The organism is Fictibacillus sp. S7 (genome assembly GCF_004127935.1).
Classification (GTDB): domain Bacteria; phylum Bacillota; class Bacilli; order Bacillales; family Fictibacillaceae; genus Fictibacillus_C; species Fictibacillus_C enclensis.
Genome location: NZ_QJKL01000001.1, coordinates 1413160 through 1469446, shown reverse-complemented (window position 1 = coordinate 1469446; position 56287 = coordinate 1413160). Strand labels below are relative to the sequence as shown.

Genomic DNA, 56287 nt, shown 5'->3' with positions numbered 1-56287 from the left:
GACGTTCTTCAATCGGAATGTCATCGCCAGTCGGGGTGTGCAGGTCGATCGTTGAAAGGGGAGAGGCAACATAAAAAGGAATGCCAAGCGCCTTTGCCTGGAGTGCAAGTCCGAACGTCCCGATTTTATTGGCTGTATCTCCATTGGCAGCAACCCGGTCACATCCAACGATTACAGCACTGACCTGTTTTGTTTTTAATGTATGAGCAGCCATGTTATCCGTAATCAGCGTAACGTCAACTCCGGCCTGTTTTAATTCCCACGCGGTTAATCGGGCTCCCTGGAAAACGGGGCGTGTTTCATTGGCGTATACCGAGAGATTCCATCCCTTTTCTTTTGCCAAATAAAGAGGAGCGAGCGCCGTACCATATTTTGCCGTTGCAATCCCGCCTGCGTTGCAGTGGGTCATGAGGCGGTCGCCGTCGCTTAGCAGGGTTAATCCGTTCTCGCCGATTTTGCGGCAAATCTCCTCATCTTCCTTCTGAATCAGAAGGGCTTCCTGTTCAATGCGTTCAACTGCCTCTTTCGTCTCGCGGACATTGGCAACCGAAGCTGTAATGCGGTCAAGTGCCCAAAATAAATTGACAGCCGTAGGTCTGGATGTCGAAAGAAAAGCGGTTTGACGGTTCAACTGTTCTTTAAATTCAACGAAAGAAAGGGAGGTGTGGCTTTTTGCCCAAAGAACGATTCCAAAGGCGGCAGCAATTCCAATGGCCGGAGCACCTCTCACGTTCAATTTTTTGATGCAGTCCCAAACCTGTTCAATGGTGGTGACATTAATATAAACCGTATGATGGGGCAGCTGCTGCTGATCCAAAAGAAGCAGGTGATCCCCTTTATAGCGTAAAGATGAAATTTGCGTTTCTGTTGTACTCATATAAATTAAACACTCCTGATGCTGGTAATAAATTCTTCAATATTTTTTATTCGTTGTTTGTTCTTGATCCAATCCCGACCGAGTTTAAGAGCCTTCTTTTTAAGGATGATTTGTTCATCGAAATCAGCAATGGAATCCAGGTCTGCAACATGAGCCAGGCCAATGGTCCGGCGGATGACTTCACAGCCCGCGAAACCGACCATATCTGTAAATATGCTCTCCAGGACTTCATCTTCAAAACCCGGGAGTTTGGTTGCCAGCTCCACACCCTCGTTTCTCCAGAGTTCTTTGTATGTATCCGTAAAGGTAATCCATGTGTCTCTGATTAAGCCGGAAAGGTACAGCTGGTATTCGGCCCGTTTTTCTCCGTCTTTGATATGAGCCCGCTGAGCGATATGGTTCATTGCGATATTCGCAAAAAAGTGAGCGATATCAAATCCTTGTGGACCGTAGTAGGCAAATTCAGAGTCGATAATTTTGGTGGATTCCTCTGTTACAAAAATACTCCCTGAATGCAGATCTCCATGAAGCAATGCTTCGGCATGTGTCAAAAATTTAAGTTTGAGCCGGGCCGCTTTGTTTCTTAGGCCCGAATCATTCCAGAGTTCTGAAACGGCATCCTGCAGTTCTGCAGGATAATCATTGGTTTCAATATTATAAAATGGATCGGTAAACACGAGATCTTCGGTTATTTTGCATAGCTCAGGATTGGTAAACTGCTGGACCAATCTTTTTTTCTCAAACGGATGTAAATAAAAATCACTGGTGTAGAACAGGTTTTTCGCAATGAAAGTTCCAATATGTTGAGCCAGGTTCGGGTAGGTTACTCCATCAATCAAGCCTTTGCGCAGAATCACATGAGAGGACAGATCCTCCATGACAGTAACGGCCAGGTCGTTGTTGGTATAAAGGACTTGGGGAACATGTTCAGACGCGAACTCAGCAAATTTTTTCAGTGAATCACTTTCAATACGTGCCCTGTCCAGGGTAAGCGGCCAGCTCTCTCCAACGACTTTGGCATAAGGGAGCGCCTGCTTGATAATAACCGATTTTTGGGTAGACGGTTCGACCAGCCGGAATACAAGATTCAAATTGCCGTCACCGATCTCATTGACCTCAATGGATCTGTAATCACTGAACAGGCCGAGTTTTTGGGATAGTTCGATCACGGTTTGCTCATTGAGCGGTGTGTAGGCTTGTTTTGTTGACGTTGCCATAGGGTTTACCTCCGAAGGATAAATGTAAAAAAGGCCTCTTTTCTTGAAGAAAAGAGGCCTGGATGTATAGTTTCCACGCCTCTTATCTTGCAAAGCTTAAGCTTTGCTGGAATTAGCACCGTGCCATACTGGAAGTCCAGGCTTCAAATAAAGACGCCCCATTTCACAATGGTATTACGGTCGGTTGCTGGGTTTCATCGGGCCAAATTCCCTCCACCTGCTCTTGATAAGAGACATTCATCATTAAGTTGTTAGAAAACACAGAATGCAATAATAATTTACAATGGCTATCATACAGCTTTCAAAGGAAGCTGTCAATTGCAATTTTCAAGAAGATTAATAGTGTTCGGGTCTGCGGTCCTCAAAAATGGGGATTCTGCTTCTGACTTCATCAACGAGATCCGTCTCGATCTCGGCAAATAAAATGGTTTCATTTTCACCATCTGCTTCAGCGATGACGTCTCCCCACGGATCGATGATGATCGAGTGGCCGGCAAAGGCGTTATTGTTATCCCGGCCGATTCTGTTGCATGCGATCACAAAGCATTGGTTTTCAATGGCTCTCGTAATTAAGAGATTTCGCCAGTGAGAGAGCCTTTGGGCAGGCCATTCGGCCGGCACGAACAGAAGGGAGGCACCATCGAGAACATGGGCGCGGATCCATTCCGGAAAACGGATGTCATAACAGATGACTCCTGCAGCCGGAATGTTCTCCAGCATAAAATTCCCCTTGGTGGAACCGGGGGCAATGAACTTCTCTTCCTGCATAAGGCGAATCAAATGCAGTTTGCTGTACTCTCCAATCTGCTCACCCTCGCGATTAAAGGCGTAAAGTGTGTTAAAAATGCCATTGTCTGTTTTATTGGCAACAGAGCCGGCAACGATATTGATGCGGTGCTGCCGTGCTAAACCGCTCATCAGCTTTTTCAGATTATCCCCGTTGGCGTCTCCAATTTCAACAAGACGCTCCAAATCATAGCCGGTCGTCCAGAGTTCCGGCAGTACGACGATATCTGCGTTTTGTTTTGAGGCTTCTTCAATTCTTTGTACGGCTTTCTTAATATTCTCTTCCGGCAATCCGAGCTGGATGTCCATTTGGATCAGTGCTACATTCAGTTTCATGCGTATCCCCCATTAAAACGTTTTGACAGATTTTCAATAAGCGTATAACATATTGGATTAGAATTTCAAGAAAATTACGAATGACAGGATGTGTGAATGTGAAACGTTTCCAGCAAGCAGATGCGTTAAAACGCCTGCCTGAACAATTTTTTGCCAAGCTTGTGGGAAAAGTGAGTGCGGTTGCCGCACAGGGGCATGATGTGATTAATCTCGGACAGGGAAACCCTGACCAGCCGACACCTCCTCATATTGTTGCTGCCTTGCAAGAGGCAGCGGTTAATCCTCAGTACCACAAATATTCTCCTTTTCGGGGATATGATTTTTTGAAAGAAGCGGTAGCTGTTTACTATAAAAATGAGTTTGGGGTAGAGGTTGATCCCAAAAAAGAAGTGGCTGTGCTGTTTGGCGGAAAAGCTGGTCTCGTAGAAGTTGCACAGTGTTTTCTGAACAAAGGAGATACTGCTTTAGTTCCGGATCCGGGTTATCCGGATTATTGGTCAGGCGTCGCCATGGCGGAAGCAGAAATGAGCATGATGGCGCTGAAAGAGGAAAATGACTTTCTTGTCGACTATAACGAAATTGATAAAGAAACGGCCGACCGTGCCAAATTAATGTTCCTCAACTATCCAAACAATCCAACAGCAGGTGTTGCCACTCCGCAATTTTTCAAGGAAACCGTGGACTTTGCCAAAAAGCATGATATTCTGGTCGTTCATGACTTTGCCTACGGAGCCATTGGGTTTGATGGAGAAAAGCCCGTCAGTTATTTGCAGACGCATGGTGCCAAAGAACAGGGAATTGAGATTTATACATTGAGTAAAACGTATAATATGGCAGGCTGGAGAGTCGGTTTTGCGATTGGAAATGAGAGTGTGATAGAAAGCATTAATCTGCTTCAGGATCATTTTTATGTCAGCCTGTTTCCGGCGGTACAGGAAGCAGCGGCAAAGGCATTGCTTGGGGCGCAGGATTGTGTCAGGGAGCTTGCCGACATGTACGAAAAGCGAAGAAATGTTTTTATTTCAGGGTTGCAGGAACTCGGGTGGGATGTTAAGGCACCCAGAGGGTCCTTTTTCTGCTGGCTTCCCGTGCCTGAAGGACATACTTCAGAGAGTTTTGCAGATTACTTGCTGAATGAGGCACATGTTGTGGTCGCTCCGGGCATCGGATTTGGCAAAGAGGGAGAAGGCTATGTAAGAGTGGGCCTTCTTACGGATGAAGAGCGCTTGAAAGAAGCGGCAGATCGAATCCGCGCATTAAATATTTTCTAAGCTATAATTGGATTGACAGATTTTTTATAACCTGTCATAATCACAAGTAATTCTAACATTCGAAGTAATATGAACATTTTCTCTTATCAAGAGCAGGTGGAGGGACTAGCCCGATGAAGCCCGGCAACCGGTTATCCTAAGGATTTACACGGTGCTAAATCTTGCAGCGCATGCTGGGAGATGAGAGGAAGCGGCATCCTTATGTCTATAATGCCTCTTCCCTCGGGAAGAGGTTTTTTCGTGTGAATTAATGTTTTGGAGGGATACATCATGGCATCAGTAACTGCGACCTATCTTGTTCATGATCCTAAAGGAAATTTTGAAAAAAAAGCGGAAGGAATTGCGCTGGGGTTAACCGTCGGCTCCTGGACCGATCTTCCGGATCTGCAAAAGGAGCAGCTTAAAAATCATAAAGGCAGTGTGGCAGAGATCATTGAATTGCCGGAAGATGCACGGGTAAACCAATACTTTGGTTCGCCCAGAAAACAGGCACTTCTGAAAATCTCTTATCCTGCTGCAAACTTTTCTCCTGACCTTCCAGCGATCTTAACCACCGTTTTTGGAAAGCTTTCACTGGATGGCGAGGTAAAACTTATCGATCTGGAATTTTCGGAAGACTTAAGCAGCGAATTTCCAGGGCCATCCTTTGGAATTGATGGGATTCGAAATCAGCTCGGAGTTTATGAACGTCCGCTGCTCATGAGCATTTTCAAGGCTGTGATCGGCAGAGATATGGACTACTTTAAACATCAGCTGAGAGAACAGGCACTTGGCGGCGTTGATTTGGTCAAGGATGATGAAATCCTGTTCGATAATCCGCGGACCCCATTTGAAGAACGTATTAAAACAGCCAAACAAGTACTGGCCGAAACGGAAGAGGAGACTGGCCATAAAACACTGTATGCCGTTAATTTAACGGGACGGACATTTGAATTAAAAGACAAAGCGAAACGTGCAGCCGAGCTCGGGGCAAGCGCCCTGTTGCTCAATGTTTTTGCCTACGGACTGGATGTGCTGCAAAGCCTGGCAGAGGATCCTGAAATTAATCTGCCCATCATGGCTCACCCGGCCGTTTCAGGTGCACTGACACCATCCGAGTTTTATGGCATTTCCAACCGGCTTCTTTTAGGGAAGCTGCTTCGGCTTGCTGGAGCGGACTTGGTGCTGTTTCCGTCGCCATATGGCAGCGTAGCCCTCAGGAAAGAAGACGCTGTTGGCATCGCTGCAGAGCTGACAGAAAAGCATATAAACTGGAAAGGTGCTTTCCCAGTGCCGTCAGCCGGAATTCATCCGGGATTGACCCCTCTTTTGCTTCAGGACTTTGGCATCGACAGCATTATTAATGCCGGCGGCGGAGTTCACGGGCATCCAGGAGGAGCCGTTGCCGGAGGAAAAGCGTTCCGCGATGCGATTGATGGCTTGCTGCTTAACAAATCGCTGGAGCAGATCAGCGAGGAGAGCGATCCGCTGAAAGCCGCATTGAATCTATGGGGCGGTCTGGTGAAATCATGAGCAGAGAACGGATTATCTTTTGTGATTTTGACGGAACCATTACCGAAAAAGACAACATCATTGACATCATGAAAAACTTTGCTCCCGAAGGATGGGAGCCGATCAAGGATAAAATACTGAATCAGGAAGTATCCATCAGGGGAGGAGTCGGACAGCTCTTTTCTCTTATTCCTTCCAGCCAAAAAGAGGAAATCATTCAGTACGTTCTTTCCACAGCAAAAATCAGGGATGGATTTGAAGAATTTGTTCAGTATACGAAAGACCAGAGCATCCCATTGTACGTGGTAAGCGGAGGAATTGATTTTTTTGTTTATCCGATTCTTAAAAATATAGTGGACGAGGAACAGATCTATTGCAATGGCAGTTCGTTTGCAGGAGAGACCATCGAAATTCTTTGGCCGCACAGCTGTGACAGTCAGTGCAGCAATGATTGCGGATGCTGCAAACCGGCTATCTTAAGAAGCTTTGATTCCGCTTCGTACAGAAAAATCGTGATCGGAGATTCCATCACCGATTTACAGGCTGCCAAAATGGCAGACAAGGTGTTTGCAAGGGACTTTTTGAAAGAGAAGTGTGAACAGGAAAACATTGCTTTTGAACCTTTCACTACGTTTTATGACATTATTTCGTATCTGCAAATAAAGGAAGTGAGCATTTGAGATCATTGGGGGAATTGTGGAAAGAGCTGGCTGATGTTAAGGATGAACTGGCTTCACGGGACTGGTTTCCGGGTACAAGTGGAAATTTGTCCATCAAGGTTAGTGGCGATCCCATTACTTTTTTGGTGACTGCAAGCGGCAAGGATAAACGGAAACGAACAAATGAAGATTTTGTTTTGGTGGATGTTTCGGGCAATTCCGTAGAAGAAACCCATCTGCGTGCTTCAGCTGAAACCGGTTTGCATGCAAAAGTGTATCAGCATACCGATGCGGGGTGTTGCTTGCATATTCATACTGTCGATAACAATATTATTTCCGAGCTGTATGGCGATCAGGGGGAAATCACCTTCCGTGGGCAGGAATTGATCAAGGCAATTAACATCTGGGAAGAAGATGGATCCTTTACTGTGCCGATCATTGAGAATCCGGCAGATTTGTCTGTTCTTGCAGAACGTTTTGCTGAAGCCATTACTCAAGATACAAAAGCCGTTCTGATCAGAAATCACGGAGTTACAGTATGGGGTAAAAATGGATTTGAAGCCAAAAAATATCTTGAGGCATTGGAGTTCCTTTTTTCCTACCACGTCAAAATGAGATTGCTTCAGCCTCAGTATGCATTTTAAAGCCAAAAAATAATTTAAAGGGGGATGCCAATATGGCACAATTACGTTTTCATGATAATAATGAACGAGTGGAAGAGCTGGACAAAGTAAGCGGTTATTTGGAAAGCCAGGGTGTAATCTATGAAAACTGGGATATTGCAAAGCTGCCGTCTCATCTGAAAGAAAACTATTCGTTATCCGATGAGGAAAAGGCAGAAGTGATCCAGGTGTTCAGAAGTGAAATCGATGAACTATCCAAGCGCAGAGGATACGTGACCGAGGATGTTATCTCATTGTCCCCGGATACACCAAATCTTGATGAGCTACTGCAGAACTTTTTGGCCGAACATCATCATTCCGATGATGAAGTACGGTTTATTGTTAGCGGACATGGTATTTTTGCCATTGAAGGTCCGGAAGGCCGTTTTTTTGATGTAGAACTAGAGCCGGGCGACCTGATTTCCGTTCCTGAAAATTACCGCCATTACTTTACATTGATGGACGACCGCCAAGTGGTGGCAGTCCGAATCTTTAAATCCAAAGAAGGCTGGGTTCCGATTTACGACAAACAGGAAGCCCCCGCAAAATAAAACGACATGCTGCCATGAAGGAAGGAAACCTTTTGTGGCAGTTTTTTTTATACTTTTTTTAAGGTTTATACAGGGTGGGATGGTGGTAGTTATTGTCATAAAGGTGGTGTAGGAAGAGAATGGTATATCAGGTGGTTATCATTGGCGGGGGAGTTGCCGGTTTGACACTGGGACTGAAACTGGCCAGGTCCAATGTTGAAACCTTAGTCATTGAAAAACAAAGCAAAGCATCGCATGTTCAAAGCGGATTCAAAATCGAAGAAACCAGACCCATCATAAAAGAAGGGGCATGGTGTATGATTTGTTTGGAGAAAAAAGCGGTGAGTGCCGCAGAGCAACAGCAAATGACGTGCTGATTTCAGCACGTCATTTGTATTAGGAAATAATTTTTTTGTCCTGTTCAATCGATTGTTCTTTACGAAGCTTGATCAGGCTGTAGGTGTGAAGAACGATAACCTTCAGCACGGCATAGACAGGAACAGCAAGAATAAGACCCAAAAGGCCGCCAAGGGAGCCTGAAACAAGGAGTATGGAAATAATGGTCAAAGGATGGATATCAAGCTTTTTCCCCATCACTTGCGGAGAAATGATATTTCCTTCAATCTGTTGTGCAATGACCATAACAATGAGCACTTTAACAATCATGAATGGTGAATCAATGACCGCCACAATCAATGCAGGAATTACCCCGATGATCGGCCCCAGAAAAGGAATGACGTTCGTAAACATGGCGATGACCGTGAGCAGCAATGAGTAGTCAATCCCGATAATCAGATAACCGATATACAAAAGAATTCCCACACATATACTGACCAAAATCTGGCCCTGAATATAAGAGCTCAGTGCCATATCCATGTCGGCCAAAATTTTTGTGCCGTTTTTTCGCTGTGTCGGCTGAAGAAGACGAAGGACCATCTTTGGTGCTTTTTCCCCTTCCTTCAGCATGTAGTAGAGGATAAAAGGAACGGTAACAAACACCATGATAATGTTCGTGAGCACACCGATAAAGTTTGTCACACTTGTTCCGATCATCGAAGCACTTTTGGACAGATAGTTTGTTACCTTATCCGAAATGTCATTGACGCTGAACTGGCTGTTTTCAAGAATACGGTTTACCCATTCATTGTTTTGCAGCTCTACCACTTTCCCCCGGATCGCATCGATCAGTCCCGGTGTATTATGGATCAAACTGTTGATCTGGCGCTGCAGAACAGGGCCAACGGCATAGGAGAGCAGAACAAACAATCCAATGGCCGCTAAATAAATAAGTAATATCGAAAGGGACCTTGGCACCTTTCGTTTATGAAGAAAGTTAACGATCGGCCTGAACAAGTAATACAGTACCCCCGCCAGCAAGAACGGAAAAAAAAGAGTCTGGACAAGAACTACGAGCGGGCGGAAAACAAAATGAATCTTAGTTCCGGTTAGAATAATTAGAAAGATCAATAGAATCGCATAACCGAATCGGAATGCTTTGGACTGTGGCATAGCTTCACCTGCGTTCACTAGTATTGTATCTATTATATATGGTAGTTTGACAGGTTTTCAATCCTTGAAAAAATGAACCATTATTCCTTCGCTGCATAAAGTAAGTATTGGGCGTTTATGTCTGGAGAAATCAGCTCAGTTCGAGAAAGGGTGATAATGGTGTGTGGAATAACGGGATGGATTGACTGGCAGCGCAACATTTCACATGAAAATAAAACCTTGATAAAAATGGCGGCGACCCTTTCCAAACGGGGACCGGATGCGTTGAATGTTTGGAGTCAGACACACGTTGGATTTGGCCATGCGAGGCTGGCTGTAGTGGATCTGGAGGGCGGCGCGCAGCCGATGACCCGAGAAGCGAAAGAGGCGACCTTCACCATTTGCTATAACGGGGAACTCTACAATACGGAAGATTTGCGGAAAGAATTGCTGAAAAAAGGATATCGTTTTGAAGGCCATTCAGACACCGAGGTGTTATTAATCTCGTATATCGAATGGGGAGAAGCGTGCATCGACCATTTTAACGGTATATTTGCTTTTGCCATCTGGGATGCCAAAAGAGAAACTTTGTTTATGGCCCGTGACCGTCTTGGCGTGAAACCGTTGTTTTATTTATTATCGGGCGGTCGTTTGTTGTTCGGTTCCGAATTGAAGGCCATTCTTGCTCATCCGGAGGTAAAAGCGGAAGTGGAACGAGAAGGATTGCAGGAGGTTTTCGGACTCGGACCTTCCAGAACCCCGGGTCACGGTGTGTTTAAAGGAACCAATGAACTCCGGCCAGGCCATGCGTTGAAATTCGACCGCTCAGGTGAGAAGATATGGCGGTACTGGAACGTGAAAAGTGAAAAGCATTCGCATTCCTTGGATGAAACAGTGTCCAATGTCAAAGACCTGGTTACCGATGCTGTTGAACGGCAGCTTGTAGCAGATGTACCGGTTTGCACCTTTTTATCCGGCGGTCTGGATTCCAGTGCCATTTCGGCTATTGCTGCCAATCATTTTAAACGGGAAAACAGGGGTCCCCTTCATACCTTCAGTATTGATTATGTAGATAATGATAAATACTTCAAAGCGAGTGATTTTCAGCCGAATGCCGATGGCCCATGGATCGAGAAAATGGTGGAAGCCACGGGTTCTGTTCATCACAGCTGCATTATCGATACTGACCTGCTCGTCAATCACCTGAAGGAAGCCGTCATGGTAAGAGACCTGCCGGGAATGGCAGATGTAGATTCTTCGCTGATCTGGTTTTGCAGGCTGATCAAAGAACAATCAACCGTTGCACTTTCCGGAGAATGTGCGGATGAAATCTTCGGCGGGTATCCCTGGTTTCACAAGCCGGAGGTCATGAACCGGCCGCTTTTCCCCTGGATGAGCTCGACAGCCGAACGGGAAAATCTTTTGCATGAGCACTGGAAGAATAAACTGAATTTATCATCTTATGTAAAACAGCGTTATGAAGAGTCACTGAAAGAAATGCCGAGGCTTGAAGGCGAATCAGGAGTAGAAGCAAAGCGCCGGGAAATCTTCTATTTGAACATGATTTGGTTCATGACCACGTTGCTGGACCGGAAAGACCGCATGAGCATGGGGGCATCCCTGGAAGTGCGTGTTCCGTTTGCTGACCATCGCATCGTAGAATATGCATGGAACATCCCTTGGGAAATGAAAATGCTTCAGGGAAGGGAAAAGGGACTTCTTCGAAAGGCCCTTGAAGGCCTGCTTCCGGAAGACGTACTCTACCGTAAGAAAAGCCCTTACCCGAAAACACATAATCCGAATTATACACTGAGTGTGAAGGAATGGCTTCAATCCATAATCGACAAACCGTCTTCTCCACTTCTGGAGCTGATTAAGAAAGAAAAAGTTCAGGATATCATTGATAGCAATGGAGAAGCATTCAAGGTCCCGTGGTTTGGCCAGTTGATGACCGGGCCGCAGCTGATGGCCCACCTGGCCCAGATCGAAACCTGGCTTGGCACATACAATATCAACATTCTTGATTGAAAAAGCCGCGGAGTCGCCTTCCGCGGTCTTTTTTTAGTTTGCTTTCCATTTGATTATCAGAAAATCATCAGGTTCCACCCTTGCCTCATCGGATTTTAATGCTTCGTTGGTCCAGATATTGATCAATGGTTCCGCTGACCCAAAGAGAGCAGGATTCAGCGTAAGCTCACTTGATGAGGTATTAAACGCGAACAGCAGCTTTTCATCACCGGCAGCTTTTACATAGGTCAGCAGATCAGGAGTGTCTTCGGAGGTAAGAAAAGAAATGGGGCTTTTAGCACTGAACGATGGAACTTCCTTTTTCAGGCGGATTAACTTTTGAAGACCTGCAAACAATTCATGATTTTGGGCCTCCGGATTCCATTCCATGCATTTCCTGCAGCCCGGGTCCCGTCCGCCTGTCATGCCGATTTCGTCACCATAATAAATGCAGGGTGTTCCGGGGAAGGAAAGAAGCAGCACAAACAGCTGCATAACCTTTTTTGTATTTCCTCCGGTTACAGTCAAAACCCGTTCGGTGTCATGTGAACCCAGCAGGTTAAACATCACCTCATTTACATTTTCAGGGTAGGAGTGTAAGATGCCGGATATCTTTTTGGTGAATTCCAGCGCATTGATGTTGGAGCGGGCAATATAATCCAGGGCCAGTGATGAAAAAGGATAGTTCATGATCGCATCAAACTGGTCGCCCTGAAGCCATGGCAGGGCATCATGCCAAATCTCGCCAAGAATATAGGCGTCCGCTTTGATGCTTTTTACAGTTCTTCGAAACTCACGCCAAAATTGATGGTCAACTTCATTGGCTACATCAAGCCGCCAGCCGTCAATATTAAATTCATCGATCCAGTACCTCGCAACATTTAATAAGTAATTTTTGACCTCAGGATTTGCAGTATTTAGCTTTGGCATGGTTTTTTCAAACGCAAAAGTGTCATAGTTCGGTAATGGATCAGTGACGACAGGATATTCCCTGATATGGAACCAATTCTTATAATTTGAGTACTCCTGGTGGACGAGCACATCCTGAAATGGGACAAAGTAAAAGCCGCTGTGATTAAAAACGGCGTCCAGCATGACTTTTATGCCTTTTTCATGGCATGCATCAACCAGCTGCCGAAAATCTTCCTTGGTTCCGAACTGTGGATCAATTTCTAAATAATCGATGGTATCATATTTGTGATTGGAAGTTGCTTTAAAAATTGGAGTGAAATAAATACCGCTTATGCCAAGAGACGAAAGATGGTCAAGATGCTGCAGGACGCCTAGAAAGTCTCCTCCGAAAAAGTTGGCGGGAGTGGGCTCGGAGGAACCCCAGGCCAGCGTCCCCTCCGGGTCATTGGAGGAGGTGCCATTGGCAAACCGCTCGGGAAAGATTTGATACCAGACCGTGTTTTTTACCCAGTCGGGAGCCTTAAAAACGTCCACTGGATGCAGGAAGGGAAAGCAAAAATAGGGTGCGATGTCATTCGTTGGTGCTGATTCGAAAACCCCTTTTTCTGTAAAAACGAATGTTTCGTTTCCGTCGCTGAGCTCGAAGCCGTACCTCATTCTTCGGAACCCGGGACGTACGGAAGCCAGGTAATAATCAAAATACACATCCGAACCTGTTTTTATCATAAGTTCTTTCTTTAGCAGCCAGTTTCCGTCTTTCCATTCGTAGGGATCGCCATAAATCAGTTGTACGGACCCGATGTCGTTCTTTTTGGTGCGAAGGCGGATATGAAGGGTCTGTTCGTCATAGGCATAGGCAAAATTGTTTTTGGGGCGATGATACAAAGCTTCTTTTAGCACATTTTCCCTCCTTAATACGTCTGGAATCAAAATGGAATTTGTATGTAGTATACCGCATTTGGAAGCAGGAAGAATATGCTTTTACTGGAGTCTGCTGTTCTTTTTCCGTTCCTTTGATTAAAATAGAACATACAACAGACGGAAGGAGGATAACAATGACCGCTACCATTAAAGATGTCGCTAAACTGGCAAATGTGGCTCCGTCCACTGTTTCACGGGTCATAGCCAATAATCCAAGAATTTCTGAAAAAACGAAACGGAGAGTAAGGGAAGCGATGGACCATTTGGGGTATCACCCTAATTTCAATGCAAGAAGCCTCGCCAACCGATCCTCCCAGGCCATTGGTCTGGTCTTGCCTGGGTCTGCTGACAAAGCTTTTCAGAATCCGTTCTTTCCGGAAGTGATCCGCGGAATCAGTACGATCGTTCATGAAAAGGAATATGCACTTTACATGTCAACGGGAAAAACGGAAGAAGAAATTTATGATGGTGTCGTGCGAATGGTTCAAGGCGGAAGGGTAGACGGAATCCTTTTGCTTTATTCAAGTGTGGATGACCAAGTAATGAACTATCTGATCGAGAAAAAATTTCCGTTTGCTCTTGTAGGAAAGCCATTGAAAAACGAACAATCCATTACGCATATTGACAATGATAATTTTCAGGCATCAAGAGATGTAGCGGACTATCTTATTTCTCTGGGGCATGAAAAAATTGGTTTTGTAGGAGGGAGCTCACGACTGGTTGTGACGATTGACCGGTTGCTCGGCTATGAGAAGTCACTACGAAGCCATCAGCTTCCTTATCGTGAGGACTATATCATCCATGAGGAATTTCTGGAAAAAGGGGGACAGGAAGCGATCAGAAAGTTGTTGGCGCTGGATGAGCCTCCAACGGCGTTGCTCGTCATGGATGATTTGATGGCTTTTGGGGTCCTCAGAACACTAAATGAGATGCAGCTTTCAGTACCGGATGATATTTCAGTTGTCAGTTTTAACAATGTCATGCTCGCCGCTTTTTCTACTCCGGGCCTTACGTCAGTGGATATCAACATTTTCCAGCTCGGTTACGAAGCCGCGGTGTGCTTAATGGATCTGATTTCAAATCCGGATCAAAAACCCATGCGAGTCGCAGTTCCTTACCGTCTGATCGAACGGCAGTCCTGTAAAGCAAAAACAGCTCAAAAGCAGGGATCGATATAATAAAAAACAGCTCCGGATCAGCGCCGAGCTGTTATTTTATAAGCCCTGTTCGTTCAGCCAATCCAAAACAGGACCAAACGGCTGGCTGGTTTTTGCTTTTTCAAATTCTTCAAACGGATCTCCGTTTTCCAGGACCCGCCGATGGATGATGGGCAAGGGGAAGGCTTCTGGCCGAAGATCACGAGTGAGTTCTTGCCAGTGGATAGGGGTTGCCACCAATGCTTCTTCGTTGCCTCTCACCGAGTAGGGAGCAATGATTGTTTTTCCTTCGGCATGCTGGATAAAATCGATGTAGCATTTGTTTCCTCTGTTTTTTTTAAGTCGTTCAATGGTAAACCACTGGGGTTCCTTAGTAATTAAATATTGAGCAAGAAAGTGGGTGAACTTTCTTGTGTCATCAAATGTGAATCGAGCCTCGGGCAAGGGGATATAAACCTGCAGTCCTTTGTTGCCGCTTGTTTTGATGAATGTTTTCAATTTCAGCCTGTCACACACTTCCTGGATCAACAGGGCTGCTTCCACGGATAAAATAAAATCATCTCTTGAAGGCGGATCCAAATCCATAACAATTTCTGAGGGATAGGCAGTTCCGTTTTTCCGGAAAGGAATATGCAGCTCAAAGGCAAGCTGATTGCCGAGCCACAGCAGGGTTTGAAGGTTGTTACAGACGATATAGTGAATTCCGTCCTGGAATACAGTCTCCACAAAATCGGGGGCATAATCCGGGCAGTTTTTTTGATAAAACCGTTCATCTCCCGCACCGTGGGGGTAACGAATAACTGTCAATGCGCGGTTTTGCAAAAAGGGAAGGAGAAATGGAGCCATTTTAGCCAAATATTCAAGATAGTGGAGCTTCAAAATGTCAAGGTTTGGCCACAGTGGTTTATCCGGAGACGTGATGCCCACCTTAATGCCATTGATCATTACTTCCTGCTGAGTATTTTTTCCCATGTACATTCCTCCCAGCTGACATCAAAACGAAAGGCAACAAACCGGGGATGCCTTAACTGATGCTTATAGATTTCCAGATATTCCAGCTCAACACAGATGGATGGAGAAACGGTAATGAACCGGGCATCCTCCGTTACTTTGTTTTTTTTCATAATCAGTATCAGGCTTTCCCGTTCTTTAGGTGACATTCCGTGGGAAAATAAACCCGCAAGGACCGGTTTTCCTTCTTGAAGTGCGGCTACATGAAAAAAACCGTTGGATTTCTCATAAGCAGTAATGAAAAATACACCCTTTTGCGGGTTTTTTATTTTAACCCACTTTTTGGTCCGCGTACCGGGATCGTAGGTACTTCCGCTCACTTTCGCAATGATTCCTTCACCATTTTCTTCTTTGATGTGCTCCCAGAGTTGATCGCTCTCTTTATGGGAAGGTACAAGAGCGATCCGGTCATTTTCTGCCAGATGGTCTGACAGGTGATCAAACACGATGTTGACCATTTCCTTTCGTTCAAATAGCGGTTTATCGGTGATCGTCTCTCCACGGATATGTACCATATCAAACACAACATAAGTAGAGGGAGTAAGCTTTGAAAAATACTGGATCTTTTCTGGATTTTTTAAACGGCCTCTTTTTTGCAGAGGTTCAAATGTTGCTTTGTACAGAGATTTCAGAATGCAAAGTTCTCCATCAAGGACAAGCGGCAAACAAGAGCGGATGCTTGGTGTGAGCGAGATCAGTCTTTCAGCGACCTCGGGAAAAACAGAATTAAGGTTTTGACCGTTCCTGCTAAGTAGTGTCACATTGCTTTCCGTCCATTTGGCAATACACCGGTATCCGTCGTATTTGGTTTCATATATCCAGTCAGCAGAAGATGGGATTTCGCTGACCAGGGAAGGAAGCATCGGTTTGAATGGTATACTGCTCATAAAACGCAATCAGGCTTTCTTCTTTTTGGGCTTCGTCTTTTTTGGCTTGACTTCCGCTTTTTTTTCACCCGTTTTAGATTGGTCAATGCTTGCCTGCAATGCTTCCATTAAATCAACCACATTGGTACGCGGACGCTCTTCTGAAATCTGGACTTCTTTACCGGAAATTTTACTGTCAATGATTTCGAGAAGCGCTTCCCGATATTCATCTTTGTATTTCTCAGGCTCGAATTCAGTGGTCAGCTGTTCGATCAATTGCTTGGCCATTTCCAACTCTTTATCATTCACCTGTACCTCTTCGTCGATGCCGGGAACATGATCTACGTTTCTTACTTCATCAGGGTAATAGATGGTTTCCATCACAAGTCCTTTGTCATAGACCCGGACAGCGGCAAGACTTTCTTTAGAGCGGATCGTTATTTTGGCAAGGCCGATCCGCCCGCTTTCTTTCATGGCTTCCTTCAATAAAGTGAAGGGTTTCGTGCCATTTTCTCCAGGTCCGATAAAATAGGAACGATTAAAATAAATAGGATCGATTTCCTCCAAAGATACAAAATCGATAATTTCAATGGATTTGTTTTTAATGCCCGCGATTTTATCGAGATCTTCTTTTTCAATCAGGACGAATTTTCCAGGTTCATATTCATAGCCCTTCACAATGTCCTCTTGTTCAACGTGTTGTTCACAAACGGGGCATGTTTTTTCATATTTGATGGGATTATGGCACTTTTTGTGCAAGTATCTCATTTTTATATCTTTATCTTCGGTTGCGGCAAACAATTTAATCGGGATATTTACCAGCCCGAAGCTTATGCTTCCTTTCCACATCGTATGCATTGTCAACACCCTTTCGATAGCATTCTTTTGCTTAGTTTGTGACAATGACGGGTAGTTTTATCCAAACAAAAAAAGCCGATGAAACTTCGGCTTTCATAAATATTCTATTATCCGTTGACGACAGTGCCTCCATTGATGTGAATGGTTTGCCCGGACACGTAGGAAGAGTCATCGCTTGCAAGGTAGACGTAAGCAGGAGCAAGTTCTTCCGGCTGTCCTGGACGCTTCATAGGGGAGTTCTGGCCGAATTTGTCCACTTCATCAGCAGAGAAAGTTGCTGGAATAAGCGGGGTCCAGATTGGGCCTGGAGCAACAGCATTAACACGGATTCCTTTTTCCACGATGGAATTGGAGAGTGCACGTGTAAATGATAGGATGGCTCCTTTGGTGGATGAATAATCAATCAGCTTTGGATTTCCTTGATAAGCTGTAATGGAAGTCGTATTAATGATTGAACTGCCAGCTTTTAAATGTTTTAATGCAGCCTTTGTCAGATAGAACATGGAGAAGATATTTGTTCTGAACGTTTTCTCCAGCTGTTCGGCAGTAATGTCTTCAAGACTGTTTTGCGGGTGTTGTTCACCGGCATTGTTTACAAGAATATCAAGCTTTCCAAATTCACCGACTGTTTTTTCAATAACGTCTTTGCAGAAGTTTTCATCACCAAGATCACCGGAAAACAGTATGCAGCGAACGCCTTCCTGTTCTATGAGGGACTTTGTTTCTTCCGCATCTTGCTGCTCATTCAAATAAACAATGGCGACATCTGCACCTTCTTTGGCGAAGGCAATGGCGGCTGCTTTGCCGATTCCGCTGTCTCCGCCTGTTACGATTGCCGCTTTCCCTTTTAGCTTTTCACTGCCTCTGTACGTTTTGGCATCTGATTGCGGCTGCGGAGACATCTCAGTTTCGGTTCCCGGCTGGTGAGACTGGTGCTGGGCAGGAGGGTCTATTTTTCGGTTTTGTTCATCGCTCATGCATCATCGCTCCTTTATCCAATGTTTGAATACGATGTTATTCTTCCACAAACCCCCTTCCATCAAACCTTTTTTAGAAAAAGCTGAACAGATATTGTTCATCTTTTTAAAGTGTTGCATAATGAATGAAAAGACAGAGAAAAGAGAGGCAGTGGTTTCATGATAGGTGTAGAAACATTAACCGTGAAACAGCTCGACTTCGCAATTCATCACTTGCGTACGCATCATGAAATAATTGTTTCTGAATGGCTGGATCGCGCGATGATCAAAAAAGCGGATCCCTTTTATACAGAGGTAATGAGGAATGGCAGCACAACAATTCATTTGCTGTGTCAATACCTTGAAAATCCGGACGTTGAACTGATTAAGGATTTCACCAAAAAGATTGCTCCTGAACGGATTGAGGCCAAAACCGATATCAGTGAATTTGTATTTAATATTAATTCTGGAAGACAAATTGTCCATGAACGGATCTTTATTCCTGATTTCGGCCCGAATGAACAGCGCTGGATCAGTCTCATGATCAATCAGTTTTTTGATCATCTTCTTTATTTTGCGATCCAAGAATTTTCGGAGCTGAACGATCTCATCATCGAAAACAAAAATCAGTTTATCCAGGAGATGCATAATGACCGGCTTACGATCTTAGGACAAATTGCTGCCAGCTTTGCCCATGAATTTCGTAATCCGCTCACGTCTATCAAAGGTTTCATCTATCTTTTAAACTCTGAATTAACCCCTTCTCCCAAAACGGATTACTATACATCCATCATTAATAGTGAACTGGAAAATCTACAGGAAAAAATCAGCCAGTTTCTTTTGTTGTCAAAAATGAAAGGACTTGACGACCTGATTTCCATATTTGATTTGTCTGCCTGTCTACATGAAATGATCGATTTCATGTATCCGCGTTTTCTTGAAGCCAAGATAAACCTAACCGCAAACATTGCCCCAAATCTGAAAGTGGAGGGAGATAAAGATCAGCTGAAACAGGTGATTTTAAATATATTGAACAATGCCGTTGAGGAATTGTGCGATTTGCCGGAAGAACGGATTATTCATGTGAGTGCTTTCCTAATGGGCTCCAGAATCGGTCTTGAGATATCGAACAATGGTTCACAAATTCCGGCTCACCTGCTCGAAAACATTTTTGAACCCTTCATCACGACCAAAGAGCTTGGAACAGGACTTGGCCTTTCGGTTTGTAAACAAATCGTTGAAAAGCATAACGGTCTGATTATCGTGTCATCGAATGAAGAGCAAACCATCTTTTCAATCTCACTACCTCAAGCCCAGGAAAAAACATCTTAACGGATGTTTTTTAGTTTTCACAAATCTGACATGAGAAAAGTGATTGCAATCACAAAGTGACCCTTAGGGCTTTTTTATAATGTATTTGTAAATAACAAACACATAAAGGGGTCTTTAACATGCTGGATCAAAAAACAATTGATATCATCAAATCAACTGTGCCTGTTCTTGAAATCCATGGAAAAGCAATAACAACAAAATTTTACAGTAACCTGTTCACCAAACATCCGGAACTTTTAAATATTTTTAATCATGCCAATCAAAAGAAAGGCCGTCAGCAAACGGCTTTGGCAAATGCCGTGTATGCAGCGGCTGCACACATTGATAAACTTGAAGCCATTTTGCCGGCGGTAAAACAAATTGCCCAAAAACACAGAAGCCTGGGAATTCAGCCCGAGCATTATCCGATTGTCGGTGAAAATCTCCTCATTGCGATCAAAGAGGTTCTGGGAGATGCAGCGACTCCAGAAATTATTGAAGCGTGGGGAAAAGCATACGGGGTAATTGCTGACGCCTTTATCGACGTTGAACGTGAAATGTATGAAGAAGCAGAACAACAGCCAGGCGGCTGGGAAGGGTTCAGGGATTTTGTTGTCGACCGTGTGGAAGAGGAAAGCTCTGTGATTACTTCCTTTTATCTCAAACCGGCCGACCAGAAGCCCATTGCTTCGTATAAACCCGGACAATATATTTCTATCAAATTCCAGATCGAAGGGGAGGAGTACACTCATATCCGCCAGTACAGCCTTTCCGATGCACCGAATGAAGCATATTACAGAATCAGTGTGAAAAAAGAAAGCATGGGAGATGTTCCAGGTAAAGTATCTGTTCATCTTCATGATCATATAGAAAAGGGAAGCATTCTCCAAGTCAGTGCTCCAGCCGGAGAATTTTATCTTAATGAAGAAAGCACTGCTCCTGTGGTTCTCTTAAGCGGTGGGGTGGGTCAGACCCCAATGGTCAGCATGCTGAATTCACTTGTGAAATGCAAGGCTAATCGCCAGGTTACTTTTATTCATGCAGCAATTGACAGCAACCACCATGCGTTTAAGGAACATGTACAAAAGGTAACCGATGAACATGAGACTATAAAAAGCTATGTGGTTTATGAGAAACCGCTAGAACAGGATAGAAGTCAAAAGTCGTTCGATAAGGAAGGCTATGTCAATAAAGAGTGGCTGAAAGAATTGGCTCTGGATCCGAAAGCTGAATATTATTTTTGCGGACCGGTTCCTTTTATGAAAGCTGTATACCGCATCCTAACGGATTTAGATATCCCTGAAAGCCAGATCTGTTTTGAATTCTTCGGCCCTGCCGCAGAACTGACAGGACCCGAAGTAGTAAATGCCTGATTTCATAAATAAAAAAACATCCATTACGGATGTTTTTTTATTTTATAAGTGGTCTGTTTCCTTGGAGAATGAATGTTTTCCAGCTGTTTTATTCTGCTGTTCTGCTTCGTTTTTCAGTTGATTCTCCGCTTGATGGTCTTGTTTTCTTTTGTCATCGTCTTTTGTGTACTTGTGTGCCATGGGATATCGCCTCCTCATGATTAACATGAACGAGGATATCAGGCATTATGCATCAGTGTAAGGTTTTGTCATAAAAAACATGGCGATGGTTCCTGGTCCCGCATGAGAGCCGATGGCGCATCCGATCATAGAAATCATGATCTGCTCACAACCTGTTTCTGCTTTAATCATTTCTTTGAGCGAATTTGCCGCTTCCTGATCGTCCGCATGACTGATGCCGATAATCTGGTCACTCAAATCGGTTCCGCGTTCTTTCATCAGTTCGATCATCCGGCCAAATACCTTCTTTTTCCCACGTATTTTTTCGATGGGAAACAATTTTCCGTCTTTCATATGAAGGACAGGTTTAATCTTAAGAAGGCTCCCCATCATGGCCTGTGTTTTGCTGACTCTTCCGCCGCGCAATAAATATTCAAGGTCATCTACGGTAAAGATATGCTCAGTATGATTTTTACAATATTCTGCTGTAGTGATTACGTCTTCAAAGGAGCCGCCTTCCTTTGCAAGTTTGGCAGCCTGATATACGACAAGCCCAAAACCAAGAGAAGCACATTGTGAATCGATGACCGAAAGCTCGGCATCAGGGAATTCTTCCATTACTTCCTGGCGAATCAGCTCGGCCGTCTGGTACGTGCCGCTCAAACCTGAGGACAGAGTGATGTATACACAGGGAGTATTTTCCTTTGCGTATTGTTGGAACGCTTCTCTGACGAGCAGGGGAGGAACCTGGGATGTTTTTGGAGCCGCTCCCTCACGCATTTGATTATACAGCTGGACGGGCTGTATGGTTTTCCGGTCATATTCTTCCCGGTCATGGATCGTAACGACCAAAGGAAGCATCGTAATGTTAAATTCATCGATGATGTGCTGTGGTAAATCACAGCCGCTGTCTGTTATGATCTGGACGCCCATATAAATCACCTGCACTTTTTTATGTATGATACGTTAAGTGTATACTTCACCCCAGGTAAAGGCAATAGATTGTTTGCTGGAAACCTATTGACTATACAACGTAATTTTGATAAAAACAGATAGTTGGACAAAGATATAATTTGAAAGGAAATCCTCCATGAACTACTCACCACTCCAAGAATTAAAGAAAATTATCGTCATTGTATTCGGTGCAGCGCTTAATGCGGTTGCCCTTAATTTGTTTTTAATACCGGCAAAGGTATATGCCAGTGGATTTACAGGTGTGGCTCAGCTCGTATCCTCACTCCTTATTCATTCCCCTGTACCGATTTCAACGGGTGTGCTTTTGTTTGTTTTAAATGTTCCGGTGGCTGTTATCGGTTGGATGAAGGTCGGCAAATCCTTCACCATATACAGTTTTTTCTGCGTCTTTATGATGTCTTTTTTTCTGGAAATCATACCCGTAGCTGAAATATCGGAAGACATCCTCCTTAATGCCGTATTTGGAGGAGTAATCGCAGCGGTCGGGGTAGGCTTCACGCTGAAATATGGTGCCTCAACAGGAGGACTGGACATTGTGGCCATGATTTTGTCACGCAAGCACAATCGTCCCATCGGCACTTATTTTCTGATCCTAAATGGTTCTATCATTTTGGCAGCCGGTTTGCTGTTTGGCTGGGAAAAAGCGCTTTACACCTTGGTGACTTTGTATGTGAGCACAAGGATCATCGATGCGATTCATACACGCCATGAAAAATTGACGGCTATGATCGTGACGAAAAAAGGGAGCGAACTGAAAGAAGCGATTCACTCCAAGCTGGTTAGGGGTATTACCATCGTCCCGGCAAAAGGGGCCTTCTCCAATGAAAATAAAGAGATGCTCATCATCGTCGTTACCCGCTACGAACTTTACGATTTAGAAAATATCCTAAAAGAAGTCGATCCAAATGCCTTTACCAACATTGTCAATACTACAGGAATCTTTGGGTTGTTCCGAAGAGATGATTAAAAGGAAGGTCTGTTTGCAAAACTTGGTGCACTCGAAAGTTAGTTGATTTCCGTTCCAGGATGTCTTGTTTTACCGGCGCAAACGCCTACCTGGTCTCACCTGTCACGCATATCCCGCAGGACACAAATGCTCATGAAGAAATCTGTTTCCAAAAGCCAATGAAAAAGCGGACTTTCACATGAAAGTCCGCTTTTGCTTGTCTTATAATGTTTCGAGTACTTCTTTAATATGGGGAACAAGTGTCTCCCAGTCAGCTTCCGCAAATTTGTTAACGGTCAAAAAATCCTGAAATCCAAAAATGGACTCAACTCCATCAATGGCAAGAAGGGATGCTGCAAGGGGAGAATCAGAGTTATCTCCGGCACGTGCTGACAATCGTCCTTCTAAAAAGGGCTGGCTGGCAGAGAATTTCAATGCATTTGGATTGGGTGTTGGTTCGATGGCGAATTCAAGAGCCATGTGATCATCTCCTGTTCAGTTAAAAGATAAAAGTTAAAAGTTAAATCGATAACGCTGTGAAATGATGTCGTGAAAATCAAGTGAATTATAAAGGTGCTTTGTGACAGAATTGTTGATCCCGGTTTCCAGTTCTATGGATTTGATCCCTTCCCGTTCTGCCCAGTGTATCAAATGAAGCAGAATCTTACGAGCAATCCCTTTATTTCTGGCATCTTCACGGACAAAAAGTTCGTTCAGCCACAGGTACGGCCCGCCAAGAGGAAGGCTGATTCCTATGTTGTAAAAGGCAACGCCGAGGACTTCTCCGTCTTCTTCAGCAATGATGACTCCCGAATTAGACTCTTCTTTAATTGCAAGGGAAATGCCGGTTAATACTTTCTCATAGCTTCCATCGTCTTCGGATCGTGTTCTTTGTTGAGAGATCAGATCCGCAATTTTCTTCGTAACCTCATCAGAAGCAGTAGCTGGTACTTCATAGACAAACATCGAGTTCCTCCATGCAAATAAGTTTTGTAGCTACATTATAACAAAATATTCTGCTTACGACTGTGAGCAAATGAAATTTACAAGCGAATACTTTTGAGGAGTACGAAAGAGCAGGAGGAAAGCTCATGAAAACATTAGTATGTTTTGGAGACAGCATTACAGCTCACGAAATTAATGATGATGATTCACTGAGACTTACCTCGCGAGTCCGTCTGTCGTTTAATAAGTGGAATGTTATTAACGCAGGTGTACCAGCTGAGACAACGAGGTTGGCCTTAACCCGATTTCAGGAAGATGTGCTGAGGCATGAACCTGATTTGGTTACGATTCTTTTTGGAGCAAATGATGCAAGCGTACACCGTTTGATTGATGTGGAAGAATATAAGAACAATTTAGTTTATATGATCGAAAAGCTTGGACCGTCAAAAGTAATTTTGATATCGCCATCGCCGGTGAATGAGAATCAGCAGCATGCCAGAACGAATGAGCGTACGCAACAATATGCGAAAGCTGTAAAAGAACTGGCTGAAACATATAATACTCATTTTATCGATTTATGGACAGAAATGTCTGGCCGGAACTATAAGCAAATGCTGGTTAATGATGGTCTTCACTTTAATAAAAAAGGCTATAAGCTGTTAGCAGGTCTGGTCATTCAAAAAATAGAAAAATTAAAGAAAGTCAAGAAAACAAAAAAAGGCTTTGCCGCAATGGCTAAAATACAAAAAGGCTGAGAGAGGACCTCTCAGCCTTATTTTTATAGATTTTGCTGGCTGTTGTTCTTTGTCTGATCCAGTTCTTCCTGAAGTTCAGCCAACTGCTGGCGTTCAGCATCGGAGGAATCTGCCATTGCAGATGAAATGATGTTTTCCGCTACTGAAATATCTTCATTGTTGAAATCGTTGGATTGGGCACTCAATTGCTCGTGTTGAGGATTGTTCTGATGTTGATGCTCATGCTCCTCATGTTTGCCAACGAGGTTGGAAACAGCTTCTTTTGCCCGCTGAAAAATATTGTTTCCCATTTAATTACCTCCCAACGTTATATTTTTCTGCACCTCTTGTTGTGTTTCTTTGATTTCTTCATTCAGGTGCTGCTCTGCATTTACATGCTTGACTGCGTCTGCCCCTTGCTGCACCGCCCGTTTTGATTTGCTGTGTTTGCTCATGGTGATGACCTCCTCAAAGGGTTTAGTATAGTTTTTGCAGCTACTTGAGTTTTATGTAGAAAAGGAAACATTCCAAAAATAAACACCCCTGCTTTTTGCCGGGGTGTTTAGCGTATTACATATTCAGCTCAAGGACTTCCTCCAAATACAGAGCAATTCCGTCTTCTTCATTGCTTTTAGTCACATAATTTGCGATGTTTTTTAGTTCGGAAATGGCGTTGCCCATGGCAATTCCATGACCGGCATATTCGATCATCTCCAGATCATTATCTTCGTCTCCAAAGGCGATGGTTCTTTCTTTGGGGATATTGTAATAAGCCGATATTTTTTTTAAACCAACTGCTTTATTTAGTCCTGAACGAATGACTTCAATAATATTCCAGGGAGCCGCCCATACACGCTGATCAATCACCTCGGCGTGTTCTTTTTTAAGCTGATCCCGCAATTCGTTTACATGGTGATCATGAGGATGAATCAACAGGGATGTTGGATCATCATTAAGTCTTTTGTTAAGATCGCCTGTTTGGGCCGGATTTTCACCCATAATAAACGTATCGACGATAACCTGGTCTTCCTTATGAAGATATACATCATCCAGCACTTCTGCCATTATATTTTTTACAAGGAAATCCTCTGCCGTTTTTATCACCTTTTTTGCCTGTGACAATTCCAATGGAGAGTGATATACACCAAACGATGGATCATGAGGGTGATGAACAAATGCTCCGTTAAAATTAACGATCGGCGTATTAAGCCCAAGCTCCTCATAATATTCCGTGCTTGCACGGTAAGGGCGGCCGGTCGATATACAAACAACATGCCCTTCCTGCTTCGCCTTCAGAACAGCATTTTTTGTACGCTGTGAAATGACTTTATTGTCGTTCAATAATGTGCCATCAAGATCAAGTGCAATTAAATACGGTTTCTTCATTAGGGTTCCTGCCTTTTCATCAATTTCAAATTAAGTGTAATGGTTTCCCATGTCACTGTCCAATATAAGCCCAATATTAGGAAGTTTTATGCAGACTGTGTGAGGGTAATGCTAACTATATATACGAGGAGGAGATTTTCCATGAAGAAAAAATACTTATTGCTCTCAGGCTTTGCAATTTCCGCTGCAGGAGTCACTTCCTACCTGTTAAGAAAAGGATCAAACCGCACCATGGCCAAAATGATGGCCAATGAGGTAATAGAAAAAATAATACCATTTATGAAAAAAGATGACGATACGAATTTACCTGTGAAAAAAGCAGGTCATCCTGATCCTTATGATTACGAGGATACAAAAATGGTTGGAGAGGGAAGCACGTATCCCGTGAATTATTACAATAAAAAACAGTAACAATGAAAATAATAAATGGACTTAACATTTCGATGAACCCGTGAAAACGGGTTTTTTTATCGGCAAATTTCATTTAACTTGTTATGATATAAAAAGAATAACGATGAAGGAGAAAAATATGGTAAACATTGAATCGCGTTCTATAAAATCCATTCCTGTGCTTCATGCTTTTGATGAAAAGAAGCAGGGCGATAAACTTCCATTCATGATTTTCATACACGGATTTACAAGTGCAAAGGAGCATAATCTTCATTTCGCCTATTCGCTTGCAGAAAAGGGATACAGAGTGATTCTTCCAGATATGCTGCATCATGGAGACCGGATGAGTGATGTTTCCGCAGACAGGCGAATGTATTCCTTTTGGGATATCGTGATTCAGGGAATTCAAGATGTGAATACCCTGGTTAAAGCGCTGGATGAAGAAGGACTGATTGATCCTGAAAGAGTCGGCCTTTCCGGGACTTCCATGGGCGGGATTATAACCTTTGGCGCCTTGTCGCAATATCCGTTTATTAAAACAGCGGTTACGCTTATGGCAACACCGGGATATGAAGCATTTGCCTATTGGCAGATTGAAAAAATGAAGCAGCTTGAAGTCTCGCTTCCCTATTCCCAGGAAGCGCTGGCGAAGATCATGTCAATTATCAAGCCCTTTGATTTGACAACAAACATGAAGAAACTGGATAACCGCCCGCTGCTTTTATGGCACAGTAAAGTCGACCAGGTGGTTCCCTATAGCCAGAGCCATGAATTTTACCAAAAAGCAAAACCGCTCTATAAAAATCCTGAAAACATTCAGTACATATCTGATGAAACATCGGGCCATAAAGTATCCAGGACGGCTTATCTCGAAGCGGTGAAGTGGTTCATCAAACATCTATAATACTCAAATAACTAAAAAGAGGTGATCAGCATGCCGATTGAAAAACGGGAAATCATTCAGGTTTGGGATGCCGTAAAAAAAGTCTTGAAGTATCAGCTAAAACTTCCATTAGAATCGGTCACCCTTGAGGAAAGTGATGGCCGCTACCTTGGTGAAAACGTTTTGGCCACGCATGATGTTCCGCCTTTTGACCGGTCTCCGTATGATGGCTTTGCCATCCGGGCAGAAGACACAGCCGGAGCATCCAGGGATGAGCCTGTGGAGCTTAATGTGATCGATTCCATTGGCGCCGGCCATGTTTCCGAAAAAGAAATAAAACAGAACGAGGCAGTCAGAATTATGACCGGTGCCGCCATTCCAAAGGGTGCAAATGCGGTCATCATGCTTGAACTGGTGTCGGAAAAAGAAAATAACATCATTTCGATTTCACGGAAAGTCGAGGCAGGCGATAATATTTCCGTACAGGGAGAGGACACACCTGAAGGAACAACGATCCTAAAAAAAGGCACCCGTATCCATGCGGGTGTAACTGCAGTTCTCGCGACGTTCGGATATCATACGGTCAAGGTTTTTAAAAAGCCGGTTGTGGGAATTCTGGCCACAGGTACGGAGCTTTTGGACGTTGACGAAGACCTGGTTCCGGGTAAAATCAGAAATAGCAACGCGTACATGATTGCTTCGCAGATCAAAAAAATGGGCGGAGAACCGCAAATTCTTGGGAAATTGCCGGATGACTTTGATGAAACGTATGCGGGCATCCTGAAAGCGATGAAAAAAACAGACCTGGTCATCACAACAGGGGGGGTCTCCGTCGGGGATTTTGATCATTTGCCTGCCATTTATAAAAAAATGGGAGCAGATCTTCTTTTTAATAAAATCGCAATGAGGCCTGGAAGTGTGACCTCTGCGGCAGTATTTGAAGGAAAGCTGTTGTTCGGCCTTTCGGGAAACCCATCGGCTTGCTTTGTAGGCTGTGAATTGTTCGTAAGGCCATATTTGCTGGGTTCCTTAAATGCCCAAAAGGTCCACCTGGGTGCTGTCACGTCTATTCTCCAAAAGGATTATCCAAAACCCAATCCTTTTACACGATTTGTCAGAGGCAGGGTGGAATGGAACGCAACTGCAGCGGCTGCTTCACCTGTCGGGCTGGACAAGTCCGGGTCTGTATCCTCCCTGTCAGAGGCAAATGCTTTGATCGTTCTTCCAGGAGGGACAAGAGGCTGGGAAAAAGGATCACAGGTGATGACTCTTTTGTTGGATGGAGAAGGAAGTGTCTGGCCATGGGATCAAGCATTAAAATCCAGATCGTAGGATATAAAAACAGCGGAAAAACGACACTGATTGCAGACCTGCTGCAAGCAGCTGCTGCAGACGGCCTTCGGGCAGGAACCTTAAAGCATCATGGCCATGGCGGGAAGATCGCATTTCAGGATGAAAACAGTGATACAGGAATCCACCGCAGCTCAGGAGCCATTGTTTCTGGAGTGCAGGGGGAAGATACGTTTCAGCTTTGCCTGGACCAACCAGTATCATTCTCTGGGCTGGTTCGTTTATATGAGCCGCTTGAACTTGATCTCCTGCTGATTGAAGGGTTTAAGGAAGAACAGCTTCCTCGCGTAGTTTTATTAAAACATGATGGAGATGTACAGCTGCTCCTAAGCAGTACACATGTCCTGCTGGTTATCATCTGGCCATCGGTATCAGCAGAGCTGATTCCACGGGTGTATCCTGTTTACAGGCTGAATGAAAAAGAACAATATATCGATTTTCTGAAGGATTGGATGAAAGGGATGAGCACATGAAACCATTTGAAATAACAAAAGACCCCATTTCTGTTCAGGAAGTCATTGATAAGGTCATCCATCCGGATGCAGGTGCGGTGAATAGCTTCATAGGTACCGTACGGGAAATGACAAAGGGGAAGAGAACCACCTATTTGAAATATGAAGCATATATTCCGATGGCGGAAAAGCAGTTAAGAAAAATTGGTGAAGAAATTGCCGCTGAATGGACGGATGCGAAATGCGCCATCACTCACCGGATTGGTGAACTTGGGATTTCAGAGATTGCTGTTGTGATCGCTGTCTCCACTCCCCATCGCGCGCATTCATTTGAAGCGTGCCGGTATGCGATAGAACGGATTAAAGAAATCGTCCCAATCTGGAAGAAAGAGCACTGGGAAGACGGGAGCATGTGGGTTGGGGATCAGCTGGAAACCACTTCCTATCCAAAAGGCCGCCCGGAAAGCGAGGGAAAAAACAAATGATAAAAGTATTGCTGTTTGCCGGCATGCAAGAGCGTGCAGGGAAAAGCGAAATTCAACTGGACGAACCGCATCTTCTTGTTTCAGAAATTAAAAGAAAGCTGGAAAATCAATATGATTTTCCGCAAATGTTTACAGGCTGTCTTTCCGCAGTCAATGAAGAGTTTGCTGAAGATGATACGGAAGTTCGTTCAGGAGATGTTGTCGCTTTTATTCCGCCTGTCAGCGGAGGATAAAAAACCGGGGCTTTGATCCCGTTCTTCTGAACATGAAAAGCATAAAAGAGTCCCGTTTACGTGGACTCCATTTAAGAAGCCCTCTAGACAATAGACGGGCTTTTTACATTGGCTGCAGTTTCCCACTAATTCTTTCACCGTTATTCCTCCTTTAGCTGTTTAATAACATTTACTCTTTTTTTAGGGGGCTAAACTCTTGATTGACAAGTTGATTGGAGTGGAAGGTGTGAGATCCTCGAAAATGAAGTTCACATTTTCTTCGTGCGATGTAATGCTGCCGAAGCGTTCCTTGTCATGCAGGCTCAGCACGCGCCCTGCGAAAGTAGGCGCTCGCGCCGGTAAAAGCGAGCATCCTGGAACGGAAAACAACGACCCCAGCAAACATTCACTAAAGAGCTTGGCTTTTAGTATAAACCCTAAAAATCACCGTATAAATCAAAAAAATATAAAAATTTATAAATATACAGTTGAATTTATCTTTATACATACATATAATGATAAATAAATCAAAAACATTGAGGTGGAGTCGTTGAAAGTCGGTATTGTAGGAGCTACGGGCTTTGGTGGACTGGAACTTATCCGCCTGCTGAAGCAGCATCCTGAAGTAAATGAGTTTATCTTGTATTCGTCCAGCAAAAAAGATGAACATATACAGTCGGTTTATCCCCATCTTAACGGATTGGCTGAAGGTGCACTGAAGGCGATCGATCATGAAAAAATGCCGGAACAGGTTGATTTCTTGTTCAGTTCTGCGCCAACGGGTGTATCTGCGAGCCTCTTGCCTCCATTGCTTGAAAAGGGGATGAGGATTATTGATTTGGCGGGAGATTACCGTCTTAAGAAACAAGGAGTATATGAGCGGTGGTATAAAAAAGAACCGCCCGAGCGAAAGTGGGTGGAAAAAGCGGTATACGGAATGCCGGAATACAATAGGGAAAACATCAAATCGGCCCAGTTGATTGCCAATCCGGGTTGTTATCCAACGGCAGCGCTGCTTGGATTGCTGCCGCTTGTTACTAAGAGTTTAATAGATACAAAGTCGATCATCATTGATGCCAAGTCAGGCATTTCCGGAGCAGGTGCAGTTCCTTCTTCTGCGGCACATTTTCCGGTTGCCAATGATAATCTTCAAATCTATAAGGTGAACCGGCACCAGCATATTCCTGAGATTGAACAAATGCTTCATCACTATTCCGTAACAAAGGATCCCATAACCTTTAATACCCATCTGGTTCCGATGACCCGGGGAATCATGAACACCATGTATGCCACAATAGATGAGGGAACGACGGAACGGGAGATTGAGGAAACATTTTCTGAATTTGCCGAGCAGCATCCATTTATCAGACTTTCGCCACAGGGAACATTCCCTTGCACAAAGCAGGTGTTTGGCAGCAATTATTGTGATATTGGCTGGTCATTCGATAAACGGACAAATCGGATCACAACGGTCGCTGTCATCGATAACCTAATGAAGGGTGCAGCGGGTCAGGCTGTACAAAATTTCAACCTAATGAACGGGTTCCCGGAAAATACAGGATTACAAGCAAGTCCGTTGTTCCCATAATGAGAGGAGAGTTGATGTGGCTTCAATCGTATCAACCTTAAAAAAAGTGACAGGATCAAATATTACCTTGCCGAAAGGATTCTCTGCGGCGGGAATCAACTGCGGCATCAAATACAAGAAAAAAGATTTAGGCATCATTCTGAGTGAAAAACCGGCCGCCGCAGCCGCAGTTTATACGACCAATAAAATCAAAGCAGCACCGCTTGCAGTAACAAAAGAAAGTATTGAAACCGAAGGAATCTTGCAGGCTGTGATCGTCAACTCAGGCAATGCCAATGCGTTTACCGGCACTCAGGGAACCCTCGATGCCTATGCCATGCGAAGCCAGGTCAGCGAAGTGTTTGGCTTGAGCGAGCATTATGTAGGAGTGGCTTCAACAGGAATCATAGGTGAAACCATGCCTATTGATACCATTCTTGAAGGGATTGGAAAGCTTCATCCTCAATCCAGACTAGAGAACGCCCTTGAATTCAGCCAGGCGATTTTAACAACAGATACTAATACAAAAAATGCATGCTATTCCTTCCAGGTTGGAGAAAAAGAAGTAGTGCTGGCCGGAACAGCCAAAGGCTCAGGGATGATTCATCCCAATATGGCAACCATGCTTTCGTTTATGACCACAGATGCCAACATCTCATCCGAGAACCTTCACTATGCCCTAAGAAAAGTAACGGATCTAAGCTTTAACTGTATTACAGTGGATGGGGAAACTTCTACAAATGATATGGTCCTCGTCATGGCAAACGGATGCGCCGGAAATGAAGAGCTGACGCCACAGCATCCGGATTGGGGAACGTTTATGCAGGCTTTGACCCTCACTTCTACCGATTTGGCAAAGAGTATAGCCAGAGACGGTGAAGGGGCAACCAAATTAATTGAAGTAACGGTAGATGGAGCTGCCAGCGATGAGGAAGCGCGGATTGCGGCAAAATCCATCGTGGGTTCACCACTTGTAAAAACCGCGGTTTTCGGTTGTGATCCTAACTGGGGAAGGATTGTAGCGGTCCTTGGTTATGCAAATGTTGAAATTGTTCCAGAACAGATTGATTTGTCGATCGGTGATTTTCCAGTTTTGTTATCCAGCGGAATTTTACCATTTGATGAAGAAGGTATCTCTTCCTACTTGAGCGGCAGTGACATTTCTATCACCGTGAACCTTCATGCTGGAAATGGAAAGGGTAAAGCGTGGGGATGTGATTTAACGTATGACTATATCCAAATCAATTCAAGCTACACAACGTGAGGGGGAGAAGGTATTGGATCAAATCGTAATCATCAAATGTGGCGGCAGTGTTCTGAAATCTCTCCAGCCTTCATTTTTTCAGCGGCTAAAGGAAATGGAGGAAGAAGGCAAGAAAATTATTCTGGTTCACGGCGGCGGGCCGGATATCACCAAATACATGACCGCCTTGTCCATTCCTGTTCAATTTATTGACGGAGTAAGACGCACGTCCGGGCAGGCCGCTGAAACGGCTGAAATGGTGCTCGCCGGACAGCTTAATCCTTGGTTTGTGTACCAGTTGAACCAGCTCGGACTGAAGGCCATTGGGTTAAATGGAAACGATGGAGCATTATTGGAATGTGATTATTTAAAGAAAGAACAATGGGGCCATGTGGGAAAGGTCGTATCCGTAAACAAGGGAACGCTGACACAGCTCATGAGTGCAGGCTTTATACCGGTCATTGCTTCGGTGTCCAGAAATTTAATCGGTGATATTTTGAACCTGAATGCCGATACGGTAGCCTTTGAAGTCGCTTCGGCCATGGAGGCAGAGTCCTTGATTTTCGTGACGGATGTTGACGGGATTCTTGCAGAAGGCAAGACCGTTGAAAAAGCAACCACATCTTCCATCCAGAAGCTGATCGAGACCGGTATTATAACAGGCGGAATGATACCAAAAGTTGAAGCAGCATTGAATTGCCTACAGTCCAAAATAAAAGAAATTCAAATTGTCGGCAAAGAGCTAAATGGTACGTTGATTGTCAAAGAGGAGGTTTTCTCATGAGCGCGTTGTTTTCCAACTATGGAAGATGGAACCTGGAAATTGATACAGGCAATGGCTGCCAGGTGACCGATACACAAGGAAAAACATATCTGGATTTTACAAGCGGAATCGGGGTTTGCAATTTGGGTCATGTTCATCCAGCAGTAACAGAAGCAGTTACTGATCAGTTGAACAAACTTTGGCATACATCCAACCTGTTTCAATCATCTCTGCAGGAGCAAACGGCACAGCTGCTCACCGCACCCACTCATCTAAGCAGAGTCCTTTTTTGTAACAGCGGGGCAGAGGCGAATGAAGGAGCCATTAAATTGGCCAGAAAATATACAGGAAAAACAAAAATCATCACTTGCCTTCATTCGTTTCACGGCAGAACATATGGTTCTATGTCAGCCACCGGACAGGAGAAAATCAAGGTGGGCTTTGGACCCATGGTGGAAGGGTTTGAACACGTTCCGTTTAATGATTCAAACGCACTCGAACAGGCAGCAGATGCCAATACGGCAGCGATAATGATCGAGGTTGTGCAGGGAGAAGGCGGGGTCAACCCGGGAATGGAGAGCTATTTAACGTTTGTCGGAGAGCTATGCAAGAAAATTGGCATTCTTCTCATCATTGATGAAGTGCAAACGGGGATCGGCAGAACAGGAAAGCCCTTTGCGTTCAGCCATTTCGGTCTTGAGCCTGATATTGTAACAGCAGCGAAGGGGCTCGGAAACGGTTTTCCTGTAGGTGCCGTTATCGCAACAGAAGAAGTAAGCAGAGCATTCGGGCCAGGAAGCCACGGCACTACGTTTGGCGGAAATCCATTGGCCATGGCAGCAGCCAGTGCAGTATTGAAAGAAGTATTTGAACCCTCGTTCTTGGAAGAAGTTCAGAAGAAAGGTGAATACCTGAAGGAAGAGCTTCAAAATAAACTATCAACCTATGATGAAGTCCAGGAAGTCAAAGGGCTTGGGCTGATGATCGGAATCCGATGCAAGGGAAAAGTATCAGATGTGATCACAGAGCTTCAGCAAAAGGGAATTCTTGTATTGTCTGCCGGAGAGCATGTTTTACGCCTCCTGCCTCCATTAACTGTATCCTATGACGAATTAAAGATGGGAATCGAAGAAATCAGCAAAGCGATAAAGAAACAAACAGTGACTGCATAAAGTCCTCTTTTTATACAATTTTATGTATAAAAATTCAATGAAATAAATGTATATGCAAAGGAGAAGAAACGATGAAAGGATATTTGCAGCTTTCCAACGGTGAAAGCTTTGAAGGACAATGGCACGGAACACCGCAGTGTACGAGCGGAGAAGTGGTGTTTTTTACAGGAATGACCGGCTATCAGGAAGTGTTGAGCGACCCTTCCTATCACGGACAAATCGTAGTGTTTGCTTATCCACTGATAGGCAACTATGGAATTAATGGAGAGGATTTTGAATCCATTGTTCCCCAGCCGGCAGGTGTGATCACGTGTGCCGCAGGTGAAACAGGCCATCACTATCAGTCAATTGAACCTTTATCGGCATTGCTCAATAAGCATGGCATTCCGCTCATCAGTGATGTGGATACCCGTTCACTCATCAAGCTGATCCGTGCAGAAGGCGACATGAAGGGGGTACTGTCATCCAGCCTGCAGCATATCGAGCAGTATAAAGAAAAGAAAGGTGTGCAGGGCAAACTGGTAAAAGAGGTTTCTGTTCAGGAAGCTGAAACACATGGCAAAGGCAAATACCATATTGTTCTTCTTGATTTTGGCTATAAAAAATCCATTGTGTCGGCACTTGTAAAAAATGGATGCAAAGTAACGATTGTCCCATTTGATGAGAAAGAAGAAGTGATTCATAAATTAAAACCAGATGGCCTGCTGTTCTCCAACGGCCCTGGAAATCCGAAAGAACTCGCTCCCTACATGCCGGTATACCGAAGGCTCGCCGAACTTTATCCTTCCTTTGGTATTTGTCTCGGACATCAGCTGTTGGCACTTGCATTCGGGGGGAATACCCAAAAATTGAAATTCGGCCACAGAGGGGCAAATCATCCGGTTATTAATCTTAAAACAAACAAAGTGGCGATGAGCTCTCAGAACCATGGCTATGTCGTGGAAGAGGGAAGCCTCATTTCTACGGGTTTTCATGTTCTCTATAAAAATATTAATGATGGAAGCGTGGAAGGAATGTATCACGATACCTATCCTGTTGTGACCACCCAATTTCATCCCGAAGCGAATCCCGGACCAGAAGATCATGCCCATTTGTTTTCCAGTTTTCTTGAATTAATTCGTGAAAAGAGGAGCGAGAAGATTTATGCCTAAGCATCAAGAGATTCATAGTGTCCTGGTCATTGGATCAGGGCCAATCGTCATCGGCCAGGCCGCTGAATTTGACTATGCAGGAACCCAGGCCTGCGCTGCGCTGAAAGAAGAAGGAATTCACGTCATTCTTGTAAATAACAATCCGGCTACTATTATGACGGATGAAACGTATGCCGATAAAGTCTATTTTGAACCCATGACTGCCCAATCAGTGGCCAACATTATTAAAAAAGAAAAGCCCGATGGACTTTTGGCATCAGTGGGAGGCCAGACCGGACTCAACCTTGCCATGGAACTTCAAAAAAGCGGCGTTCTTGAAGAACATAATGTGACGCTCCTGGGAACAAATCTAGACTCCATTACAAAAGCAGAAGACCGTGAATGCTTCAGGTCACTCATGCACGAACTGAATGAGCCTGTACCGGACAGCCAAATTGTAACGACACCACAGGAAGCCATTGATTTTGCACTGGAGATCGGGTATCCGGTAATCGTGCGCCCAGCCTACACGTTGGGGGGCTTTGGCGGTGGAACCGCTCAAACGGAGGAAGAGCTGACCGTTATCATCAAAAAAGGACTTTCAGCAAGCCCCATTTCCCAGTGCCTGATTGAAAAAAGCATTGCAGGCTACAAAGAGATCGAATATGAGGTGGTCAGGGATGCCAATGATACATGCATAACGATTTGCAACATGGAAAACATTGATCCGGTTGGTATACATACCGGGGATTCTCTTGTGGTGGCACCAAGCCAGACGATGACAGATCAGGAATACCATATGCTGCGTTCATCAGCGATAAAAATCATCCGCGCACTCGGAATTATTGGCGGATGTAATATCCAGTTTGCCCTGGATCCTGAAAGCAAGCAATACTATCTGATTGAGGTTAACCCGCGCCTCAGCCGATCTTCTGCTCTTGCATCAAAAGCAACAGGCTATCCAATCGCCAAGATTGCTGCCAAATTGAGCGTGGGATATCACCTTCATGAACTGAAAAATCCGGTTACCGGCACGACCTATGCAAGCTTTGAACCGGCTCTTGATTACATTACCGTTAAAATGCCGCGCTGGCCTTTTGATAAATTCCCGGAAGCAGAAAGAAAGCTCGGAACACAAATGAAAGCAACAGGCGAAGTCATGGCAATCGAAAGAAACCTTGAAGCAGCCCTCCAAAAGGCCGTCCGCTCGCTGGAGCTGGATACAGAAGGCTTCTTCCTTAAAGAATTGACGGCTTGGGATACTCCGGAGCTGAAAAATCTCCTCATTCAAGCCGATGACCGCAGATTTTTTGCGATTATAGAGCTGCTCAACCGGGGAGTGGCAGTGGAAGAGGTACATGAGCTCACGCAGATCAATACGTTTTTTCTTTATGCATTTAAAAAACTGGTGGATCTTTATCAGGAAATCCAGTCCAGCTCTATCGCTGCTGCTGAAAAAAAGCAGATATCCGCATGGAAAAAAGCCGGCTTCACTGATCAAGCTCTCGCCAAGGGGTGGAGCGTAACCGAGGAGGAGGTCAGAGAAATAAGGAAAGCGGCTGGAATTGTTCCTACCTATAAAATGGTGGATACCTGTGCTGCCGAGTTCATGGCTAACACTTCTTATTACTATTCCAGTTGGAGCGGGACAAACGACAAGACTCCGAGCAATAAGGAGAAGATCGCTGTTATCGGGTCAGGTCCGATTCGAATCGGCCAAGGTGTAGAATTCGATTACTGCTGTGTACATGGTGTCCTTGCCCTGCAAGAGGCAGGATTTGAAACTATACTGATCAATAATAATCCTGAAACAGTGAGTACGGATTTCGAAGTCGCGGATGCGCTGTACTTTGAACCACTCTCTTTCGAAGATATTATGAACGTTTTAGAATTTGAAGGAGCACAAAAAGTGATTCTGCAGTTTGGCGGACAAACCGCGATCAACGTGGCAAAACAGCTCGAGGAAGCTGGTATTGAAGTACTGGGCTCCAAAGCGGACCTGATTGACGAAATGGAAAACCGTGAACGTTTTTATGGCTTCCTGAAAAACGTGAATATACCGCATGTTCCTGGAGAAACAGCTTTTGACTTCCAAGAGGTTCTGAATTGCGGGATGAACATTGGATATCCCGTGCTGCTTAGACCTTCCTATGTAATTGGAGGGAAAGGGATGGTCATCGTTAAGAACGAGGAGGAGCTGAAAACGTATCTCGCCCAGCATACCATCGAGTATCCGGTGCTGGTGGACCGTTACATTTCCGGTAAAGAAGCAGAGGTGGATGTTCTTTCAGATGGGACCCATGCATTTATCCCGGGAATCTTCGAGCATATTGAACCTGCAGGCGTTCATTCAGGCGACAGTACAGCGATTACTCCGCCGGTAAGTTTAGAACCCGGCATCATCGACCTTATCGTTTCTTATTCAAAGAAAATTTCGGCTTCCATGGAATTCAAAGGCGTATTCAATATTCAATTTGTCATTAATGGACCTGATGTTTTTGTGCTGGAGATCAATCCACGGGCTTCCCGTACAGCACCGATTTTTAATAAAATCTCGGGTGTGAATATCATTCAGGCTTCGGTTCATGCCATGCTGGATAAAACCCTTGTGGAACAGGGAATCCACGCCGGTCTGCATGAAAGTCATTTTACAGCAGTAAAAGCGCCTGTTTATTCCAACATAAAACTTCCAGGATTGTCACCAAAAGGAGCACCGATTATGCGTTCAACCGGGGAGGTTCTTGGAACGGGAAGAAGCGTTGAGGAGGCGGTGCAAAAAGTGCTTACTGGCACCAATCCGACAGCAAGAACGGGCGATGGCGGCCATCCTGTCAGTCTTTATGCAGATGTAAACAAGGATGTACTGACACTTAAGGAGACAAAAATCCTTCAAAGCTGGAAAAACAAAGGGGTTACCATCATCCATCCGGAGGAGCTCTTTTTTGAAGAATGGGTGTCAACCAGAGAGAACGGCATTTATTTTTCCGAAGGCAAGGATGAAGAGGCACTGGTTAGATTGAAAAAAGCCAGTCTTTCAGGAAAATACGTCTTTACTCAATGGGAAACATGCGCCTTTTATCAATATGGGCTTGTACAGGCGACGGATCAGGTTTTTCATATTAAAGAAATTCAGGAAAGAAAGGAAGTTCGACTATGAATCCGGTAATTACTCACAAAGAAACCAGTCTGAAAGGAAAGCATTTCCTTACCCTGGCAGATTGGACTTCAGAAGAAATTGAGCAGATCCTGAACTATGCCATTCAGCTGAAAAAGGAAAAGCAGCCAAAACAGCTGCTGGCAGGAAAAACACTGGGCATGATTTTCGAAAAATCATCAACGAGAACGAGAGTTTCATTTGAGGTGGGAATGCTGCAGCTCGGAGGCCATGCTCTTCATCTCAGCTCGCGAGATATTCAGATGGGAAGAGGAGAATCAATTGCGGATACGGCAAAAGTACTCTCTCGTTATCTGGATGGCATAATGATCCGAACGTTTCAACATGAAATTGTGGAAGAGCTGGCAGCGCACGCAGATATTCCTGTGATTAACGGCCTCACTGATGATTATCACCCATGCCAGGTACTTGCAGATTTAATGACCATTCTCGAATACAAAAAATCATTTGCGGGTCAAAAGCTCGCATATGTGGGAGACGGAAACAACATGGCCCACTCACTCATGATTGGCTCTGCAAAGGTAGGGCTCAACTGCACAATCATTACGCCAGAAAACTATGAACCGAAACAAGAGATTGTTCTGAAAGCCAAAGAAATTGCCCAAAAAACAGGTGCGGAAATTGTCGTTACTCACGATTTGAAGGACGGTATCTGTAATGCAGATGCAGTTTATACCGATGTTTGGGCAAGCATGGGCTGGGAAGATGAAGCCAATGAACGTATATCCGCTTTTCAGGATTATCAGGTAAACCAGGAGGTACTTGCACTAGCCAAACCAGATTATATCTTTATGCATTGCTTACCTGCACACCGCGGGGAAGAAGTGACAGCTGAAGTAATTGACGGGCCAAATTCAGTTGTTTTTGATGAAGCGGAAAACCGTCTCCATGTTCAAAAAGCACTAATGGCATCTGTCATGTAAGGGATGAACACATTGGGGCTGGTTGAATAACATGAGTTAGTAAGGAGGTGCCCCATGTTTAACAATCAAAATCCTTATTATACTCAGCAGCATGGCCAACAGCAGCAAACAGGCTATCAACAGCAAGGCTTTCAGCAGCAAGCCTACCCCAACCCGCAAATGATAAAAAAAATGCAGAAGCTGTGCCGGAAAAATATTCAGCATTTTGTTTCAGTCACCTTGCTGGATGGCAGCATGTACGATGGATTTATTGAATTTATGGACGGTCAGAATATTTATTTTGCTTCTCCCATCGTGGACGAGGGGCAGAACAGTGAAAGAGATAACAGTGATACGGAACTGGATTACCCTTATTATGGTTTTGTACAGCCGGTCAGAAGCTATGAGATCGAACGGTTTATCATTCCTTTATCCAATCTGGGGAACGTGATGCCGGTTACGTATTACTAAAACAGAAAGACTTTTGCCAGCCGTAATGGCTGGTTTTTTTATGCCTAATTGGGCATAGTAAAATACAAAAATGTTAAAGGGGTGATCAAATGGGGCAGTCTCATCAATTCAAGCATGGACAAAAAGCGCCGAACAATGGCATTTATGTAGAAATCGGGGAAACGGGCAGCATGGTAAACGATCCAAAGGAAGTTAAGCTAAGCGCAGGCGATTCCTTTCCCGAGAATTCCAACCATAACCGGGTTTGGACCTATAAGCGCAAGCCATAAGGCAGAGAAAAAAAGGACCTGTTTCAGGCCCTTTTTTCTCTGGTTTGAAATTCTTCTTTTACATGCTGCAGGAGATGGGGATCTGTTAACAGATCATATCCGGTCAGTGCCAGCGCTTTAGCGCCGGTCAGCATGGCGTTATATCCCTGCTCCGAATTGGCAGCATCACAAAACTCGGTTGTATGCAGATTATGAGAAGCATCGGTTATTTTGATGTAAGGATGAACAGCCGGAACCACTTGGCTTACATTTCCCAGGTCAAGAGAGCCGTGGTCATTTCCAGTCTCAATTTCCTCTGCGGGAATGCCTAACGATGCAAGATTTTTTGTAAACGAATCTGACAGGGATTCATTGGTGAGCAAGTTGGCGTAGCCAAGCTCGTAATGGGTAGCTTCCCATTCACACCCTGTACTAAGTGCTGCCCCTGCGGCACAGTCCTTTACTCGGCGGACGAGATCAGGAAGCTGTTCAACGGTAGCTGCCCGTACATAAAACCGTGCCTGGGTTTTATCAGGAATAACATTGGGAACATTTCCTCCGGCTGTAATAACGCCGTGGATTCGTACATCAGGAGTCATTTGCTGCCGGAGCGCATTGACACTGTTAAACAAGGCGATCACCGCGTCGAGAGCGTTGATTCCTTCATGCGGGGAAGCAGCTGCATGCGCTGATTTTCCTTTAAAATCAAATTGCAATGCCTCCATGGCCATGCTTGAGCCGCTTCGTTCAAACGCCTTGTAAGGATGACACATCAGCGCTGCATCCACACGGTCAAAGTAGCCCTTTTCCGCCAAATGAACTTTCGCTCCCCCTGTCTCTTCTGCAGGCGTTCCGTAGACAAGAACTTTGCCACCGGTTTCCTTGATCACTGTGCTTACTGCAATTCCTGCAGCCGTACTCATGGTACCGATCAAGTTATGTCCGCATGCATGATTAATCTCGGGCAAGGCATCATATTCAGCCAGGTAGCTGATCACAGGGCCGGGTATTCCGCTGTCATAGGTTGCAATAAATGCCGTTTCCATCCCCTCAATGTTACGCTCTACTTCAAATCCAAAGTGTTCCAGGGTTTGAATAAGTTTAGCGGAGGACTTTATTTCTTCATAGCCCAGCTCGGGATGATTCCAGATGTATCGTGCAACTTCTTTAAAAAGTGGATATTGTTCATCGAGGAATGCTGTTAGTACCTCTTTCATGGTTGATAACCTCCTATATGATGAAAAAAAGCCCTTCACAGAGTGTGAGGGGCTGCTTTTTTTTACTCTGCCGTTTCTGCTTCAGCGGGAAGTACGGCACCAATGATGATGACAAATACGGCAAATACTACACCGAAAACAGATGCCGTAGAAAATGTTGCAGAGTCATATTTTCCGCCCTGCATCGATTCCAGTACGTAAAAAGCCATATTGCTAAGTAGTAAAGACCAGATGATTGTCCAGATATAACGCATTTTGTTCACCTCAACTTTATGTAAACGACTTCTTCTTCTGATATAGTAACAAAAAATAAAGATTTTGTCTTTAAATCTTTAAGGAAATCACCCGAGAATAGGCATTTCCCTTCTCCAGTTTCACAAATCGGACATAGTATAAGTAAGAAAATATTGGATGAGGGGAGAAAAGTGAGCATCGAAGAGAGGATTTTCAGCTTAGATGGACAATGGAATACTATACATCTTCCTGAACAGCCAAACGGTTTTGCAGTAATGATATTTGGCGATTGCAATCATTTTGTAGATCAACAGTCAAGTTTGTGGAAACAAAACAAGGACCGGTTTGAACTCATTCAAACGCTCAAGCAAAAAGGCTACACCGTATTTTATTCCAATCTATATGGAAGAAATTGGGGTAACCAGGATGCGGTAAACCTGGCAAGAAGAGTTTACCGTTATGTTATAAAATATGAAATTCTTAATCCGTCTATTCATATTTTAGCGGAGGGTATGGGTGCGCTAACCGCACTGGATTTTATCAATGACATGGAAGGATCGATCCGTTCTGCGGTTTTCCTTAATCCATGCCTGAATCTCAAAAGCCATTTTCAGCAGGAGAAAAAGAACAAATTATTTTTAAAAAGAGTTCGTAAAGAAATTAGCCAGGCCTACGGGATTAAGGAAGAAAATATGGACGAATTTTTAGAGAAAACGGTAACGCGTTTTACCTTAAAACATGAGGTGCCGGTTAAAATTTTTCATGATGCAACAGGCACTGTTTATCCATTTAAAATTCACAGCCGGCCATTTGAAGCATCCTGCCTTGAAAAGGGATATGCTGTTTCACTGACCATACAAATGGCCCGTAAAAGTCTGGGGAATTTTCAGGCTGTGCCTCGGTTTTTCAGTTTATATGAATCCATCCTGTAGCAACCTGCTGCAGGATTTTTTGTGAAAATTGATTGAGATGCATACTCAGCGGGATGAACAATACGATATAGAGAGAGAAAAAGAACGGAGGAGCATTTGATGAAACGTGCTGTTGTTACAGGAGCTGCAGGATTTATTGGCTCACATCTATGCACAAAGCTGCTGGAAGATGAGATTGAAGTGATTGGAATTGATTCGGCCCGATCCACAGAGAAGTTGGATTATATCGGCCGTCATGCAAATTTTGAACTTATCAATGAGCCCATGGAACAACTGGATTTAAAGAAAATCATTAAAAAAGCCGATACCGTCTTTCATCTCGCATGCGGTATCCATTCAAATGAAGCATGGAATGACATAGAAAATAAGGTGAAGCAGCATATCCAATCCACCAGGAGTCTGATCCAGGCAATACCTTCGAAATCAGTCAAACTCATCTATGCGTCATCCTATGATGTGTATGGAAAAAAAACAGGAAAAGTGACAGAAACCTCTACAACCAATCCTGAAACCTTATTTGGCCTCATCAAGCTGACAGAAGAAAATTATATTCGTATGGCAGCAGCAAACCATCCAGTTTCCTACGTTATTCTTCGCTTTCCCACGATATATGGTCCCTGGCAGCCATCGGAAATGACTTTTCAACAAATCATCAATGTTAACGAACAGGAACGGGACACCATGAACATTAAAAAAGATTCTATAACCGAGGACGCCATTTATGTGGACGATGCCGTGCGTGCATTATGCCTGGCAGCAGAAAAAGGAGAAAAACGGACGATTTATAATATAGGAAGCGGTACAAATGGTGAATGGAGCAAGGGGTTAAAACTTCTCTCCATAAAAGAAGAAGACTTTCCAAAAGAAAAGAGGAACATGGTGGTTGTCGGTGAAAAAGCTCAGCAGGAATTAGGGTTTCAATTGGATGTCCACATTGAAGAGGGGTTAAAAAGACAAATACAGCATACCAGGCAATGGAGAAAGAATGAAGGATGAAAAAGGGAAATTTTGTTTCCCTTTTTTTTTATTTCTTCCATTATACTAGTTTAGGGGGATGACCGCGACGATAGAATGGGATGTGAACGTGAACCATGAAGATCTTACAAGGGCTATTGGTCGCATGTTTGCTGGCCGCACTGACTGGATGTCAGGAAAAAAGGGAAGGAAACCTTAAAAATGCAGGGCTGTTCGTCCAGGATACCATTAATGATCAAGGCTGGGCTGACCAGGGATACAAAGGCCTGATCAAGATCCAGGATACATACGGAAATGAAGTTGTATATAAAGAAAAAATGCAAATGAAAGCAGAAGTTAAGAAGGCCGTCAAAGAATTTCAAAAGGATGACGTAAATCTTGTTTTTGGCCACGGGAAAATTTATGCTGATTTATTCAGTCAGATCAGCAAAGATTATCCGAAGATGCACTTTGTGAGCTTTAACGGCGAGGTGACAGGTAAAAATACGACAAGCATTCATTTTAAATCGTATGCAATGGGGTTTTTTGCCGGCATGGTTGCTGCAAAAATGAGCCACTCCAACCACCTGGGTGTGATCGCCGCTCAGGAATGGCAGCCTGAAATTAAAGGATTTGCCGAAGGGGCCCATTTTCAAAAAAAAGATATCACTGTCGATACCCAAGTGATGCACAGCTGGAGCGATAAGGATCGAGCGATTGCTTCATTCAAGCGAATGGCCGCTCAGGGTGCAGATGTTTTTTATCCAACTGGTGACGATTATACTGTACCGGTAATTGATGAAGTGAAAAAGAAGGCATTATATGCCATCGGATATGTATCGGATCAATCAGATTTGGGTCGTGGTACGGTATTGACAAGCACGGTGCAAAACGTAGAATATGTATATAAATCTGTTGCTGGACAGCATGATGCTGGAAAGCTTAAGACCGGTAATCTTCAATATGGCTTCAAGGAAAAAGCCATTACAATGGGGCGTTTCAGTCCCCGGGTACCTTCTGCTTTTCAAAAAGAGATCAGGAAGGGCATTGAAGAGTATAAAAAAACCGGAAAACTCCCCAACGGAAAATTCAGTCGAGATTGAGCGCAGGAGGAAGTCCAATGAATCAGGAATTGAATATGCAGTTTATGCAAATTGCCATGAAGCATCTGCCAGAAGGAAAAGAGCTTTTGGAGAAAAAAGGAGTAGAATTGTCCATGGAGGATATCCAGCCTATGCTGAATCTTCTTCTGAAAGTCATGAACGATGCTTATGAACTTGGAAAACAAAATAAAGAATAACGTTTGTCAGTAAAGTAAAAGAGCCAACTTCTGTTGTTGGCTCTTTTACTTTTTCCTGAAAGCTGTAAACAGAGGGGAAACTTGCTGTGCAACTTTCACGGTCTGGTCGATGACAGCCATCAGTTTATTGTAATCAAAATTCCCGTCATTTGTCCGAAAGGCACTGATTAGAGGATTCGGCCTTGGAAAAGGCTGGCGGTAGGCCATTGGGATAAAAGGCGGCTCGCTGGGTGGAGGCGGCTGTTCCCTTGTTTGCCGGGGCGGTGGAAATGGGTGTCTGGCTTGCATGGCCGATCTTTGCCGCATCGGGGAGGGCGGCCCATAGCGAGGAAAATTCACATGTACCACTCCTGTATTCAGACTGATAAGCTCTATATATAATATGTCTGGATGAATAGATGGTGTGTTGTCCCATGTAATCAGCATACTGGACAAAAAATGAAAAATAAATTAAAATTAGTACCAGGTCTTAAAAATTGATACTAAACCAAATGCAGAAAGAAACAACATAAAAATATGGATAAAGGGGTAATAACATGAATGCTGGAATAATAGGTTTAGGTGCTTATGTCCCTGAAAAAGTGTTAACCAATTTTGATCTTGAAAAAATGGTGGACACCAGCGATGAATGGATTCGCACCCGTACTGGAATTGAAGAGCGAAGAATTGCGGCAGATGATGTTAATACATCACATATGTCAGAACAGGCAGCAAGGGAAGCTTTGGAAAATGCCGGGCTGAATGCAGAAGAGCTTGATCTAATCATCGTTGCCACCGTAACGCCTGATTCCCCATTTCCTTCTGTGGCTTGCTTGATCCAGGAAAGATTGGGAGCAGTTCATGCTGTAGCGATGGATATTAGTGCTGCATGTTCAGGATTTATGTACGGCATGGTGATGGCCAAACAATTTATTGAATCTGACACCTATAAAAATGTATTGGTCGTGGGAGCTGAAAAGCTGTCCAAGATAACCGATTGGAATGACAGAAATACAGCTGTATTATTTGGTGATGGAGCGGGAGCTGCAGTTATGTCCAAAGTATCTGAAGGAAGAGGAATTCTGTCCTTTGAACTGGGATCAGACGGCAGAGGCGCTAAACACCTGTACCAGGATGAGTACCTTCATATGAATGGGCGCGAGGTATTTAAATTTGCGGTACGCCAAATGGGTGAGTCCTCCATGAATGTGGTTGAAAAGGCAGGACTGACAAAAGATGATGTTGATTACCTTATCCCACATCAGGCCAACATCCGTATCATGGAAGCATCTCGTGAGCGGCTGGAGCTGCCAAAAGAAAAAATGGCAGTAACCGTTAATAAATATGGAAACACATCATCTGCTTCCATTCCTATGGCTATTTCTGATGCCTTAAAAAATGGTAAGATAAAAGATGATGACTTGCTTGTCCTCGTTGGATTTGGCGGCGGCCTGACATGGGGTGCCGTTGCGCTCCGATGGGGAAGATAGAAGATAAAAGCTGACTATTCTTCAAAGGAGAGTTGTATTAACAATGAAAAGACGCGTAGTAATCACAGGAATGGGAGCCATTTCTCCCCTTGGAAATAGTGTAGAAGAAACCTGGAACCGAATCATTGCCGGTGAATCAGGTGTTGGCCCGTTAACTCGCAGGGATCCGGAAAAATTCCCGGTAAAAGTTGCTGCAGAAGCAACAGAATTTGATCCTCATGAATATATGGACCGTAAAGAAGCGAGAAAAATGGACCGCTTCACTCAATTTGCCATCGCTGCGTCAAAAATGGCAGTAGCCGATGCCGAGCTTGATATTACAGACGAAATCGCACCTCGTGTAGGTGTGTGGATCGGTTCCGGAATTGGCGGCATGGATACGCATGAAGAGCAATTCCGCATTTTTGAGAAAAAGGGATACCGCAGGGTCAGCCCGTTTTTCGTACCGATGATGATTCCCGATATGGCAGCAGGCCAGGTTTCCATCATGCTGGGCGCTAAAGGAATGAACTCTTGTACTGTAACAGCGTGTGCTTCAGGGGCCAACTCTATTGGCGATGCATTTAAAGTCATTCAGCGTGGAGATGCGGACGCCATGATTTGCGGAGGAACGGAAGCTCCAATTACCGATATGGCGCTTGCCGGCTTCTGTCAGGCTGGAGCATTGTCCTATAATGACGATCCTGCCACTGCAAGCCGTCCGTTTGATGCAAACCGCAGCGGGTTTGTTATTGGCGAGGGTGCAGGAATCCTGGTTCTTGAAGACCTTGAATTTGCAAAAAAACGCGGAGCCAGAATTTATGCTGAAATCGTGGGTTATGCAGGAACAGGAGATGCATACCACATTACGGCACCAGCTCCTGGCGGGGAAGGCGGCGTTCGTGCGATGACTCAGGCTGTACAGGACAGCGGAATGGCACCTGAAGAAATCGACTATATCAATGCTCACGGAACGAGCACTGATTATAATGATAAGTTTGAAACGATGGCCATCAAGGAAGTCTTTGGTGATCATGCACGCAAACTAGCTGTCAGCTCCACTAAATCCATGACCGGTCATCTGTTGGGAGCAGCAGGTGGAATCGAAGCTATTTTCTCAGTAAAATCGATTCAGAATGGAATTATTCCACCTACGATCAATTATGAAACACCAGATCCTGAGTGTGATTTGGACTATGTACCAAACCAAGCCAGGAAAGTGGAAGTGAAAACCGTTCTAAGTAATTCCTTGGGCTTTGGTGGGCATAATGCAACCTTGATCTTTAAAAAATACAGCGAGTAAGAGTAAAAAGATGGTTGATCGCAATCAGCCATCTTTTTTTATTTGCTCTAGATAATTCTTCTTTCAAAAGAATATTTTGGACAACCTCTGACTATACTGTTTTTAACTAAATCGGTAAGTGAGGGGTAGCAAATGTTATATTTACGAGATGTTTGGGTGAATTGGTTTGAAGGTGAAGAAAATGGCTATAACGTTTGTGAGTTTCATGAGTGGAGGAAGGACGATTTCATCGAGCTTTTGGATCAGGTGCCAATCGTTAAATTAGAGTCTTCACTGTTTCACTACATCGAAAACGAACTCAACGATCTTCCAGACTCCCTTTTAGATGAAGTACACCAGAAAGCATACGTGAGGAAAAACAACCAGAGAGTTCAACTGGACCATTGCTTTATCATCACTGATGAAAAGAAAACCATGGTGATAGATACAATGGGCTACCGTATTCCCATCCGAAAAAGCAGGCTGATCCCAAGGCAGGAACAGCTCGTGTATGAAATGGCAGAGCAGATGGAGACCGTTTCCTACACATTTACTCCGGATATAAAAGAAAAAGAGCATCATATTCTTTCGCCTGAACCGGTTGTGATGAGAGGACTGACAAGAAAGGAACGGCAGCTGAAGCAGCTTTTGTTCATGTTGCTCGACCAGCTGCATACGACACAGAATGTGGCTGAGGTGAGATACTGGTATACCGAGTGGATGCCAGAAGAGTATATGAAGATTCAATCGATGGAATTTGAAGAAGCATGGGCAGCATTGTATTCGGAAATCAAGGACGGCTGGAGCAATCATCATTACGCCATTTGCGAACGGCTTGTAAAAGGTCAGCCCTACTTTGAAAAGATTTGGGAACTCGAAAATGGAACACATGTAAACTGAGTAAAGAAAGGAGGCTCTGCTAAAGAGTCTCCTTTTTGAGCCCCGCTTATGAAAAATCACTTGTGCACGAAAAAACCTCCGCTTCATGCGGAGGCTTTCTTCTGTTATATACGTTTTCTGGCCAATCCCATGGCACGTTCCGCTTTGTTCAGCATTTTGTTTGCTACGCGATTCGCTTTTTCGGCTCCGTGATCCAGGATATGATCAAGCTCTTCAGATTCGATCAATCTGTAATAGCGTTCCTGGATTGGCTTTAAGCGGCCGACGACTGCTCTTGCCGCTCCTTCTTTAAAATCTCCGTAACCTTTTCCTTCATACTTTCTTTCCAGTTCCTCGATGGATTCGCCTGAGCATAGTGAGTAGATGGTTAATAGGTTCGAAATGCCGGGTTTGTTTTCTTTATCATATTTTACAACACCATCGGAATCCGTAGTGGCACGCTTGATTTTTTTGGTGATGACCGTTTCATCATCCAAAATAGAAATAAACGCGTTCACATTAGCATCGGATTTGCTCATTTTTTTCGTAGGATCAACAAGAGACATAATCCTTGCTCCCACTTTAGGAATGCGCGGCTCCGGAATGGTAAAGATTTCACGGTATTTATGATTGAATCGTTCGGCTAGGTCACGTGTCAGCTCAATGTGCTGCTTTTGATCATCTCCGACAGGAACAAGCTCCGTACCATAAAGGAGAATATCGGCAGCCATGAGCGGTGGGTAGGTCAGTAACCCTGCAGAAACGGCATCCTTGCCTTTGGATTTATCCTTAAATTGCGTCATACGCTCCAGTTCTCCGATGTACGCGACACATTGCAGAACCCATCCCATTTTGGTGTGGGCAGGAACCTCCGATTGAATGAAAAGAGTGGATTTCTCGGGATCGATGCCGACAGCGAGGTACATGGCAGCAAGGCTGCGGCTGTTCTTTTTCAACTGAACCGGATCCTGCGGAACAGTGATGGCATGCTGATTCACCACACAGAAATAACAGTGATTATCCTCTTGATAGTCCACAAAATGCTGCAGGGCCCCCAAATAATTCCCTAATGTTATCGTACCGCTTGGCTGGATACCTGAAAAAATAGTTGCCATAATAAAACTTCTCCCTTTAAATAATTTATATACATACAAAAAAGGCCCATTCATCCCGTGAAAAGGGACGAATGGACCGTGGTGCCACCCTTGTTATTCCATAAAAAAAGAATATCTCTAACCCGTACTGTCATACGGCGCCCTTTCTATCGTGCGGACACACACGCCTGTTCCTACTAAACAATGTTCAGACAGGAGCTCAAAAGCCCATTCCATGTTCATTCACTGCCTGTTTCCACCGGCCACAGGCTCTCTGCGAGCTTCAAAAACATGTACTTTTCTTTATCATCGCCTTTAATTATTATTCATTCAGTTAAAAATAGTATATAAAAATTACAATAGAATTGCAACCAGACTAGAAAAAACAAACAACACAGCTCCGGAACAAAGCAGAGGAAAGACAAAATTGCCAGATACCCGTTCGGACAGGCTGAAGTTTGAGGCTTCTTCCTGGCTCTCTGCGTACTCGGCTGACTTCGAGAATGATTTCATCACTTTTTTGACTGTCTTTGAAAAAAGATCGAAGAATCCGCCCCTAACAACAAATAACACTAAGCCGATCAGGACCAGAGCAAGCCCCACCATAAAAAGGTTGTCCACCACATGAATGAGATGAAGCTTCTTATCCGACAAAAATTCAATGAAAAGTGATAGTAAAACAGACCCTGCGGTCAATAGTGCTGAAGCCGAAAAACGTGACATCGATTTACTCCCATCATTTTCAAATTCATAGCTGTATTATTCATTTTACCATGAACAGAAGATGCAGGCATACTACTTTATACCTATCAATTATCCGAACGTTTACTGAAGAAGAGTGCATATAGGTTCAGAGTTATTAGAAAATATAAAAAACGAAGGGTAAGAAAGGAGGATATTTTGCACATTTTGATGGAATTTAATGGATAACAGAAGGGATGAAAACACTGAACAATCGTAGGTATTTAGTCCTATTTTTTGTTAAAGAAACGTAAATAAATTGGGCTTTTTGTAAAAGTCGTAAAAAAAAGTATATGCATAATAGTATGAAAACTTGTATAATACGAATGTGGGCAAAATGTCTGATAATTCACGAAGCTTTGGCTCACTAATTAGGTAAACAGAAAAAGGGGAGGTCAATCAATGAAGAAGTCAAAATGGTCGTTATTACTAACGATTGTGCTCGTTTTGAGCGTTTTCCTTTCTGCGTGCAGCGGTAAAAAAGAGGAAAAAGCGAGCGGGGACAGTTCAAGTAAAGGTGGGGGTTCTAAAGAAAAGGTCCTAAACCTTATGGAAACTTCCGAAATCCCGTATCTTGACAACATCATGGCAGACGATCAAGTTTCTCTAAACTTGGCAAACAATGTATACGAAGGTCTTTATACCTTGAACGACAAGGATGAGCCAGTTCTGTCCGGGGCTGCCGAAGAACCAGAAGAGAAAGATGGCGGCAAGACCTGGGTATTTAAACTTCGCGATGACGCTGTTTGGAGCAATGGTGATCCTGTAACAGCAAACGATTATGTTTTTGCCTGGAGAAAAGCTGTAAGCAAAGACACAGCTACTCAATACTCTTTCATCTATCAAGTTGCAGGCATCCTGAATGCTGACAAAATTCTAAACCCTGAAGATCCAATGTATAACAAAACGGATAAGCTTGGTATCAAAGCTATTGACGATCATACAATTGAAGTGAAGTTCGCTGGTCCAACCAGTGCAAAACCTTACTTAAAAGCGGTTCTTTCATTCCCGACTTTCTATCCACAACCTGAAAAGTTTGTTAAAGAACAAGGGAAACAATACGCTTTAGAAGCTGACAAAGCTCTTTACAACGGTCCTTTCGCTCTTACAAAATGGGAGCATGAAAAAGGATGGGTATTGGAAAAGAACGATAAATATTGGGACAAGAAGAATGTAAAAGTTGATAAAATCAACGTAAACATCCTTAAAGACGAAGCAACTCGTATTAACTTGTTTGAAACTGGAAAACTAGACCGCACAACAATTTCTGCGGAATATGTTGACCAATATAAAGATAAAAAAGACGTTTTCAGCACAGTGCCTGAATCTTCTGTGTTCTTCCTTCGTATGAACCAAAAGAACAAAGCACTAGCAAACAATAACATCCGCCATGCGATTGACATGGGCTGGGATAAGAAGCAATTAACAGACGTATTGTTGAATAACGGATCTGTTCCTGCATATTTCTTGGTGCCGTCCAAGTTTGTTAACGGTCCAGACGGAGCTGACTTCCGTGAGAAAAATGGCGACATGAACAAAGGTGACGCTAAGAAAGCAAAAGAATATTGGGAAAAAGGCTTGAAAGAGCTTGGAGTTAAAAAGGTAAGTCTTACTCTTCTTAACTATGACACTGATACGGCACAAAAAGATGCACAGTTCATCAAAAACCAATTGGAGAAAAACCTTCCTGGTCTATCTCTGAAAATCAAAGCTCAACCTTTCAAGCAAAAGCTTAAGCTTGAGGAAAACTTGGATTATGACATTTCATACGCTGGTTGGGGACCTGACTACCCAGATCCAATGACATTCGTTGACATGTTTGTAACGGGTGGTTCTCACAACGAAATGAACTACTCCAACAAAAAGTATGATGAGCTAATTAAAAAGGCTTCATCTGAAACAGATCTTAAAAAACGTTGGGAAATGATGCAGCAAGCTGAAAAAATCCTAATCGAAGACGATGCGGCAATCAGCCCTATGTACCAACGTGGATATGCATTTATCACAAAATCAAATATTAAAAATATCCACAACCATTCATTTGGTGGGGATTATAGCTACAGAGATTGGGACGTTAAGTAAAAACTAGGGTTTTATAGATGTACCAGGAGAGTATATGTCAGTTAGCCATATACTCTCCTTTTAACTGCAAATGACTTATTAGTAAAAATTTGTCGAAAATTCTAACGAAACTATTGTAGGATATTGTTTTGTCACTTAATATAGAGATATAGGTATTAAGCAGGGGTTTATTTTTTTAGGAGGTGCAATAGTGGCTCGTTTCGTACTAAAACGATTGCTTTACATGCTGATCACACTATTTATTATTACTTCATTTACGTTTTTCCTTATGAAGCTGCTGCCAGGTTCTCCGTTTAACAATGAGGAGAAACTGACAGATCAACAAAAATTTATTTTGAATGAAAAGTATGGATTGAATGATCCCGTCCCTGTTCAGTATTTCAACTACATGGGTAATCTGGTTAAAGGAGACATGGGTGTATCCTTCCAATATGACAACCGTCCTGTTTCTACCATGATTGCTGAAAGAATCGGGCCTTCCGCTGTTCTTGGTGTTGAAGCAACGATTATAGGAACGATCATTGGCTTAATTTTGGGAATTGCTGCAGCTTTAAAGCACAATACATCAATTGATTATTTGTCATCACTGATTGCGGTATTGGGAATATCCATTCCATCCTTTGTTTTTGCAGGAGTTTTACAATATTACGTAGGGGTTAAGTTAGAATGGCTGCCCGTTGCCCTTTGGGACGGTCCGAAATATCATGTTCTGCCAGCACTTTCGTTATCTGTTTTTGTTATAGCAACTGTGGCCAGGTTCATGAGAACGGAAATGCTTGAAGTGTTGGGACAAGATTATATTACAACTGCTAAATCCAAAGGACTTTCTAACTTGGTCGTAATTTGGAAACATACCATCCGGAACGCATTGATTCCTGTGGTGACTATTTTGGGGCCATTAGCTATAAACCTGATCACGGGAACGCTGATCATCGAAAAAATCTTTGCTGTTCCTGGTTTAGGATTTCAATTTGTTTCATCTATAACATTGAATGACTATCCAGTCATTATGGCGACGACCATTTTTTACAGTGTGTGCTTTATCATCGTCATACTGATTGTGGATATTTTATACGGAGTAATTGACCCTAGAATCAGGGTTGCAGGAGGCAAGGGATAATGAGCATGCATGAAAAACAACTAAACAACGACTTATTCCAACCTGCGGTCAGGTCTTCGGACGATGCCGAAAAAATCACAAAAGAAAGTACCTCCTTCTGGCAGGACGCCAGAAGGAGATTGTTTGAAAACAAAGGAGCCGTTGCAGGGCTGATCATCATTGTGGCAATCTTGCTCCTTGCATTTCTTGGACCGCTATTCAGCCATAACGGCTTTGATGACCAGGATACAAGCCGTACCAACCTGCCTCCAAGAGTTCCTGTTCTTGAAAAGGTAGGCTTCCTCGGTCTCGATGGAGTAGACATCCGCGGTGTAGATCAGTACAAAATGAAAAACCAAAAAGACAATTACTATTGGTTTGGTACAGATGCTCTGGGAAGAGACCAGTTCGTCAGGGTATGGAAAGGAACACAGATCTCCTTATACATCGCGTTTTTGGCGGCTGCCATTGACATGGTGATTGGTGTCGCCTACGGTGCTATTTCAGGTTACTATGGCGGAAAAACGGATAATATCATGCAAAGGATTATCGAGATTCTTATTGGTATCCCTAACCTGATTGTTGTTATTCTGATGATTCTGATTCTTGATCCAGGTATCCTCTCAATTACATTCGCTATGGTTATTACCGGCTGGACGACGATGGCACGTATCGTACGAGGACAGATTTTAAAGTTGAAAACTCAGGAGTATGTTCTTGCATCTGTTACGCTTGGTGCGAAGAGTTCAAGAATCCTTACCAAGCACATGTTTCCAAATATTTTAGGGTCCATCATCATTACATCTATGTTTACCATTCCGAGTGCAATCTTTACAGAGGCGTTCTTAAGCTTCATTGGTCTCGGGATTTCACCGCCGACTGCGTCTCTTGGATCATTGGTAAACGAAGGGTTTAAATCATTGCAAATTTATCCGCACCTTGTATTGTACCCGGCTGTAATTATTTCTTTAATTATGATCAGCTTTAACCTTCTCGGTGACGGCTTGCGTGATGCACTAGATCCTAAGATGCGTAAATAGGGGGAGAAATAGATGAAAAATATTCTAGAACTAAATAATGTCAATGTCTCCTTTCATACGTTTGCAGGCGAAGTAAAAGCTGTCCGGGGGGTCAATCTTCATCTTGAAAAAGGAGAATCTCTTGCAATTGTAGGAGAATCAGGTTCCGGAAAATCCGTTACTTCAAAATCCATCATGAGATTGCTGCCTGAAAAAACGAGTGAAATTAAAGAAGGAGAAATCCTTTTTGAAGGAAGAGATCTTACCAAGCTTTCCAACCGTGAGATGGAAAAAATTCGCGGTTCTGAAATTTCAATGATCTTTCAGGACCCGATGACTTCTCTTAACCCGACGATGACAGTTGGGAAGCAGATCATGGAAGGCCTTCGAAAACATCAGAATTTATCCAAAAATGAAGCGAAGGAACGTGCGATCAATCTGTTGAAATTGGTTGGTATTCCAAATCCCGAGCTTCGTATTAATGAATATCCTCACCAATTTTCAGGTGGGATGAGACAGCGTGTGGTGATTGCCATTGCGCTGGCATGTAACCCTAAGGTATTGATTGCCGACGAGCCAACAACAGCTCTTGATGTAACCATTCAGGCACAGATTCTCGACTTAATGAGAGATTTGCAGCAAAAGACAGGAACTGCCATTATTTTAATCACGCATGATCTTGGCGTAGTGGCGAATCTGTCTCAGCGGGTAGCCGTTATGTATGGCGGCACCATTGTTGAAACAGGAACAACCGATGAAGTTTTTTATAATCCAAAGCATCCGTATACATGGGGGTTATTATCTTCCATGCCGAAGTTGAATTCTGCGGATAAAGAATTAATGGCCATTCCAGGTACACCACCGAACTTGCTTAATCCTCCAAAAGGCTGCCCTTTTGCTGCCCGTTGCCCTTATGCAATGCAGGTGTGTGTAGACAACATGCCGGATGTGACCGATGTTACTTCCACGCATAAAACGGCATGCTGGCTTCTGGATGAGCGTGCGCCTCAGGTTGAACCGCCTGAAGCCGCATTAGTAGGAGGTGCCCGTTAATGGCAGTCGTTGAACGAGAAAAATTATTGGAAGTAAAAAATCTCAAAAAGCACTTCAATGTTGGGAAAAATGCTGTCTTAAAAGCGGTTGATAATGTCAGCTTTGATATATATAAAGGAGAGACTCTCGGACTGGTTGGAGAATCCGGATGCGGAAAATCCACGACAGGACGAACCATCATCCGCCTTTATGAAGCCACAGGCGGGAATGTGACCTTTGAAGGCAAGGATGTTCATGGCAAAAAGTCCAGAAAAGATTTAAAGTCGTTTAACCGCCGCATGCAAATGATTTTCCAGGATCCGTATGCTTCATTGAACCCAAGGATGACAATCAAGGATATTATTGCCGAGGGAATAGACATCCACGGTCTGGCAAAAAACGATAAAGAACGTATGGAAAGAGTCTATGAGCTTCTTGAAACAGTAGGCTTGAACCGTGCACATGCGAGCCGTTATCCGCACGAGTTTTCCGGCGGACAACGCCAGCGTATCGGTATTGCCCGTGCACTTGCTGTAGACCCGGATTTCATTATTGCGGATGAACCAATTTCAGCGCTGGATGTTTCCATTCAGGCTCAAGTGGTCAACCTGATGATGAAACTTCAGAAAGAGCGCGGTCTAACGTATTTGTTTATCGCGCATGACCTTTCCATGGTTAAGCATATTTCTGACCGTGT

61 protein-coding genes, 2 riboswitches and 1 other annotated feature (2 of these 64 running past the window's edge) are annotated in these 56287 nt (G+C 43.9%); of the genes, 40 read left to right on the top strand and 21 right to left on the bottom strand.

The window, feature by feature from the left end:
* From mtnA to DMO16_RS07455, 3 genes are all read right to left on the bottom strand, one after another.
* Nucleotides 1-877 carry the 5' portion of an S-methyl-5-thioribose-1-phosphate isomerase gene (gene mtnA, locus DMO16_RS07465; RefSeq protein WP_129476402.1) on the bottom strand. It extends 170 nt beyond the left edge of the window, so the window shows 877 of its 1047 coding nt (coding positions 1-877); its start codon is at nt 875-877; the stop codon falls past the left edge of the window.
* Between the two features lie 5 nt (nt 878-882).
* Nucleotides 883-2094 carry an S-methyl-5-thioribose kinase gene (gene mtnK, locus DMO16_RS07460; RefSeq protein WP_129476399.1) on the bottom strand — a complete coding sequence of 404 codons (1212 nt, stop codon included), beginning with the start codon at nt 2092-2094 and terminating at the stop codon, nt 883-885.
* Between the two features lie 79 nt (nt 2095-2173).
* A riboswitch (SAM riboswitch) is annotated at nt 2174-2327 on the bottom strand.
* 103 nt (nt 2328-2430) lie between these two features.
* Complete coding sequence (locus DMO16_RS07455; RefSeq protein ID WP_129476396.1) at nt 2431-3216, bottom strand: carbon-nitrogen family hydrolase; 786 nt, start codon at nt 3214-3216, stop codon at nt 2431-2433.
* A gap of 98 nt (nt 3217-3314) precedes the next feature.
* On the opposite strand from DMO16_RS07455, the gene DMO16_RS07450 reads away from it, so the two are divergent.
* From DMO16_RS07450 to DMO16_RS07425, 6 genes are all read left to right on the top strand, one after another.
* A complete protein-coding gene (locus DMO16_RS07450) occupies nt 3315-4487 on the top strand; it encodes a pyridoxal phosphate-dependent aminotransferase (protein WP_129476394.1) in 1173 nt (390 codons plus the stop codon).
* A gap of 80 nt (nt 4488-4567) precedes the next feature.
* Nucleotides 4568-4674: riboswitch (SAM riboswitch) on the top strand.
* 83 nt (nt 4675-4757) lie between these two features.
* On the top strand, nt 4758-5999 hold the full coding sequence (gene mtnW / locus DMO16_RS07445; RefSeq protein ID WP_129476391.1) for a 2,3-diketo-5-methylthiopentyl-1-phosphate enolase: 1242 nt from the start codon (nt 4758-4760) through the stop codon (nt 5997-5999).
* Nucleotides 5996-6658 carry a 2-hydroxy-3-keto-5-methylthiopentenyl-1-phosphate phosphatase gene (locus DMO16_RS07440; RefSeq protein WP_129476388.1) on the top strand — a complete coding sequence of 221 codons (663 nt, stop codon included), beginning with the start codon at nt 5996-5998 and terminating at the stop codon, nt 6656-6658. The genes mtnW and DMO16_RS07440 overlap by 4 nt, the downstream gene beginning before the upstream one ends.
* Nucleotides 6655-7281, top strand: coding sequence for a methylthioribulose 1-phosphate dehydratase (locus DMO16_RS07435; protein WP_129476386.1), 627 nt, complete (start codon nt 6655-6657; stop codon nt 7279-7281). Before DMO16_RS07440 ends, DMO16_RS07435 begins: the two co-directional genes overlap by 4 nt.
* Before the next feature lie 32 nt (nt 7282-7313).
* A complete protein-coding gene (locus DMO16_RS07430; RefSeq protein ID WP_129476383.1) occupies nt 7314-7850 on the top strand; it encodes a 1,2-dihydroxy-3-keto-5-methylthiopentene dioxygenase in 537 nt (178 codons plus the stop codon).
* Nucleotides 7851-7969: 119 nt separating this feature from the next.
* Complete coding sequence (locus tag DMO16_RS07425; RefSeq protein WP_061968893.1) at nt 7970-8206, top strand: FAD-dependent oxidoreductase; 237 nt, start codon at nt 7970-7972, stop codon at nt 8204-8206.
* Between the two features lie 19 nt (nt 8207-8225).
* Here the strand turns inward: DMO16_RS07425 and DMO16_RS07420 are convergent, their stop codons facing one another.
* The gene (locus DMO16_RS07420) at nt 8226-9338 is read right to left on the bottom strand and encodes an AI-2E family transporter (protein WP_061968895.1); all 1113 of its coding nucleotides are present in this window, start codon (nt 9336-9338) and stop codon (nt 8226-8228) included.
* Nucleotides 9339-9494: 156 nt separating this feature from the next.
* Here DMO16_RS07420 and asnB point away from each other — a divergent pair, with 156 nt between their 5' ends.
* On the top strand, nt 9495-11345 hold the full coding sequence (asnB, locus tag DMO16_RS07415; RefSeq protein ID WP_241840484.1) for an asparagine synthase (glutamine-hydrolyzing): 1851 nt from the start codon (nt 9495-9497) through the stop codon (nt 11343-11345).
* Between the two features lie 33 nt (nt 11346-11378).
* On the opposite strand, the gene DMO16_RS07410 is transcribed toward asnB, so the two are convergent.
* Complete coding sequence (locus DMO16_RS07410) at nt 11379-13136, bottom strand: glycoside hydrolase family 13 protein (RefSeq protein ID WP_129476380.1); 1758 nt, start codon at nt 13134-13136, stop codon at nt 11379-11381.
* Between the two features lie 155 nt (nt 13137-13291).
* Between DMO16_RS07410 and DMO16_RS07405 the strand changes: the two genes are divergently transcribed.
* Complete coding sequence (locus DMO16_RS07405) at nt 13292-14335, top strand: LacI family DNA-binding transcriptional regulator (protein ID WP_129476377.1); 1044 nt, start codon at nt 13292-13294, stop codon at nt 14333-14335.
* Nucleotides 14336-14371: 36 nt separating this feature from the next.
* On the opposite strand, the gene ligD (DMO16_RS24845) is transcribed toward DMO16_RS07405, so the two are convergent.
* The 4 genes from ligD (DMO16_RS24845) to DMO16_RS07390 form a co-directional block, all read right to left on the bottom strand.
* Nucleotides 14372-15286, bottom strand: a complete 915-nt coding sequence (gene ligD / locus DMO16_RS24845; RefSeq protein ID WP_241840482.1) for a non-homologous end-joining DNA ligase — start codon at nt 15284-15286, stop codon at nt 14372-14374.
* Complete coding sequence (gene ligD, locus DMO16_RS24840) at nt 15259-16212, bottom strand: non-homologous end-joining DNA ligase (protein WP_241840480.1); 954 nt, start codon at nt 16210-16212, stop codon at nt 15259-15261. The genes ligD (DMO16_RS24845) and ligD (DMO16_RS24840) overlap by 28 nt, the downstream gene beginning before the upstream one ends.
* Nucleotides 16213-16221: 9 nt before the next feature.
* On the bottom strand, nt 16222-17049 hold the full coding sequence (locus DMO16_RS07395; protein WP_061968905.1) for a Ku protein: 828 nt from the start codon (nt 17047-17049) through the stop codon (nt 16222-16224).
* 107 nt (nt 17050-17156) lie between these two features.
* Nucleotides 17157-18026 carry an SDR family oxidoreductase gene (locus tag DMO16_RS07390; protein ID WP_129476374.1) on the bottom strand — a complete coding sequence of 290 codons (870 nt, stop codon included), beginning with the start codon at nt 18024-18026 and terminating at the stop codon, nt 17157-17159.
* A gap of 159 nt (nt 18027-18185) precedes the next feature.
* Between DMO16_RS07390 and DMO16_RS07385 the strand changes: the two genes are divergently transcribed.
* Nucleotides 18186-19337, top strand: a complete 1152-nt coding sequence (locus DMO16_RS07385; RefSeq protein WP_129476372.1) for a histidine kinase N-terminal domain-containing protein — start codon at nt 18186-18188, stop codon at nt 19335-19337.
* A gap of 119 nt (nt 19338-19456) precedes the next feature.
* Nucleotides 19457-20689: an NO-inducible flavohemoprotein gene (gene hmpA / locus DMO16_RS07380; protein WP_129476369.1), complete on the top strand. Its 1233-nt coding sequence runs from the start codon at nt 19457-19459 to the stop codon at nt 20687-20689.
* 42 nt (nt 20690-20731) lie between these two features.
* Here the strand turns inward: hmpA and DMO16_RS07375 are convergent, their stop codons facing one another.
* Both DMO16_RS07375 and DMO16_RS07370 read right to left on the bottom strand, forming a co-directional pair.
* A complete protein-coding gene (locus tag DMO16_RS07375) occupies nt 20732-20869 on the bottom strand; it encodes a DUF3941 domain-containing protein (RefSeq protein ID WP_074440461.1) in 138 nt (45 codons plus the stop codon).
* 45 nt (nt 20870-20914) lie between these two features.
* Complete coding sequence (locus tag DMO16_RS07370; RefSeq protein ID WP_129476366.1) at nt 20915-21781, bottom strand: DegV family protein; 867 nt, start codon at nt 21779-21781, stop codon at nt 20915-20917.
* A gap of 157 nt (nt 21782-21938) precedes the next feature.
* On the opposite strand from DMO16_RS07370, the gene DMO16_RS07365 reads away from it, so the two are divergent.
* On the top strand, nt 21939-22790 hold the full coding sequence (locus DMO16_RS07365) for a YitT family protein (protein WP_061968916.1): 852 nt from the start codon (nt 21939-21941) through the stop codon (nt 22788-22790).
* 201 nt (nt 22791-22991) lie between these two features.
* On the opposite strand, the gene DMO16_RS07360 is transcribed toward DMO16_RS07365, so the two are convergent.
* Both DMO16_RS07360 and DMO16_RS07355 read right to left on the bottom strand, forming a co-directional pair.
* Nucleotides 22992-23249, bottom strand: a complete 258-nt coding sequence (locus tag DMO16_RS07360) for a NifU N-terminal domain-containing protein (RefSeq protein ID WP_061968919.1) — start codon at nt 23247-23249, stop codon at nt 22992-22994.
* Between the two features lie 33 nt (nt 23250-23282).
* On the bottom strand, nt 23283-23735 hold the full coding sequence (locus DMO16_RS07355) for a GNAT family N-acetyltransferase (RefSeq protein WP_061968921.1): 453 nt from the start codon (nt 23733-23735) through the stop codon (nt 23283-23285).
* Between the two features lie 125 nt (nt 23736-23860).
* On the opposite strand from DMO16_RS07355, the gene DMO16_RS07350 reads away from it, so the two are divergent.
* Entirely contained in the window at nt 23861-24469 is a 609-nt protein-coding gene (locus DMO16_RS07350; RefSeq protein WP_129476362.1) for an SGNH/GDSL hydrolase family protein, read from the top strand.
* Nucleotides 24470-24492: 23 nt separating this feature from the next.
* On the opposite strand, the gene DMO16_RS07345 is transcribed toward DMO16_RS07350, so the two are convergent.
* The 3 genes from DMO16_RS07345 to DMO16_RS07340 all read right to left on the bottom strand — a co-directional run bounded on the left by DMO16_RS07345 (nt 24493) and on the right by DMO16_RS07340 (nt 25834).
* On the bottom strand, nt 24493-24759 hold the full coding sequence (locus DMO16_RS07345; protein ID WP_061968924.1) for a DUF3813 domain-containing protein: 267 nt from the start codon (nt 24757-24759) through the stop codon (nt 24493-24495).
* Nucleotides 24760-24903 (bottom strand): hypothetical protein, encoded by a 144-nt coding sequence (locus DMO16_RS24165; protein WP_156412555.1) that lies wholly within the window; start codon nt 24901-24903, stop codon nt 24760-24762.
* A 115-nt stretch (nt 24904-25018) separates the two neighbouring features.
* The gene (locus DMO16_RS07340) at nt 25019-25834 is read right to left on the bottom strand and encodes a Cof-type HAD-IIB family hydrolase (protein WP_129476359.1); all 816 of its coding nucleotides are present in this window, start codon (nt 25832-25834) and stop codon (nt 25019-25021) included.
* A gap of 141 nt (nt 25835-25975) precedes the next feature.
* Here DMO16_RS07340 and DMO16_RS07335 point away from each other — a divergent pair, with 141 nt between their 5' ends.
* The 16 genes from DMO16_RS07335 (at nt 25976) to DMO16_RS07255 (ending at nt 40298) form a co-directional block, all read left to right on the top strand.
* The gene (locus DMO16_RS07335; protein WP_129476356.1) at nt 25976-26245 is read left to right on the top strand and encodes a hypothetical protein; all 270 of its coding nucleotides are present in this window, start codon (nt 25976-25978) and stop codon (nt 26243-26245) included.
* A 118-nt stretch (nt 26246-26363) separates the two neighbouring features.
* Nucleotides 26364-27128, top strand: coding sequence for an alpha/beta fold hydrolase (locus tag DMO16_RS07330; protein WP_129476353.1), 765 nt, complete (start codon nt 26364-26366; stop codon nt 27126-27128).
* A gap of 30 nt (nt 27129-27158) precedes the next feature.
* A complete protein-coding gene (locus tag DMO16_RS07325) occupies nt 27159-28439 on the top strand; it encodes a molybdopterin molybdotransferase MoeA (protein WP_129476350.1) in 1281 nt (426 codons plus the stop codon).
* Nucleotides 28409-28930 carry a molybdopterin-guanine dinucleotide biosynthesis protein B gene (mobB, locus tag DMO16_RS07320; RefSeq protein WP_061968929.1) on the top strand — a complete coding sequence of 174 codons (522 nt, stop codon included), beginning with the start codon at nt 28409-28411 and terminating at the stop codon, nt 28928-28930. Before DMO16_RS07325 ends, mobB begins: the two co-directional genes overlap by 31 nt.
* A complete protein-coding gene (locus DMO16_RS07315) occupies nt 28927-29394 on the top strand; it encodes a molybdenum cofactor biosynthesis protein MoaE (RefSeq protein WP_061968931.1) in 468 nt (155 codons plus the stop codon). The genes mobB and DMO16_RS07315 overlap by 4 nt, the downstream gene beginning before the upstream one ends.
* On the top strand, nt 29391-29627 hold the full coding sequence (locus DMO16_RS07310; RefSeq protein ID WP_061968934.1) for a MoaD/ThiS family protein: 237 nt from the start codon (nt 29391-29393) through the stop codon (nt 29625-29627). Before DMO16_RS07315 ends, DMO16_RS07310 begins: the two co-directional genes overlap by 4 nt.
* A gap of 196 nt (nt 29628-29823) precedes the next feature.
* Nucleotides 29824-30132 (top strand): hypothetical protein, encoded by a 309-nt coding sequence (locus DMO16_RS07300; protein WP_129476347.1) that lies wholly within the window; start codon nt 29824-29826, stop codon nt 30130-30132.
* A gap of 15 nt (nt 30133-30147) precedes the next feature.
* Nucleotides 30148-31194, top strand: a complete 1047-nt coding sequence (gene argC, locus DMO16_RS07295) for an N-acetyl-gamma-glutamyl-phosphate reductase (RefSeq protein ID WP_347232828.1) — start codon at nt 30148-30150, stop codon at nt 31192-31194.
* Between the two features lie 16 nt (nt 31195-31210).
* A complete protein-coding gene (gene argJ / locus DMO16_RS07290; RefSeq protein ID WP_425590022.1) occupies nt 31211-32437 on the top strand; it encodes a bifunctional ornithine acetyltransferase/N-acetylglutamate synthase in 1227 nt (408 codons plus the stop codon).
* A 13-nt stretch (nt 32438-32450) separates the two neighbouring features.
* Nucleotides 32451-33200: an acetylglutamate kinase gene (gene argB, locus DMO16_RS07285; RefSeq protein ID WP_164988877.1), complete on the top strand. Its 750-nt coding sequence runs from the start codon at nt 32451-32453 to the stop codon at nt 33198-33200.
* Nucleotides 33197-34351 (top strand): acetylornithine transaminase, encoded by a 1155-nt coding sequence (locus tag DMO16_RS07280; RefSeq protein WP_129476338.1) that lies wholly within the window; start codon nt 33197-33199, stop codon nt 34349-34351. Before argB ends, DMO16_RS07280 begins: the two co-directional genes overlap by 4 nt.
* A gap of 71 nt (nt 34352-34422) precedes the next feature.
* On the top strand, nt 34423-35502 hold the full coding sequence (locus tag DMO16_RS07275; RefSeq protein ID WP_129476335.1) for a carbamoyl phosphate synthase small subunit: 1080 nt from the start codon (nt 34423-34425) through the stop codon (nt 35500-35502).
* Nucleotides 35495-38638: a carbamoyl-phosphate synthase (glutamine-hydrolyzing) large subunit gene (carB, locus tag DMO16_RS07270; RefSeq protein WP_129476333.1), complete on the top strand. Its 3144-nt coding sequence runs from the start codon at nt 35495-35497 to the stop codon at nt 38636-38638. Before DMO16_RS07275 ends, carB begins: the two co-directional genes overlap by 8 nt.
* Complete coding sequence (argF, locus tag DMO16_RS07265; protein WP_129476330.1) at nt 38635-39579, top strand: ornithine carbamoyltransferase; 945 nt, start codon at nt 38635-38637, stop codon at nt 39577-39579. Before carB ends, argF begins: the two co-directional genes overlap by 4 nt.
* A 54-nt stretch (nt 39580-39633) precedes the next feature.
* The gene (locus DMO16_RS07260; RefSeq protein ID WP_061968951.1) at nt 39634-40029 is read left to right on the top strand and encodes a hypothetical protein; all 396 of its coding nucleotides are present in this window, start codon (nt 39634-39636) and stop codon (nt 40027-40029) included.
* Nucleotides 40030-40118: 89 nt separating this feature from the next.
* Nucleotides 40119-40298, top strand: coding sequence for a YjzC family protein (locus tag DMO16_RS07255; RefSeq protein WP_061968954.1), 180 nt, complete (start codon nt 40119-40121; stop codon nt 40296-40298).
* Nucleotides 40299-40321: 23 nt separating this feature from the next.
* Here DMO16_RS07255 and DMO16_RS07250 read toward each other — a convergent pair whose 3' ends face one another.
* Complete coding sequence (locus tag DMO16_RS07250; RefSeq protein ID WP_129476325.1) at nt 40322-41494, bottom strand: M20 family metallopeptidase; 1173 nt, start codon at nt 41492-41494, stop codon at nt 40322-40324.
* Nucleotides 41495-41556: 62 nt separating this feature from the next.
* Nucleotides 41557-41748, bottom strand: coding sequence for a YjzD family protein (locus DMO16_RS07245; protein ID WP_061968958.1), 192 nt, complete (start codon nt 41746-41748; stop codon nt 41557-41559).
* A gap of 171 nt (nt 41749-41919) precedes the next feature.
* Between DMO16_RS07245 and DMO16_RS07240 the strand changes: the two genes are divergently transcribed.
* From DMO16_RS07240 to DMO16_RS07225, 4 genes are all read left to right on the top strand, one after another.
* Nucleotides 41920-42660: a hypothetical protein gene (locus DMO16_RS07240; protein ID WP_061968961.1), complete on the top strand. Its 741-nt coding sequence runs from the start codon at nt 41920-41922 to the stop codon at nt 42658-42660.
* 99 nt (nt 42661-42759) lie between these two features.
* A complete protein-coding gene (locus DMO16_RS07235) occupies nt 42760-43656 on the top strand; it encodes an NAD-dependent epimerase/dehydratase family protein (RefSeq protein WP_061968963.1) in 897 nt (298 codons plus the stop codon).
* Nucleotides 43657-43751: 95 nt separating this feature from the next.
* Nucleotides 43752-44717: a BMP family ABC transporter substrate-binding protein gene (locus DMO16_RS07230; RefSeq protein WP_129476322.1), complete on the top strand. Its 966-nt coding sequence runs from the start codon at nt 43752-43754 to the stop codon at nt 44715-44717.
* Between the two features lie 17 nt (nt 44718-44734).
* Complete coding sequence (locus tag DMO16_RS07225) at nt 44735-44914, top strand: ComZ family protein (protein ID WP_061968968.1); 180 nt, start codon at nt 44735-44737, stop codon at nt 44912-44914.
* A 45-nt stretch (nt 44915-44959) separates the two neighbouring features.
* Here DMO16_RS07225 and DMO16_RS07220 read toward each other — a convergent pair whose 3' ends face one another.
* A complete protein-coding gene (locus DMO16_RS07220; RefSeq protein WP_061968970.1) occupies nt 44960-45253 on the bottom strand; it encodes a YppG family protein in 294 nt (97 codons plus the stop codon).
* Between the two features lie 197 nt (nt 45254-45450).
* On the opposite strand from DMO16_RS07220, the gene DMO16_RS07215 reads away from it, so the two are divergent.
* The 3 genes from DMO16_RS07215 (at nt 45451) to DMO16_RS07205 (ending at nt 48544) form a co-directional block, all read left to right on the top strand.
* Nucleotides 45451-46383, top strand: coding sequence for a beta-ketoacyl-ACP synthase III (locus DMO16_RS07215; RefSeq protein ID WP_061968972.1), 933 nt, complete (start codon nt 45451-45453; stop codon nt 46381-46383).
* A 43-nt stretch (nt 46384-46426) separates the two neighbouring features.
* A complete protein-coding gene (fabF, locus tag DMO16_RS07210) occupies nt 46427-47665 on the top strand; it encodes a beta-ketoacyl-ACP synthase II (protein WP_129476318.1) in 1239 nt (412 codons plus the stop codon).
* A 132-nt stretch (nt 47666-47797) separates the two neighbouring features.
* Nucleotides 47798-48544: a YjbA family protein gene (locus DMO16_RS07205; RefSeq protein WP_061968975.1), complete on the top strand. Its 747-nt coding sequence runs from the start codon at nt 47798-47800 to the stop codon at nt 48542-48544.
* Between the two features lie 104 nt (nt 48545-48648).
* Here DMO16_RS07205 and trpS read toward each other — a convergent pair whose 3' ends face one another.
* On the bottom strand, nt 48649-49638 hold the full coding sequence (trpS, locus tag DMO16_RS07200; RefSeq protein ID WP_061968977.1) for a tryptophan--tRNA ligase: 990 nt from the start codon (nt 49636-49638) through the stop codon (nt 48649-48651).
* A gap of 60 nt (nt 49639-49698) precedes the next feature.
* Nucleotides 49699-49936: a binding site (T-box leader), on the bottom strand.
* A gap of 35 nt (nt 49937-49971) precedes the next feature.
* A complete protein-coding gene (locus tag DMO16_RS07195; RefSeq protein WP_061968979.1) occupies nt 49972-50340 on the bottom strand; it encodes a DUF3899 domain-containing protein in 369 nt (122 codons plus the stop codon).
* A 420-nt stretch (nt 50341-50760) separates the two neighbouring features.
* On the opposite strand from DMO16_RS07195, the gene DMO16_RS07190 reads away from it, so the two are divergent.
* From DMO16_RS07190 to DMO16_RS07170, 5 genes are all read left to right on the top strand, one after another.
* A complete protein-coding gene (locus tag DMO16_RS07190) occupies nt 50761-52440 on the top strand; it encodes a peptide ABC transporter substrate-binding protein (RefSeq protein ID WP_129476316.1) in 1680 nt (559 codons plus the stop codon).
* A gap of 190 nt (nt 52441-52630) precedes the next feature.
* Nucleotides 52631-53560 (top strand): oligopeptide ABC transporter permease, encoded by a 930-nt coding sequence (gene opp3b / locus DMO16_RS07185; RefSeq protein ID WP_061968983.1) that lies wholly within the window; start codon nt 52631-52633, stop codon nt 53558-53560.
* 5 nt (nt 53561-53565) lie between these two features.
* Nucleotides 53566-54579 carry an oligopeptide ABC transporter permease gene (gene opp3C / locus DMO16_RS07180; protein WP_129480326.1) on the top strand — a complete coding sequence of 338 codons (1014 nt, stop codon included), beginning with the start codon at nt 53566-53568 and terminating at the stop codon, nt 54577-54579.
* Nucleotides 54580-54591: 12 nt separating this feature from the next.
* Entirely contained in the window at nt 54592-55611 is a 1020-nt protein-coding gene (locus DMO16_RS07175) for an ABC transporter ATP-binding protein (RefSeq protein ID WP_061968988.1), read from the top strand.
* Nucleotides 55611-56287 carry the 5' portion of an ABC transporter ATP-binding protein gene (locus tag DMO16_RS07170; protein ID WP_061968990.1) on the top strand. The gene runs 328 nt beyond the window's last position, so 677 of the gene's 1005 nt are visible here — the first part of the coding sequence; the start codon lies at nt 55611-55613; its stop codon lies off the right edge, out of view. Before DMO16_RS07175 ends, DMO16_RS07170 begins: the two co-directional genes overlap by 1 nt.

What these genes read in the sequence shown, in the direction of transcription:
- mtnK (WP_129476399.1), bottom strand. Translation starts at nt 2,094, where the DNA reads ATGGCAACGTCAACAAAACAAGCCTACACACCGCTCAATGAGCAAACC.
- DMO16_RS07455 (WP_129476396.1), bottom strand. Translation starts at nt 3,216, where the DNA reads ATGAAACTGAATGTAGCACTGATCCAAATGGACATCCAGCTCGGATTG.
- mtnW (WP_129476391.1), top strand. Translation starts at nt 4,758, where the DNA reads ATGGCATCAGTAACTGCGACCTATCTTGTTCATGATCCTAAAGGAAAT.
- DMO16_RS07440 (WP_129476388.1), top strand. Translation starts at nt 5,996, where the DNA reads ATGAGCAGAGAACGGATTATCTTTTGTGATTTTGACGGAACCATTACC.
- DMO16_RS07430 (WP_129476383.1), top strand. Translation starts at nt 7,314, where the DNA reads ATGGCACAATTACGTTTTCATGATAATAATGAACGAGTGGAAGAGCTG.
- DMO16_RS07425 (WP_061968893.1), top strand. Translation starts at nt 7,970, where the DNA reads ATGGTATATCAGGTGGTTATCATTGGCGGGGGAGTTGCCGGTTTGACA.
- DMO16_RS07420 (WP_061968895.1), bottom strand. Translation starts at nt 9,338, where the DNA reads ATGCCACAGTCCAAAGCATTCCGATTCGGTTATGCGATTCTATTGATC.
- asnB (WP_241840484.1), top strand. Translation starts at nt 9,495, where the DNA reads ATGGTGTGTGGAATAACGGGATGGATTGACTGGCAGCGCAACATTTCA.
- DMO16_RS07405 (WP_129476377.1), top strand. Translation starts at nt 13,292, where the DNA reads ATGACCGCTACCATTAAAGATGTCGCTAAACTGGCAAATGTGGCTCCG.
- ligD (WP_241840482.1), bottom strand. Translation starts at nt 15,286, where the DNA reads ATGGGAAAAAATACTCAGCAGGAAGTAATGATCAATGGCATTAAGGTG.
- ligD (WP_241840480.1), bottom strand. Translation starts at nt 16,212, where the DNA reads ATGAGCAGTATACCATTCAAACCGATGCTTCCTTCCCTGGTCAGCGAA.
- DMO16_RS07395 (WP_061968905.1), bottom strand. Translation starts at nt 17,049, where the DNA reads ATGCATACGATGTGGAAAGGAAGCATAAGCTTCGGGCTGGTAAATATC.
- DMO16_RS07390 (WP_129476374.1), bottom strand. Translation starts at nt 18,026, where the DNA reads ATGAGCGATGAACAAAACCGAAAAATAGACCCTCCTGCCCAGCACCAG.
- DMO16_RS07385 (WP_129476372.1), top strand. Translation starts at nt 18,186, where the DNA reads ATGATAGGTGTAGAAACATTAACCGTGAAACAGCTCGACTTCGCAATT.
- hmpA (WP_129476369.1), top strand. Translation starts at nt 19,457, where the DNA reads ATGCTGGATCAAAAAACAATTGATATCATCAAATCAACTGTGCCTGTT.
- DMO16_RS07375 (WP_074440461.1), bottom strand. Translation starts at nt 20,869, where the DNA reads ATGGCACACAAGTACACAAAAGACGATGACAAAAGAAAACAAGACCAT.
- DMO16_RS07370 (WP_129476366.1), bottom strand. Translation starts at nt 21,781, where the DNA reads ATGGGCGTCCAGATCATAACAGACAGCGGCTGTGATTTACCACAGCAC.
- DMO16_RS07365 (WP_061968916.1), top strand. Translation starts at nt 21,939, where the DNA reads ATGAACTACTCACCACTCCAAGAATTAAAGAAAATTATCGTCATTGTA.
- DMO16_RS07360 (WP_061968919.1), bottom strand. Translation starts at nt 23,249, where the DNA reads ATGGCTCTTGAATTCGCCATCGAACCAACACCCAATCCAAATGCATTG.
- DMO16_RS07355 (WP_061968921.1), bottom strand. Translation starts at nt 23,735, where the DNA reads ATGTTTGTCTATGAAGTACCAGCTACTGCTTCTGATGAGGTTACGAAG.
- DMO16_RS07350 (WP_129476362.1), top strand. Translation starts at nt 23,861, where the DNA reads ATGAAAACATTAGTATGTTTTGGAGACAGCATTACAGCTCACGAAATT.
- DMO16_RS07345 (WP_061968924.1), bottom strand. Translation starts at nt 24,759, where the DNA reads ATGGGAAACAATATTTTTCAGCGGGCAAAAGAAGCTGTTTCCAACCTC.
- DMO16_RS24165 (WP_156412555.1), bottom strand. Translation starts at nt 24,903, where the DNA reads ATGAGCAAACACAGCAAATCAAAACGGGCGGTGCAGCAAGGGGCAGAC.
- DMO16_RS07340 (WP_129476359.1), bottom strand. Translation starts at nt 25,834, where the DNA reads ATGAAGAAACCGTATTTAATTGCACTTGATCTTGATGGCACATTATTG.
- DMO16_RS07335 (WP_129476356.1), top strand. Translation starts at nt 25,976, where the DNA reads ATGAAGAAAAAATACTTATTGCTCTCAGGCTTTGCAATTTCCGCTGCA.
- DMO16_RS07330 (WP_129476353.1), top strand. Translation starts at nt 26,364, where the DNA reads ATGGTAAACATTGAATCGCGTTCTATAAAATCCATTCCTGTGCTTCAT.
- DMO16_RS07325 (WP_129476350.1), top strand. Translation starts at nt 27,159, where the DNA reads ATGCCGATTGAAAAACGGGAAATCATTCAGGTTTGGGATGCCGTAAAA.
- mobB (WP_061968929.1), top strand. Translation starts at nt 28,409, where the DNA reads ATGGGATCAAGCATTAAAATCCAGATCGTAGGATATAAAAACAGCGGA.
- DMO16_RS07315 (WP_061968931.1), top strand. Translation starts at nt 28,927, where the DNA reads ATGAAACCATTTGAAATAACAAAAGACCCCATTTCTGTTCAGGAAGTC.
- DMO16_RS07310 (WP_061968934.1), top strand. Translation starts at nt 29,391, where the DNA reads ATGATAAAAGTATTGCTGTTTGCCGGCATGCAAGAGCGTGCAGGGAAA.
- DMO16_RS07280 (WP_129476338.1), top strand. Translation starts at nt 33,197, where the DNA reads ATGAGCGCGTTGTTTTCCAACTATGGAAGATGGAACCTGGAAATTGAT.
- DMO16_RS07275 (WP_129476335.1), top strand. Translation starts at nt 34,423, where the DNA reads ATGAAAGGATATTTGCAGCTTTCCAACGGTGAAAGCTTTGAAGGACAA.
- carB (WP_129476333.1), top strand. Translation starts at nt 35,495, where the DNA reads ATGCCTAAGCATCAAGAGATTCATAGTGTCCTGGTCATTGGATCAGGG.
- argF (WP_129476330.1), top strand. Translation starts at nt 38,635, where the DNA reads ATGAATCCGGTAATTACTCACAAAGAAACCAGTCTGAAAGGAAAGCAT.
- DMO16_RS07260 (WP_061968951.1), top strand. Translation starts at nt 39,634, where the DNA reads ATGTTTAACAATCAAAATCCTTATTATACTCAGCAGCATGGCCAACAG.
- DMO16_RS07255 (WP_061968954.1), top strand. Translation starts at nt 40,119, where the DNA reads ATGGGGCAGTCTCATCAATTCAAGCATGGACAAAAAGCGCCGAACAAT.
- DMO16_RS07250 (WP_129476325.1), bottom strand. Translation starts at nt 41,494, where the DNA reads ATGAAAGAGGTACTAACAGCATTCCTCGATGAACAATATCCACTTTTT.
- DMO16_RS07245 (WP_061968958.1), bottom strand. Translation starts at nt 41,748, where the DNA reads ATGCGTTATATCTGGACAATCATCTGGTCTTTACTACTTAGCAATATG.
- DMO16_RS07235 (WP_061968963.1), top strand. Translation starts at nt 42,760, where the DNA reads ATGAAACGTGCTGTTGTTACAGGAGCTGCAGGATTTATTGGCTCACAT.
- DMO16_RS07230 (WP_129476322.1), top strand. Translation starts at nt 43,752, where the DNA reads ATGAAGATCTTACAAGGGCTATTGGTCGCATGTTTGCTGGCCGCACTG.
- DMO16_RS07225 (WP_061968968.1), top strand. Translation starts at nt 44,735, where the DNA reads ATGAATCAGGAATTGAATATGCAGTTTATGCAAATTGCCATGAAGCAT.
- DMO16_RS07215 (WP_061968972.1), top strand. Translation starts at nt 45,451, where the DNA reads ATGAATGCTGGAATAATAGGTTTAGGTGCTTATGTCCCTGAAAAAGTG.
- fabF (WP_129476318.1), top strand. Translation starts at nt 46,427, where the DNA reads ATGAAAAGACGCGTAGTAATCACAGGAATGGGAGCCATTTCTCCCCTT.
- DMO16_RS07205 (WP_061968975.1), top strand. Translation starts at nt 47,798, where the DNA reads ATGTTATATTTACGAGATGTTTGGGTGAATTGGTTTGAAGGTGAAGAA.
- trpS (WP_061968977.1), bottom strand. Translation starts at nt 49,638, where the DNA reads ATGGCAACTATTTTTTCAGGTATCCAGCCAAGCGGTACGATAACATTA.
- DMO16_RS07195 (WP_061968979.1), bottom strand. Translation starts at nt 50,340, where the DNA reads ATGTCACGTTTTTCGGCTTCAGCACTATTGACCGCAGGGTCTGTTTTA.
- DMO16_RS07190 (WP_129476316.1), top strand. Translation starts at nt 50,761, where the DNA reads ATGAAGAAGTCAAAATGGTCGTTATTACTAACGATTGTGCTCGTTTTG.
- opp3C (WP_129480326.1), top strand. Translation starts at nt 53,566, where the DNA reads ATGCATGAAAAACAACTAAACAACGACTTATTCCAACCTGCGGTCAGG.
- DMO16_RS07175 (WP_061968988.1), top strand. Translation starts at nt 54,592, where the DNA reads ATGAAAAATATTCTAGAACTAAATAATGTCAATGTCTCCTTTCATACG.